General features: G+C 63.4%; 56 protein-coding genes, 1 tRNA gene and 2 pseudogenes (2 of these 59 running past the window's edge). 37 read left to right on the top strand and 22 right to left on the bottom strand.

Going from position 1 to position 55635, the window contains the following annotated elements:
- Positions 1–542, top strand: the 3' portion of a protein-coding gene (gene leuD / locus AUC70_RS15270) for a 3-isopropylmalate dehydratase small subunit (RefSeq protein ID WP_069445644.1). Its footprint begins 64 nt before the window's first position; 542 of the gene's 606 nt are visible here — the last part of the coding sequence; its start codon lies off the left edge, out of view; it ends in the stop codon at positions 540–542.
- Between the two features lie 124 nt (positions 543–666).
- Here leuD and AUC70_RS17275 read toward each other — a convergent pair whose 3' ends face one another.
- Positions 667–1122: a hypothetical protein gene (locus AUC70_RS17275; RefSeq protein ID WP_069445645.1), complete on the bottom strand. Its 456-nt coding sequence runs from the start codon at positions 1120–1122 to the stop codon at positions 667–669.
- 84 nt (positions 1123–1206) lie between these two features.
- On the opposite strand from AUC70_RS17275, the gene leuB reads away from it, so the two are divergent.
- From leuB to AUC70_RS15290, 3 genes are all read left to right on the top strand, one after another.
- A complete protein-coding gene (gene leuB / locus AUC70_RS15280) occupies positions 1207–2313 on the top strand; it encodes a 3-isopropylmalate dehydrogenase (RefSeq protein ID WP_069445646.1) in 1107 nt (368 codons plus the stop codon).
- A 5-nt stretch (positions 2314–2318) separates the two neighbouring features.
- Positions 2319–3158 carry a hypothetical protein gene (locus AUC70_RS15285; RefSeq protein WP_069445647.1) on the top strand — a complete coding sequence of 280 codons (840 nt, stop codon included), beginning with the start codon at positions 2319–2321 and terminating at the stop codon, positions 3156–3158.
- 116 nt (positions 3159–3274) lie between these two features.
- A complete protein-coding gene (locus AUC70_RS15290) occupies positions 3275–4303 on the top strand; it encodes an aspartate-semialdehyde dehydrogenase (RefSeq protein WP_069445648.1) in 1029 nt (342 codons plus the stop codon).
- Positions 4304–4402: 99 nt separating this feature from the next.
- Here AUC70_RS15290 and AUC70_RS15295 read toward each other — a convergent pair whose 3' ends face one another.
- Positions 4403–5041 carry a carbonic anhydrase gene (locus AUC70_RS15295; protein WP_069445649.1) on the bottom strand — a complete coding sequence of 213 codons (639 nt, stop codon included), beginning with the start codon at positions 5039–5041 and terminating at the stop codon, positions 4403–4405.
- Positions 5042–5487: 446 nt separating this feature from the next.
- Here AUC70_RS15295 and AUC70_RS15300 point away from each other — a divergent pair, with 446 nt between their 5' ends.
- The 15 genes from AUC70_RS15300 (at position 5488) to AUC70_RS15355 (ending at position 15574) form a co-directional block, all read left to right on the top strand.
- Positions 5488–6693, top strand: a complete 1206-nt coding sequence (locus AUC70_RS15300; protein WP_069445650.1) for an NAD-dependent formate dehydrogenase — start codon at positions 5488–5490, stop codon at positions 6691–6693.
- Between the two features lie 317 nt (positions 6694–7010).
- On the top strand, positions 7011–7712 hold the full coding sequence (locus tag AUC70_RS18675; RefSeq protein WP_342022688.1) for an MFS transporter: 702 nt from the start codon (positions 7011–7013) through the stop codon (positions 7710–7712).
- Between the two features lie 22 nt (positions 7713–7734).
- Positions 7735–8412: an MFS transporter gene (locus tag AUC70_RS18680; protein WP_342022690.1), complete on the top strand. Its 678-nt coding sequence runs from the start codon at positions 7735–7737 to the stop codon at positions 8410–8412.
- 2 nt (positions 8413–8414) lie between these two features.
- Positions 8415–8552, top strand: coding sequence for an MFS transporter small subunit (locus tag AUC70_RS17410; protein ID WP_174202143.1), 138 nt, complete (start codon positions 8415–8417; stop codon positions 8550–8552).
- Positions 8553–8726: 174 nt separating this feature from the next.
- Positions 8727–8816, top strand: a complete 90-nt coding sequence (gene pqqA / locus AUC70_RS15310) for a pyrroloquinoline quinone precursor peptide PqqA (RefSeq protein ID WP_045363338.1) — start codon at positions 8727–8729, stop codon at positions 8814–8816.
- Positions 8817–9032: 216 nt separating this feature from the next.
- Positions 9033–9122 carry a pyrroloquinoline quinone precursor peptide PqqA gene (gene pqqA / locus AUC70_RS15315; protein ID WP_069445651.1) on the top strand — a complete coding sequence of 30 codons (90 nt, stop codon included), beginning with the start codon at positions 9033–9035 and terminating at the stop codon, positions 9120–9122.
- 165 nt (positions 9123–9287) lie between these two features.
- Entirely contained in the window at positions 9288–9401 is a 114-nt protein-coding gene (gene pqqA / locus AUC70_RS15320) for a pyrroloquinoline quinone precursor peptide PqqA (protein WP_045363340.1), read from the top strand.
- 241 nt (positions 9402–9642) lie between these two features.
- Complete coding sequence (locus AUC70_RS15325) at positions 9643–9966, top strand: DMT family transporter (RefSeq protein WP_069445652.1); 324 nt, start codon at positions 9643–9645, stop codon at positions 9964–9966.
- Positions 9963–11033, top strand: coding sequence for a MaoC family dehydratase (locus tag AUC70_RS15330; protein WP_069445653.1), 1071 nt, complete (start codon positions 9963–9965; stop codon positions 11031–11033). Before AUC70_RS15325 ends, AUC70_RS15330 begins: the two co-directional genes overlap by 4 nt.
- 127 nt (positions 11034–11160) lie before the next feature.
- The gene (locus tag AUC70_RS15335) at positions 11161–11682 is read left to right on the top strand and encodes a superoxide dismutase family protein (protein WP_069445654.1); all 522 of its coding nucleotides are present in this window, start codon (positions 11161–11163) and stop codon (positions 11680–11682) included.
- 98 nt (positions 11683–11780) lie between these two features.
- Positions 11781–11936, top strand: a complete 156-nt coding sequence (locus AUC70_RS17280) for a hypothetical protein (protein ID WP_156137327.1) — start codon at positions 11781–11783, stop codon at positions 11934–11936.
- 155 nt (positions 11937–12091) lie between these two features.
- Positions 12092–12496: a succinate dehydrogenase, cytochrome b556 subunit gene (gene sdhC / locus AUC70_RS15340; RefSeq protein ID WP_069445655.1), complete on the top strand. Its 405-nt coding sequence runs from the start codon at positions 12092–12094 to the stop codon at positions 12494–12496.
- Positions 12497–12498: 2 nt separating this feature from the next.
- Positions 12499–12873 (top strand): succinate dehydrogenase, hydrophobic membrane anchor protein, encoded by a 375-nt coding sequence (gene sdhD, locus AUC70_RS15345; protein ID WP_069445656.1) that lies wholly within the window; start codon positions 12499–12501, stop codon positions 12871–12873.
- A gap of 6 nt (positions 12874–12879) precedes the next feature.
- Positions 12880–14721 (top strand): succinate dehydrogenase flavoprotein subunit, encoded by a 1842-nt coding sequence (gene sdhA / locus AUC70_RS15350; protein WP_069445657.1) that lies wholly within the window; start codon positions 12880–12882, stop codon positions 14719–14721.
- A 64-nt stretch (positions 14722–14785) separates the two neighbouring features.
- Positions 14786–15574 (top strand): succinate dehydrogenase iron-sulfur subunit, encoded by a 789-nt coding sequence (locus AUC70_RS15355; RefSeq protein ID WP_069445658.1) that lies wholly within the window; start codon positions 14786–14788, stop codon positions 15572–15574.
- Positions 15575–15667: 93 nt separating this feature from the next.
- On the opposite strand, the gene AUC70_RS15360 is transcribed toward AUC70_RS15355, so the two are convergent.
- A complete protein-coding gene (locus AUC70_RS15360; protein WP_206599413.1) occupies positions 15668–16165 on the bottom strand; it encodes a hypothetical protein in 498 nt (165 codons plus the stop codon).
- Between the two features lie 121 nt (positions 16166–16286).
- Between AUC70_RS15360 and AUC70_RS15365 the strand changes: the two genes are divergently transcribed.
- On the top strand, positions 16287–16772 hold the full coding sequence (locus AUC70_RS15365) for a cupin domain-containing protein (RefSeq protein ID WP_069445660.1): 486 nt from the start codon (positions 16287–16289) through the stop codon (positions 16770–16772).
- A gap of 45 nt (positions 16773–16817) precedes the next feature.
- On the opposite strand, the gene AUC70_RS15370 is transcribed toward AUC70_RS15365, so the two are convergent.
- Entirely contained in the window at positions 16818–17318 is a 501-nt protein-coding gene (locus tag AUC70_RS15370; protein ID WP_069445661.1) for a hypothetical protein, read from the bottom strand.
- Between the two features lie 192 nt (positions 17319–17510).
- Between AUC70_RS15370 and mdh the strand changes: the two genes are divergently transcribed.
- The 7 genes from mdh (at position 17511) to lpdA (ending at position 27474) form a co-directional block, all read left to right on the top strand.
- Positions 17511–18479: a malate dehydrogenase gene (gene mdh, locus AUC70_RS15375; RefSeq protein WP_069445662.1), complete on the top strand. Its 969-nt coding sequence runs from the start codon at positions 17511–17513 to the stop codon at positions 18477–18479.
- A 33-nt stretch (positions 18480–18512) separates the two neighbouring features.
- On the top strand, positions 18513–19679 hold the full coding sequence (sucC, locus tag AUC70_RS15380) for an ADP-forming succinate--CoA ligase subunit beta (RefSeq protein ID WP_069445663.1): 1167 nt from the start codon (positions 18513–18515) through the stop codon (positions 19677–19679).
- Between the two features lie 59 nt (positions 19680–19738).
- Positions 19739–20611 (top strand): succinate--CoA ligase subunit alpha, encoded by an 873-nt coding sequence (gene sucD / locus AUC70_RS15385; RefSeq protein WP_069445664.1) that lies wholly within the window; start codon positions 19739–19741, stop codon positions 20609–20611.
- Positions 20612–20689: 78 nt separating this feature from the next.
- Positions 20690–23578, top strand: coding sequence for a 2-oxoglutarate dehydrogenase E1 component (locus AUC70_RS15390; RefSeq protein ID WP_069445665.1), 2889 nt, complete (start codon positions 20690–20692; stop codon positions 23576–23578).
- A gap of 71 nt (positions 23579–23649) precedes the next feature.
- Positions 23650–24954, top strand: a complete 1305-nt coding sequence (gene odhB, locus AUC70_RS15395; protein WP_069445666.1) for a 2-oxoglutarate dehydrogenase complex dihydrolipoyllysine-residue succinyltransferase — start codon at positions 23650–23652, stop codon at positions 24952–24954.
- 4 nt (positions 24955–24958) lie between these two features.
- Positions 24959–26074, top strand: a complete 1116-nt coding sequence (locus AUC70_RS15400; protein ID WP_069445667.1) for a hypothetical protein — start codon at positions 24959–24961, stop codon at positions 26072–26074.
- Entirely contained in the window at positions 26071–27474 is a 1404-nt protein-coding gene (lpdA, locus tag AUC70_RS15405) for a dihydrolipoyl dehydrogenase (protein WP_069445668.1), read from the top strand. Before AUC70_RS15400 ends, lpdA begins: the two co-directional genes overlap by 4 nt.
- A 23-nt stretch (positions 27475–27497) precedes the next feature.
- On the opposite strand, the gene AUC70_RS15410 is transcribed toward lpdA, so the two are convergent.
- The 5 genes from AUC70_RS15410 to AUC70_RS15430 all read right to left on the bottom strand — a co-directional run bounded on the left by AUC70_RS15410 (position 27498) and on the right by AUC70_RS15430 (position 32417).
- Positions 27498–28670: an ABC transporter permease gene (locus tag AUC70_RS15410; RefSeq protein ID WP_069445669.1), complete on the bottom strand. Its 1173-nt coding sequence runs from the start codon at positions 28668–28670 to the stop codon at positions 27498–27500.
- Positions 28667–29596: an ABC transporter ATP-binding protein gene (locus AUC70_RS15415; RefSeq protein ID WP_069445670.1), complete on the bottom strand. Its 930-nt coding sequence runs from the start codon at positions 29594–29596 to the stop codon at positions 28667–28669. The genes AUC70_RS15410 and AUC70_RS15415 overlap by 4 nt, the downstream gene beginning before the upstream one ends.
- Positions 29597–29606: 10 nt before the next feature.
- A complete protein-coding gene (locus AUC70_RS15420; protein ID WP_069445671.1) occupies positions 29607–30581 on the bottom strand; it encodes an HlyD family secretion protein in 975 nt (324 codons plus the stop codon).
- A 61-nt stretch (positions 30582–30642) separates the two neighbouring features.
- Entirely contained in the window at positions 30643–31242 is a 600-nt protein-coding gene (locus tag AUC70_RS15425) for a TetR/AcrR family transcriptional regulator (RefSeq protein WP_083241647.1), read from the bottom strand.
- A 203-nt stretch (positions 31243–31445) separates the two neighbouring features.
- Positions 31446–32417 carry a tyrosine recombinase XerC gene (locus AUC70_RS15430; protein ID WP_069445672.1) on the bottom strand — a complete coding sequence of 324 codons (972 nt, stop codon included), beginning with the start codon at positions 32415–32417 and terminating at the stop codon, positions 31446–31448.
- Between the two features lie 31 nt (positions 32418–32448).
- Here AUC70_RS15430 and AUC70_RS15435 point away from each other — a divergent pair.
- The 6 genes and pseudogenes from AUC70_RS15435 (at position 32449) to AUC70_RS15460 (ending at position 39849) form a co-directional block, all read left to right on the top strand.
- Positions 32449–34732, top strand: a pseudogene (locus AUC70_RS15435) (primosomal protein N').
- Between the two features lie 226 nt (positions 34733–34958).
- Positions 34959–35519 carry a F0F1 ATP synthase subunit delta gene (locus AUC70_RS15440; RefSeq protein ID WP_069445673.1) on the top strand — a complete coding sequence of 187 codons (561 nt, stop codon included), beginning with the start codon at positions 34959–34961 and terminating at the stop codon, positions 35517–35519.
- Positions 35519–37048 (top strand): F0F1 ATP synthase subunit alpha, encoded by a 1530-nt coding sequence (gene atpA, locus AUC70_RS15445; RefSeq protein WP_069445674.1) that lies wholly within the window; start codon positions 35519–35521, stop codon positions 37046–37048. Before AUC70_RS15440 ends, atpA begins: the two co-directional genes overlap by 1 nt.
- An 8-nt stretch (positions 37049–37056) precedes the next feature.
- Positions 37057–37944, top strand: a complete 888-nt coding sequence (locus AUC70_RS15450) for a F0F1 ATP synthase subunit gamma (protein ID WP_069445675.1) — start codon at positions 37057–37059, stop codon at positions 37942–37944.
- A 19-nt stretch (positions 37945–37963) separates the two neighbouring features.
- Entirely contained in the window at positions 37964–39448 is a 1485-nt protein-coding gene (atpD, locus tag AUC70_RS15455) for a F0F1 ATP synthase subunit beta (RefSeq protein ID WP_083241648.1), read from the top strand.
- Positions 39448–39849, top strand: coding sequence for a F0F1 ATP synthase subunit epsilon (locus tag AUC70_RS15460; RefSeq protein WP_069445676.1), 402 nt, complete (start codon positions 39448–39450; stop codon positions 39847–39849). Before atpD ends, AUC70_RS15460 begins: the two co-directional genes overlap by 1 nt.
- 96 nt (positions 39850–39945) lie before the next feature.
- Here AUC70_RS15460 and AUC70_RS15465 read toward each other — a convergent pair whose 3' ends face one another.
- The 13 genes and pseudogenes from AUC70_RS15465 to rplU form a co-directional block, all read right to left on the bottom strand.
- Positions 39946–40452: an RNA pyrophosphohydrolase gene (locus AUC70_RS15465; RefSeq protein WP_069445757.1), complete on the bottom strand. Its 507-nt coding sequence runs from the start codon at positions 40450–40452 to the stop codon at positions 39946–39948.
- Positions 40453–40544: 92 nt separating this feature from the next.
- Complete coding sequence (locus AUC70_RS15470; RefSeq protein ID WP_069445677.1) at positions 40545–41378, bottom strand: divergent polysaccharide deacetylase family protein; 834 nt, start codon at positions 41376–41378, stop codon at positions 40545–40547.
- Positions 41379–41937: 559 nt separating this feature from the next.
- Positions 41938–43305, bottom strand: coding sequence for a S41 family peptidase (locus AUC70_RS15475; RefSeq protein WP_083241669.1), 1368 nt, complete (start codon positions 43303–43305; stop codon positions 41938–41940).
- Positions 43302–44666, bottom strand: coding sequence for a murein hydrolase activator EnvC family protein (locus tag AUC70_RS15480; RefSeq protein WP_069445678.1), 1365 nt, complete (start codon positions 44664–44666; stop codon positions 43302–43304). Before AUC70_RS15480 ends, AUC70_RS15475 begins: the two co-directional genes overlap by 4 nt.
- 85 nt (positions 44667–44751) lie before the next feature.
- Entirely contained in the window at positions 44752–45237 is a 486-nt protein-coding gene (rlmH, locus tag AUC70_RS15485; RefSeq protein WP_069445679.1) for a 23S rRNA (pseudouridine(1915)-N(3))-methyltransferase RlmH, read from the bottom strand.
- Positions 45238–45276: 39 nt separating this feature from the next.
- A complete protein-coding gene (rsfS, locus tag AUC70_RS15490) occupies positions 45277–45687 on the bottom strand; it encodes a ribosome silencing factor (protein ID WP_083241650.1) in 411 nt (136 codons plus the stop codon).
- 177 nt (positions 45688–45864) lie between these two features.
- Positions 45865–46464: a nicotinate-nucleotide adenylyltransferase gene (locus tag AUC70_RS15495; protein WP_069445760.1), complete on the bottom strand. Its 600-nt coding sequence runs from the start codon at positions 46462–46464 to the stop codon at positions 45865–45867.
- A gap of 41 nt (positions 46465–46505) precedes the next feature.
- Positions 46506–47747: a glutamate-5-semialdehyde dehydrogenase gene (locus AUC70_RS15500; protein WP_069445761.1), complete on the bottom strand. Its 1242-nt coding sequence runs from the start codon at positions 47745–47747 to the stop codon at positions 46506–46508.
- 79 nt (positions 47748–47826) lie between these two features.
- Entirely contained in the window at positions 47827–48954 is a 1128-nt protein-coding gene (gene proB, locus AUC70_RS15505; RefSeq protein ID WP_069445762.1) for a glutamate 5-kinase, read from the bottom strand.
- The gene (gene obgE / locus AUC70_RS15510) at positions 48951–49994 is read right to left on the bottom strand and encodes a GTPase ObgE (RefSeq protein ID WP_069445680.1); all 1044 of its coding nucleotides are present in this window, start codon (positions 49992–49994) and stop codon (positions 48951–48953) included. Before obgE ends, proB begins: the two co-directional genes overlap by 4 nt.
- A 63-nt stretch (positions 49995–50057) precedes the next feature.
- Positions 50058–50561, bottom strand: a complete 504-nt coding sequence (locus AUC70_RS15515; RefSeq protein WP_244505661.1) for a GNAT family N-acetyltransferase — start codon at positions 50559–50561, stop codon at positions 50058–50060.
- 114 nt (positions 50562–50675) lie between these two features.
- Positions 50676–50936 carry a 50S ribosomal protein L27 gene (gene rpmA / locus AUC70_RS15520; RefSeq protein ID WP_069445681.1) on the bottom strand — a complete coding sequence of 87 codons (261 nt, stop codon included), beginning with the start codon at positions 50934–50936 and terminating at the stop codon, positions 50676–50678.
- A 110-nt stretch (positions 50937–51046) separates the two neighbouring features.
- A pseudogene (gene rplU, locus AUC70_RS17415) lies at positions 51047–51483 on the bottom strand (50S ribosomal protein L21); the annotation flags it as partial.
- 326 nt (positions 51484–51809) lie between these two features.
- Here rplU and AUC70_RS15535 point away from each other — a divergent pair.
- The 4 genes from AUC70_RS15535 to AUC70_RS15555 form a co-directional block, all read left to right on the top strand.
- Positions 51810–51899, top strand: a tRNA-Ser gene (locus AUC70_RS15535).
- Positions 51900–52718: 819 nt separating this feature from the next.
- On the top strand, positions 52719–53498 hold the full coding sequence (locus tag AUC70_RS15545) for a tetratricopeptide repeat protein (protein ID WP_083241651.1): 780 nt from the start codon (positions 52719–52721) through the stop codon (positions 53496–53498).
- Positions 53499–53514: 16 nt separating this feature from the next.
- Positions 53515–55023, top strand: coding sequence for an efflux RND transporter periplasmic adaptor subunit (locus AUC70_RS15550; RefSeq protein ID WP_069445686.1), 1509 nt, complete (start codon positions 53515–53517; stop codon positions 55021–55023).
- Between the two features lie 12 nt (positions 55024–55035).
- Positions 55036–55635: the 5' end (the start) of an efflux RND transporter permease subunit gene (locus AUC70_RS15555; protein WP_069445687.1), read on the top strand. The gene runs 2523 nt beyond the window's last position; the window shows 600 of its 3123 coding nt (coding positions 1–600); its start codon is at positions 55036–55038; its stop codon lies beyond the right edge, outside the window.

The following is a 55635-nucleotide window of genomic DNA, read 5'->3' on the forward strand; positions in this document are numbered from 1 at the left end:
ACATGATCATCCCCAAGAATTACCTGAAGACGATCAAGCGCACCGGCCTAGGCGAGGGTCTTTTCGCCGAGCTGCGCTATGATGAGAACGGCACCAAGCACGAAGATTTCGTGCTGCACAAGGACCCGTATACGAAAGCGCAAATCCTGATCGCGGGCGACAATTTCGGCTGCGGCTCCTCCCGCGAGCATGCGCCCTGGGCCCTGCTCGATTTCGGCTTCCGCTGCATCATCGCGCCGTCATTCGCGGACATCTTCTACAACAACTGCTTCAAGAACGGCATTCTGCCCATCGTTCTGCCGCAGGAAGAGATCGCAAAGCTGATCGACGACGCCGAGCGCGGCGACAATGCCCGGCTGACCATCGACCTGGAGGCCCAGGAGATCTCCGGCCCCGACGGCGGCAAGATCCACTTCGACGTCGATCCGCACCGCAAGCGCTGCCTGATCGAAGGGCTCGACGACATCGGCCTCACTATGGAAAAGGCGGCGAACATCGACGCCTTCGAGCAGAAAACCGCCACCGCGCGACCTTGGATCTAGCAGCCATCCCGTCATGCCCGGACTTGATCCGGGCATCCACGATTTCCCTGCAAGCCCGCTAGACGTAGATGGCCGGGTCAAGCCCGGCCATGAAGGCTCTTGGTATGAATCGAGACCTGAGACTTTACTTGAACGGAACGGGATCGGTTTCCTGCTCGACGACCGTCTCGCCGCCACGGGTCACGGTCACCTTCGCGGTGTACTGACCCTTGGGCCAGCCGCCCGCGGGAACGCCCGTCTTGCCCGCCTGAATCAACACGTCGGTGTCGTCCTCGGTGATCTCGTTGACGCTATGCATCAAGGACTCGCCGTCCAGCGTGAGATGGAGCTCCACGCGGTCGCCCTTCTTGGCGTGGGCGACCCAGCCGTAAGCAACGCCGGGCGAATTGAAGCTGGGTGTGGGCAGGAGCATGCGCCGCATCAGCTCTTTCTCATCGACCTTGTGATCGGTGATCCCGAGGCTCACGATCGTGGTCTTGGCCTCGGCCCTGGCCGCCGAATCGTCGGTCTCATCCGCCGCCGCTGCCAGGCTGGACCCGAACGCCAGCGCAAGAACTGTCAATAGCACCCTTGTCAGCATGTCCCACTCCCGCTACCCAAAGCGCCGCCGGACTATTTCCGGCCTTTCTTTAGTGGTGCTTTAGCATAGGGCGGACGCAAATTCATGGCCTCATTCAAACTCTTACTTCTTCCTGGCGACGGCATCGGCACCGAGGTGATGGACGAGGTCACCCGCCTCGTCGAATGGGCGAACGGCACCGGGGCCATCGCAATCGAGACCGAGACGGACCTCGTGGGCGGCTGCGCCTACGACGATCACGGCGAAGCCATTTCCGAGACCGCGATGGAGGCCGCGCACGCGGCCGATGCGGTCATGCTGGGCGCCGTGGGTGGGCCCAAATGGGACGGCGTCCCCTACGACAAACGCCCCGAGGCGGGTCTCCTGCGCCTCCGCAAGGACCTCGAGCTATTCGCCAATCTGCGGCCCGCGATCTGCTACCCGGCCCTGGCCGAGGCTTCGTCGTTGAAGCGCGAGTTGGTGGAAGGCCTCGACATCATGATCGTGCGCGAACTGACCGGCGGCGTCTATTTCGGCGAGCCGAAGGAGATCACCGATCTCGGTAACGGCCAGAAGCGCGCCGTCGACACGCAGGTTTACGAGACCTACGAGATCGAGCGCATCGCCGCCGTCGCCTTCGATCTCGCCCGCAAGCGCGGCAACCTGGTGCACTCCGCCGAGAAGCGGAACGTGATGAAGACCGGCGTGCTGTGGAACGAGGTGGTCACCCAGGTCCACAAGGACAGCTATTCGGACGTGAAGCTCGAGCACATCCTCGCCGACAACTGCGCCATGCAGCTCGTCCGCGCGCCGAAGCAGTTCGACGTGATCGTGACCGACAATCTCTTCGGTGACGTCCTCTCCGACGAAGCGGCCATGGCCACGGGCTCGCTCGGCATGCTGCCCTCCGCCTCGCTGGGCGCCCCCGACGACAACGGCATGCGGCCGGCCATGTACGAGCCCGTGCATGGCTCAGCGCCGGACATCGCCGGCCAAGGCAAGGCCAACCCGATCGCAACCATCGCCAGCTTCGCCATGTGCCTGCGCTACTCTTTCGACCAGGGCGCGCTGGCCGACAGGATCGAAACGGCTATCGCCGACGTGCTGGACCAGGGCTTGCGGACCGGCGACATCGCGCAGGCCGGCTGCAAGACGGTCGGGACTCGTGAGATGGGCGATGCCATCATCGCGTCGTTAAACAATGCCAGTTAGGTGACATGAGACACCCTTCCGCTTGGCTGCCCCTCGCCCTCATCGTGCTCCTCGCGGCGCCGCTTGCCTGGGCCGCGGACGAGACGGACGAGACCGCACCCTCTGCCTCGGAGGGCACGCCGGACACCGGCGCGGCGGCTGACGCAGAGAGCAACGACCCAGACGAAAGCACGGACGCCCCCGAGCCCGAGGCGGCGGACGCAGCGTCTGAAGAAGACGCCACGCCCTCGGAAGACGAGACCGCGATCCCGGACGCACCCGTGCTCGGGCCGCAAGTCAGCTCCAAGATCGAGTTGACGCCCGAGGAGAAGGCGGAGAAGGAAGCCCGCAAGGCCTGCAAGATCGAGATTTGCGACATCATCGCCACGCGCGAACCGATGGGCGAGGACATCGCCTGCGACATCAAGAAGACGTGGCGGGCCGAAAGCCTGACGAAGATGCTCGGCGATCAGTTCTCCTGGCCCTGGGGTAGAGCCGTCTGCCAGTCGAAGCTCAACCTGTCGCGCGCGGATCTAGCCGGCGCCATGCTCGAATCCAACGCCACCATCAAGATGGAAAAGTTCGCGGTCTCCTGCGAGCTGCATACAGGCGAAGGGGAGCCCTACGTCGTCGAGGCGGAACTGGCGCCCGAGGTGACCTTCAGGGGCGGCAAGGCCGTTTCCGCCAGCATCAACTGGGGCGACGTGTCGGCGCCCCTGATGATCTATCCGATCCTCTATGCGGGCACCGGCCTCGACAATCGCTCCAACCTCCTCGGCTCGGAAGTGGTCGAGATGGTCAACGAGTTCACCCAGAAGAAATGCGCCGAGGTCAAAGTCGAACTGCCGGGCCGCCGGGTGAACTAGGTCCCTTGGCGGGGCTTTCGCGGCGGCTTTGACTTTCGCCGCGCCTTCCCATACATCCGCGCCAATACCGCGCGCACGCCGAATTGACCCGCTGTCGCGCCATCAGGAGTACCGGAATGGGTTACAAAGTCGCCGTCATCGGCGCGACCGGCAATGTCGGGCGCGAGATGCTGAATATCCTCGAGGAGCGGGAGTTTCCCGCCGACGAGGTCATCCCGATCGCCTCGCGCCGCTCGGTCGGCCGGGAGGTCTCCTATGGCGACGCACGCCTGAAGTGCCGCGACCTCGAGACCTTCGATTTTTCCGGCGTCGACTTCGCGCTGATGTCGGCGGGTTCGGCGATTTCCAAGGAATGGTCGCCCCGGATTGGCGCGACCGGCTGCGTCGTGATCGATAACTCATCCTGCTGGCGTTACGACCCGGACGTACCGTTGGTCGTGCCCGAGGTGAACCCCGACGCCATCGCCGGCTTCACCAAGAAGAACATCATCGCAAACCCGAACTGCTCGACCGCCCAGCTCGTCGTGGTGCTGAAGCCGCTGCACGACGCGGCCAAGATCAAGCGCGTGGTCTGCTCGACCTATCAATCCGTGTCCGGTGCGGGCAAGGAGGCGATGGACGAGCTCTGGAACCAGACCAAGGGCATCTTCGTGACCGATCCTCCGTCGCCAGAGAAGTTCACCAAGCAGATCGCCTTCAACGTCATTCCCCATATCGACATCTTCCTGGACGATGGTTCGACCAAGGAAGAATGGAAGATGATGGCCGAGACCAAGAAGATCCTGGACCCGAAGATCAAGCTCACCGCGACATGCGTGCGCGTTCCCGTCTTCGTCGGCCACGCCGAAGCCGTGAACATCGAGTTCGAGACCCCGTTCAGCGCCGACGAGGCCCGCGACGTCTTGCGTGACGCGCCGGGCGTCCTCGTGGTCGACAAGCGCGAGGACGGCGGCTACGTGACGCCGGTCGAGTGCGTCGGCGACTTCGCCACCTTCGTCAGCCGCATTCGCGACGACCAAACCGTCGACAACGGCCTGACGCTGTGGTGCGTCTCGGACAATCTCCGCAAAGGCGCGGCGCTCAATACGATCCAGATCGCCGAGACCATGATCGAGCGCGGGCTGCTCGCGAAGAAAGCGGCTTAGGGACTCCCGACGAGACGGCCAGAAAGTGCTGGTCTCTGCCTAAAGAAAACGAACCGAGCGCCGGTTCGTCTAAGACCTCGCGCGGCCGGAACGGTGTGCTCAGGCCTCGACGGTCTCGGGCAAGGGCGAGAACGTGTCCGTGTCCTCGTCGAGCGCCAGGACCACGCCGCTGCCGATGTCGAAATGGAGCCCATGCAGAGCGAGCATGCCCTCGGCTTCCTTGTTTCGCACCGCATCGAACATGCGCAGGTTCGACAGCGACTGGCGCACACCGGCCAGTTCGAAAGCCGTCTCCTCCCCGTGCCTTTCGATGTCGCTTTTCTTGACATCGAGCCCGTCGAGCTGTGTCAGCCAAGTCCCAATGAAATCGGTGTCGTCCGGCTTACCCTTCAGCTTGTCGCGATAGGCGGCCATCCCGCCGCAATGGGAGTGACCGAGCACGATGATGTTGGGAACTTTGAGCACCATGGCCGCATATTCGACAGCCGCGCTCGTGCCATGGAACTTTCCGTCCGGCTGAAACGGCGGAACGAGATTGGCGACATTGCGCACAATGAACAGATCGCCGGGCCCCGCCCCGAAGATCGCCGACACGTCGACGCGCGAGTCGCAGCAGGCAACCACCAGCGCGGCCGGGGCCTGCCCTAAACTGGCGAGCTGTTCATAGCGTCCCTTGTCCGCCGGATGACTGTCGTTCCGAAACCGCCAATACCCATCGAGAAGTTTTTTTGTAAGCACGTTTCTTATCCTTGTTCCGTTCGAACGAAGTTCTCAGTTTGGATCGGGATTGTCTAACCGGAGAACCGTGTCTGTTTAATTGATATTTTCTATCTCAGGAGCCTCTCTGCTTAGAGAAAGCCCGAAACTTCGGATCACTCACGAAAACGTTCCAACGCGGGAGTCCGCTCTCAGCAACGTCGATAGAAAAAGCCGAACGGGCCTTTCGGAATGCCGTCTTGATTGGGCTGGGGCCCGGGCGCGTAATGGACGTGCCGGCACTTCAGAAGCGCACCACAAAACCCGCGCCAACCGGCAAAAGGAAACGCGGTCCACCAACCGAATTTCAGTTCCGGTTTTGGGACCCCCAACGCGCGACATGTCTGGCGCGTCGTACATCTCCGCTTGTGGGCGCTTGCGGGACGTCCACGAGCGCCCAGTCATGTCGCCTCTAAAGGAGCGCCGATATGGCAAAAGTTCTCTGTGTACTCTACGACGATCCAATTGACGGCTTCCCGCCGAAATATGCCCGCGACAGCATCCCCCACATCGCGGGCTACGCGGACGGGCAGACCGCCCCGACACCCGATGCCATCGACTTCACGCCCGGCGAGCTGCTCGGCAGTGTCTCCGGTGAGCTCGGATTGCGCAAATTCCTGGAAGCCAATGGCCACGAACTCGTCGTGACGTCCGACAAGGACGGCGCGGATTCGACCTTCGAGAAGGAACTCGTCGATGCCGACGTGGTCATCTCCCAGCCCTTCTGGCCCGCTTATCTGACGGCGGACCGGATCGCCAAGGCGAAGAACCTCAAACTGGCCCTGACGGCCGGCATCGGCTCCGACCATGTCGACCTGCAGGCCGCGATGGACAAGGGCGTCACCGTCGCCGAGGTGACCTTCTGCAACTCGATCAGCGTCGCCGAGCACGTGGTCATGCAGATCCTATCGCTCGTTCGCAACTACATCCCGTCCTACCAGTGGGTGGTGAACGGCGGCTGGAATATCGCCGACTGCGTCGAGCGGTCCTACGACCTGGAAGGCATGGAAGTCGGCACGGTCGCCGCGGGCCGCATCGGCCTTGCAGTGCTGCGCCGCCTGAAGCCGTTCGGCGTGAACCTGCACTACTACGACAAGCACCGCCTGCCTGTTGATGTGGAGGAGGAACTCGGGCTGACCTTCCACCCGAATGTCGAATCCCTCGCCAAGGCCTGCGACGTCGTCACCATCAACTGCCCGCTCCATCCCGAGACGGAGCATCTGTTCGACGATGCGATGATCGGCAAGATGAAGCGCGGCAGTTATCTCGTGAACACCGCGCGCGGCAAGATCTGCGATCGTGACGCCGTGGTACGCGCTCTCGAGAGCGGCCAGCTCGCGGGCTATGCGGGCGATGTCTGGTTCCCGCAGCCGGCGCCCAAGGATCACCCGTGGCGCACCATGCCGAACCACGGCATGACGCCCCACATCTCGGGGACGTCGCTCTCGGCACAAACGCGCTATGCCGCCGGCACGCGCGAGATCCTGGAGTGCTTCTTAGCCGGCAAACCGATCCGCGATGAGTATCTCATCGTTCAGGGCGGCGCCCTGGCCGGCACCGGCGCACACTCCTACACCGCCGGCGACGCCACCGGCGGCTCCGAGGAAGCCGAGAAGTACAAGAAGGCAAGTTAAGCGCCCCTGATCGACGCAATCGGGGCGCGCGGCCCCGCGCTCTTCTCCCTGGTGCAGGCAGCCCCCTGACACCTTCCGGAGCGCGGGGCCTTTTTTCGCTCCCCGACCCCGAGCGTCACAGTGTTGAGGTGGGACATGCAGCACGTGCGAACGCGGGCGTTCCGTCACATCGGCGTCATAATCGCGCCGGGTCGCCCGGGTCGATGGCAAACAGCGTCGAAACATGCTCCTGGCACTTGCGATAAGCACCAAGCCCGTTCAGAGTAGCCGCCAATAAGCGCACAAATGCGCCATTCAAACGGGGGGAGTGTCCACTTATGACGACCGCAGCGAGCGCGGAATCTGGAGGCGTGTTCGGCTGGCTCGACCGGTCGCACACCGTGGCGAAACCGGGCTTCAGCCGATGGCTGGTTCCGCCGGCCGCACTTTGCGTGCATCTTTGTATCGGCCAGGTCTACGCGTTCAGCGTGTTCAACCTGCCGATGACCAAGCTGATCGGCATCACCCACTCCGCGCCGGACGACTGGAAGCTCACCCAGCTCGGCTGGATCTTTTCTCTTGCGATCGTCTTCCTCGGACTCTCCGCGGCCTTCACCGGCACCTGGCTCGACCGCGTGGGCCCGCGGCGGGCCATGTTCACCGCCGCCTTGTGCTTTGGCGGCGGTTTTCTGATCTCGGCGCTCGGCATCCATCTGCATCAGCTCTGGCTGATCTATCTCGGCTATGGCGTGCTCGGCGGTTGCGGCCTCGGGCTCGGCTATATCTCTCCGGTGAAGACGCTGATCACCTGGTTCCCCGACCGGCCCGGCATGGCCACGGGCATGGCCATCATGGGCTTCGGCGGCGGCGCGATGATCGCCTCGCCCCTGTCCGTATGGCTGATGAAGTACTTTTCCAGCCCGACCGATGTGGGCGTCATGGGCACCTTCGTCACGCTCGGCATCATCTATCTCGTCTTCATGATGATCGGCGCGGCCTCGTACGCGTGCCTCCCAACGGCTGGTTGCCCGAGGCTATGAGCCGCCCGCGCAGCCGAAGAAGATGGTCACCACCGCCCACGTCCATGTGGACGAGGCGCTGAAGACACCGCAATTCTATCTGCTGTGGGGCGTGCTCTGCCTGAACGTGACAGCCGGCATCGGTGTGCTTGGCCAGGCCTCGGCCATGAGCCAGGAGATGTTTCCAGGGCAGATCACGGCCGCGGCCGCGGCCGGCTTCGTCGGCCTCTTGAGCCTGTTCAACATGGCCGGGCGCTTCTTCTGGGCCTCGTCCTCCGACTTCATCGGGCGGCGTAACACCTACATGATCTTCTTTGCCCTCGGCATGGTGCTCTACGCCCTCGTGCCCTGGACGGGACAGATCGATTCCATCGTCCTTTTCGTCGCCTTGTATGCCGTGATCCTGTCCATGTATGGCGGCGGGTTCGCCACCATCCCCGCCTATCTCAGGGACGTTTTCGGCACGCGTTATGTGGGCGCCATTCACGGGCGGCTCTTGACCGCCTGGTCCGCGGCCGGCGTGTTCGGGCCGGTCCTGGTGAACTACATCCGCGAATACCAGATCAATCACGGGGTGCCGAAGGCGGACGCCTATTCGGTCACCATGTACATCATGGCGGGGCTTCTCTTCGTCGGGTTCATCTTGAACTGGCTGATGACCCCCGTGGACCACAAGCACCACATGACCGAAGAAGAACTCAAAGCGTCGATGGAGACTTGAGAATGACCGAAACAACCCATCACGAGACCGTCTCGGGCGCCAACAAGGTCAAGCTGGTCCTGGCCTGGACGCTGGTCGGCATTCCGCTTCTATGGGGGGTGTTCAACACGCTGGCCAAGGCGGCTTTGCTGTTTCAATAGCTGTCAGAATCTGACAGAACGTCGCAGATGACTGCGGTCGGGAAAGCACAACATGCTGTTTTACAAGGATAATTCCTGTAAGAATCTGTTAATGCGGCAGTCATGCGGTTCTCATCCGCGATCGCCATTATCTAGGGACGATAACGTTCACCGAACGAACTCAAGGAGACGACCATGAAAGAGTGGCTGAAGCCCGAGATCACCGAGTCCGAAGCTGGCATGGAAGTTACTTCCTACCTTCCGGCTGAGCTCGACCGCGCTTAATTAGCGCTGATCTAGCCTAGTTTTCGAAAATGGCGGTCCTAGCGATATGCGGGGCCGCCATTTTTGTATGCGCGACTGGTTGTCGTCTTACTGCGCCGCTCGATCGTGACTGCCGGCAGCACCCTTAATCTGTTCAGATTGTTTTCATTGACGCGTCATGCGCCGCTCATCCAAATTGTCGCACCCTAGGGTATCGTTTAACGAAAGGAGACGACCATGAAAGAGTGGCTGAAGCCCGAGATCACCGAGTCCGAAGCTGGTATGGAAGTGACTTCCTACCTTCCGGCCGAGCTCGACCGCACTTAATTAGCGCTGATCTAGCAAACCACGAATGGCGGCTCTCGCGATGGCGGAGCCGCCATTTTTGTTTGCGTATTGGGCTCCGCGAGCGCCCCACCGCTGTTCAGATAGTTTTCATGCACGAGTCATGCGGTTCTCATCCACCATCCCCATTATTGTAGGACGACTTCATTGATTGAACCGAAGGAGACGATCATGAAAGAGTGGCTGAAGCCCGAGATCACCGAGTCCGAAGCTGGCATGGAAGTGACTTCCTACCTCCCGGCTGAGCTCGACCGCGCTTAATTCGCGCTGATCCAGTAAAGTTTTCAAAAATGGCGGTCCCAGCGATATGCGGGGCCGCCATTTTTGTTTGTGGCGGCTGTTATTGCGAGGCCGCAACCGCGACACCCTCCATGGAGGGTGACAGACCCTCCCCCCGAAATTATGGTCCCACGGCGCTGGACGCCTCTCGCTGCCCCAAGGCGCCGAGAGCCCAGCCGGCGCACCGCGCGATTGGTCGCAAGAAGCAAGAGGGACCCCTGCCATGCCCTGGGTGTATCTTATCGCCGCCGGGCTCTTCGAGGTCGGCTTTGCCTCGACGCTCAAACTCACCGACGGTTTCACGAAACTCTGGCCGACTCTGATTTTCACCGTCTGCATCGTTCTTTCGTTCGTCCTTCTCAACAAGGCGGTGAAGGATCTCCCGATCGGAACCGCCTATGCGATTTGGACGGGGATTGGCGCTGCGGGCACTGCCATTATCGGGATCCTCGTCTATAAGGAGCCCGTCACGGCGCTGCGCCTGTTCTTCATCGCGACGCTGATCGGTTCCATCATCGGATTGAAACTCGCAACAACGACCACATGACCCAGACACCAAAGATCGACCGCACCGTTACCGGAAACTATTTCGAGGACTTCAAAGTCGGCGAGGAGATCGTGCACCCCACGCCGCGCACCGTCACCGTCGGCGATGTCAGCGTCTACACGGCGCTCTATAGCGGCCGCTTCGCCGTGCAATCCTCGGACGCCTTCGCCCAAAGCATCGGCTATCCGCGCTCGCCCATCGACGACACGCTCGTCTTCCATTTCGTCATCGGCAAGACGGTGCCCGACGTGTCGCGCAACGCCATCGCCAATCTCGGCTATGCGGAGTTCCGCTTCCTCGCGCCGGTCTATCCGGGCGATACCATCGCCTCGACCTCGGAGGTCATCGGCGTCAAGCAGAACTCGAGCGGCAAGAACGGCACGGTCTATGTGCGCACCACGGGCCGCAACCAGAAGGGCGAGCCGGTTCTGTCCTTCGCACGCTGGGTCATGGTGGTGAAGAAGAATCTCGACCTGCCCGCGCCCGAGACGGTGATCCCGGAGCTCGACAAGGAGATCTCGCCCGACACGCTCGGCAAGGCGCTGCCGCCCCTGAAGCTCACGGTCTACGACTACGCGCTCGCCGGCTCCCCGCGCCGCTGGGGAGACTATGCGGTGGGCGATAAGATCAACCATGTGGACGGTCAAACGATCGAAGAGGCCGAGCACCAGATGGCGACGCGGCTCTATCAGAACACCGCGCGTGTGCACTTCAACCAGCACCGTGAATCCCAGGAGCGCTTCGGTCGCCGCCTCGTCTATGGCGGCCACATCATCTCGATTGCGCGCTCGCTCAGCTTCAACGGCCTCGCCAACGCTTTCCATATCCTGGGGCTCAACGGGGCGCGTCACGCCGCGCCGTCCTTCGCGGGCGACACGATCTACGCTTGGAGCGAGGTGCTGGACAAAGCCGAGCTTCCGGGCCGGTCGGATGCGGGTGCGCTGCGCCTGCGCACCTTTGCCGTGAAGGACCGCGACTGCGCAGATTTCCCCGGCGTGAAGGAGGACGGCAAGCTGGAAGACGGCGTCGTGCTCGATATGGACTACTGGGTCGCTCTGCCGCGCTAAAGCAGCCGTGCCAGAGGGCGGCGCGCGATCGCGCCGCCTCCCTTAGGCCTCTCTCTCTCGTTAGAGTGATGCCTAAGTTCAATAGGCCTCAGTGATGTGAGGCGCCGCCCTGAAGGAGATTTCCGCGATGAAGAACCTGTTCCGTATTGCCGCCCTAGGAGCCGTCACGGTCACCCTCGCTACTCCGGCCTTGGTTTCTCCGGCGTCGGCGGCGGAGACGGCCAAGGCAGTCCTGCAGAACCCGGACGGCAAGGAAGTCGGAACGGTGACGCTGACGGCGGTGCCCTCGGGCGTTCTGCTCGATGCCGACCTGACGGGGCTGCCGGAGGGTACGCACGCCTTCCACATCCACGGGACGGGCAAATGCGAGGCGCCGGACTTCAAATCCGCCGGCGGGCACTTCAACCCGGAGGAAGACCAGCATGGCCTCAAGAACCCGGCTGGTCCCCATGCGGGCGACATGCCCAATATTCATGTTCCGGAGAACGGCAAGCTGCACATCGAAGTGCTGAACCAGATGGTGAGCCTGCCGGGCCTTCTCACAGGCGAAGGCACGGCCATCGTGCTCCATGAGCAGGGCGACGACTACGTCTCGGACCCGGCGGGCGATGCCGGACCCCGGATCGCGTGCGGCGTCATCACCGAATAGGCCGTTGTCCCCGTCACAATTCGTTAGTGTAAACCTTATGTAAAAGTTTTCGGTCCCATTCTTGAGCCTCTTAGTTCCGCGACTTGGGGGAGTTGCCCATGGCTTGGGAAGGACCGTACGACGGCATGATGGGGGGCGTTGCCTACATCGTCGGCTCTCACGTTTGGGAGTCGCTCGACGGCGGCCAGACCTGGATCATGTCGAAGTTCGTCGACGACGAAGAAGCGTGCTACGAAATCGCCAAGCCCGCTTAGAGACTTGAATCTGCTTAAAGTTTAGAGCCTTCGGCGCGTGCACCGCGCGCTTCGGCAGCATCGGCCCTGGGTCAAAGGGCCCAGGCTGTCGCGATTGCCCCTGTCTTCTCTGTGCGTTATGACAAGACCAGACTGGGCAACACATACAAAAACCAATGACAGATAAGCTTGGGGCGGAGCGGCCTCTTTCTCCGCATCTGCAGATCTACCGGCCGATGCTGACGATGATGATGTCCATCGCGCATCGCATCACTGGCGCGGGATTGGCCGTCGGCTTCGCGCTGCTGACCTGGTGGCTCGTGGCCGTCAGCATGGGCCCGAGCACCTATGCCTATGTGCAGGACTTCTTCGGGAGTTTTCTTGGCCGCGTCCTGCTCTTCGCGTTTACCTGGGCCCTGATCCACCACATGCTGGGCGGCATCCGCCATCTCATCTGGGATACCGGCGTCGGGCTCGACAAACGGACGATCGAGATTCTCGCACTGGCGACCATCATCGGCTCGATCGCGCTGACGGTCCTCGTCTGGATCCTCGGCTATTGCTACCTGGGAGCCCACTAGCCATGGCAACGCCGCTTAAACGCGTCCGCGGCCTCGGCGCCGCCCACCACGGAACGGAAACGTTCTGGCGCCAAAGGCTGACGGCCGTCGCCAACGTGCCGCTGGTGATCTTCCTGATCGCCTTCATCGTCCGCAATGCCGGCGCGAGTTACACCGACGTGAAGGCCTGCCTCGCGAACCCGGTGGTCGCCGTCTTGATGCTGGCGCTGATCTGGTCCGCCGCGGTCCATATGAGGATCGGCTTGCGGGAAATCATCGAGGATTACCTCCACCACAAGCTCTGCAAGACCGCCTCGCTCATGCTCGCCACCTTCTTCTCTGCGGTGGTCGCCATCGCCTCGACCCTCGCCATTTTGAAAATCAGTTTCGGAGGCTGATGCGAAATGCCTCAAGACGCTACGCTCAACACGCCGCACAATGCCGTCAGTGTGAACGGCCGAGCTTACGAGATCACCGACCACGCCTATGACGTCATCGTCGTGGGCGCCGGCGGTTCGGGCCTGCGCGCCGTGGTCGGCGCCAGCGAGGCGGGCCTGCGCACGGCCTGTATCTCCAAGGTCTTTCCCACGCGCTCGCACACGGTCGCGGCCCAGGGCGGCATCGCCGCTGCGCTCGGCAATATGGGCCCGGACGACTGGCGCTGGCACATGTATGACACCGTGAAGGGGTCGGACTGGCTCGGCGACCAGGACTGCATCGAATATCTCTGCCGCCATGCGCCCGAGGCCGTCTACGAGCTGGAGCACTGGGGCGTTCCCTTCTCCCGCACCGAGGACGGCAAGATCTTCCAGCGCGCCTTTGGCGGCATGACCACCGAGTTCGGCAAGGGCCAGGCGCGGCGGACCTGCGCCGCCGCCGACCGCACGGGCCACGCACTGCTCCACACCATGTACGGTCAGGCGCTGCGCCATTCGGCGGAGTTCTTCATCGAGTATTTCGCCATCGACCTCATCATGGACGACGAAGGCGCCTGCCGCGGCGTCATCGCCATCAACATGGCCGACGGGTCGATCCACCGCTTCCGCGGGCATCAGACGATCCTCGCGACGGGCGGCTATGGCCGCGCTTATTTCTCCTGCACCTCCGCCCACATCTGCACCGGTGACGGCAACGGCATGGTGCTGCGCGCAGGCCTGCCCCTGCAGGACATGGAGTTCGTGCAGTTCCATCCCACAGGCGTCTACGGCGCCGGCGTGCTGATCACCGAAGCGGCCCGCGGCGAAGGCGGCTTCCTGCGGAACTCCGAAGGCGAGAAGTTCATGGAGCGCTATGCGCCCTCCGCCAAGGACCTGGCCTCACGCGACGTGGTCTCCCGCGCCATCACGATCGAGATCCGCGAAGGCCGGGGACACGGTCCCGACGGCGAATACATGCATCTGCATCTGGACCATCTGGACCCGGATCTGATCGACGAGCGCCTGCCGGGTATTTCCGACCTCGCCCGCATCTTCGGCGGTGTCGATGCCCGCAAGGAGCCGATCAAGATCATTCCGACCTGCCACTACAATATGGGCGGGATCCCCACCAACATGCACGGCGAGGTAATCGCGCCGAAGAACGGCGATCCCGACGCCATTGTGCCGGGGCTCATGGCCCTCGGCGAAGCGGCTTGCGTGTCCGTCCACGGCGCCAACCGCCTGGGCTCGAATTCGCTGATCGACCTCGTGGTCTTCGGCCGGGCCGCCGGACTGCGCTGCGCCGAACTCATTCCGAAAGGCTCGGCCATTCCGGAGCTGCCGAAGGGCGCGGGCGAAGCCTCGATCGCGCGGTTCGACGGGTTCCGTTACGCCGATGGCGGCACGCCCACCGCCGAACTGCGTCTCGCCATGCAGAAGACCATGCAGCGCGACTGCTCGGTGTTCCGTACCGAGGAAGTGCTCGAAGAAGGCGTAAAGGGCATCAAGAAGGTCTGGGACGACGCGGCGGACATCAAGGTCACGGACCGGTCGCTCATCTGGAACACGGACCTGATCGAGACGCTGGAATTCGACAACCTCATCTCTCAGGCGGCCGTGACGGTGCAGGGCGCGCTTGCCCGTGAAGAGTCCCGCGGCGCCCATGCGCGCGAGGACTTCCCTAAGCGCGACGACACCAATTGGATGAAGCACACCCTGTCCTACGCCGATTACGGCACGCACACGGTGAAGCTCGATTTCCGCCCCGTGCATACCTACACGCTGTCGAACGAGGTGGCTTACATCGAGCCGAAAGAGCGGGTCTACTAGAGACGCGCGTCGAACGTGGGTCAGGCCGGGGGCAAGTCCGGCCGGCGCAAAGGAAGAAGCTGAGATGGTTGAATTCGCACTTCCCAAGAATTCGAAGATCAAGAAGGGCAAAGAGTGGAACCCGCCCGCCGCGGACGCCGAGCCCGGCCGCTGGCGCGAATACCGCGTTTATCGTTATGACCCGGACACCGGCGAGAACCCGCGCGTCGACACCTATTGGGTGGACATGAACGAGTGCGGACCGATGGTTCTGGACGCGCTTCTATGGATCAAGAACAAGGTCGACCCGACCCTCACCTTCCGCCGATCGTGCCGCGAGGGTGTCTGCGGCTCGTGCTCGATGAACATCGACGGCACCAACACGCTGGCTTGCACAATGCACGCGGAAGAGGCCAGGGGCGCGGCCATCGCCATCTATCCGCTGCCGCACATGCCCGTGGTGAAGGATCTCGTGCCGGACATGACGCAGTTCTATGCGCAGCACCGGGAGATCGAGCCTTGGCTCAAGACCGACAGCCCGACACCGCAGAAGGAATGGCGCCAGAGCCATGACGACCGCGAGAAGCTGGACGGGCTCTACGAGTGCATTCTATGTGCCTGCTGCTCGACCGCTTGCCCGTCCTATTGGTGGAACGGCGACCGCTATCTCGGCCCGGCCATTCTTCTGCAGGCCAATCGCTGGGTCGAAGACTCCCGCGACGAACGCACGGGCGAGCGGCTGGACGATCTGGAAGATCCCTTCCGGCTCTATCGCTGCCATACCATCCTCAACTGCACCAAGGCCTGCCCCAAGGGGCTGAACCCGGCGGCGGCGATTGCCAATCTGAAGCGGAAGATGGTCGAGCGGATGTAAGCGCCACTGCGCCCGCGCCGGTCTCAATCGAAAATGTGTTGCGGAAAGCCCGGTTTCACCGATTTTTGTCGGGCCGGGCTTTTTTCGTCAGGCCTATTTCGGGCAGCGCGGCAGCGAGAAGGTGCAGGTCGGCGTCCCCTCGCGCTTCATCTGCGCTTGCTTCTCGGGGTCTTTCTCCGCCTGCCAGGCATAGGGGCTGCGGCCTTCCTTGTGCGAATAGTTCACGCGGATCAGGTTGCCGCCTTGGAAGGTCAGGCTCGCGGTGCAGGTGGCGTCCTTGGGCGTGCCGCCCGGAACCGGCCCCGCACCCTTGTAGTGATAGATAAGTGTTTCGGCGCCGCCGCTGGCCGGGATCTGCGAGCGCGGCTGACCGGCGCATTGGAGGACCTGCTGCTTGCTCATGCCGATATAGGGCTTGCCGTAGTCGACCCGCGTAAGATCCTGGATGGCCTGTTCAGGACCGGAGAAGCCGCCACCGCACCCGGAGGCAAACACCGTCAGCCCCGCCACCAGCGCGGCGCGCCAACCACGTCGTGCCGAAAATGCTTCCCGTGCTGCGCCTAGAGTTTCGCGAAATGCGCCCAAGTTCATGTCTTCCCATAAGCCTTGAACACGCCGTAGCGCTAGATTGCGGGCGCTTTGCGGCGGGGGCAAACGCCCGTAGCCCACAGAAATCCTTAGGCCCTGACGGCTCCCGGGCTATTCTGCCCCAATGACCCTGACGAAAGCCACCCGCGCCGTTGCCGTCGCGTTTGTCCTCCTCGTGCTTGGGTTCGGCGCACCCGCCGTTCAAGCACGCGAGCCGGGCGCACCGCCGAAAGTCCAAGCCGAGCACATTGCGACGGAGCCTCTAGCCACCGACCCCGACAAAGAAGTCGATATTCAGATCTATACCTTCCCGCCCCAAAGCGCGGTGCCCTGGCACATTCATAAGGACGCGGTCGAGATCGAATACGCGCTTCACGGATCGATCATGCTCGAGGAGGAGGGCAAGCCCCCTTACGAGGTCGCCAAGGGCAAGACCAACGTGCTGGCGCCGAACGTGGTCCATCGCGGCTGGAACCCGAGCAAGACGGAGCCCGCAACGCTCTACGTGGTTCGGATCAAGCCCAAAGCGGCGCCACTCGCGACGACCGTTCCGGCACCGGCCGAGACAGCCGGCGCGCCCGCGGCAAGCAAGTATCCCGAAGACGAATAGGGTTGGTGACGGGTCGTCAGCCTGCGGCCCATCGTGAGCGCCCGGCTAGCCCGTATCGCTCCGCCTGAGCAGCGCGTTGAGCCCGGCCGCCCAGGCGAACGCCACGACGACCCAATAGAAGATCTTGGCGGACGTCCCCAACTGCATCCCGAGCGCCGACCCCTCGAACGTGCCGAAGCCGGCGACAACGGTGTAGAAGGCGGCAAAGGCGAGGACGAAGGCCGTGGCATGGCGCGGGCGGAAGAAACCGATCAGGGAGCCGGCAGCCCCCCACACCAAATTGACCAACGCTTGAAGCGGGTTCAGCCTGAAGCCGGGCGGAAAGCTGTTGGGATCGGTGTCGAACCCGTACACGGCATAGGACACGAGCATGATCCCGCCGAGAGCCAGGAAGTAACTGGCGCAGCGCGCAGCCCACACCACCAGCGGCAATGGCGGGGTCGCATCGAGTTCCTCGTCCGTGGGCGCGCGACGCTCCTCGTCGGGTCCGGGCCCCGAGCCGGAATCCGGCCCGGAACCGCTCTTTGCAGGGTGGTCGCCGGTCATCGTTTCTCCGGGATGTGCATCTCCCGACCGAGACTAACCCCTAATGTGGCTGACTGCGAACCAAAGATGCAGGCGATTGTCATCGCAAACTTGCGCGCAAGGACGATTACATCTAACCATCAAAAGATGTCGTAGCGGTTGGAAAAAATGACGGCGCGGCCTCCAGGACCGCGCAAGTCGGGAGGGATAGTCATGGCGCGTAATAAAATTGCTTTGATCGGTGCTGGCCAGATCGGCGGCACGCTTGCTCACCTTGCCGGCATCCGGCAACTGGGCGAAGTGGTGTTGTTCGACGTCGTGGACGGCGTTCCGCAAGGCAAGGCCCTCGATCTGTCCCAGTCCGCACCGGTGGAAGCTTACGCGCCCAAGTTCAAGGGCGCCAACGAATACGCCGAGATCAAAGACGCCGACGTGGTGATCGTCACCGCCGGCGTCCCGCGCAAGCCCGGCATGAGCCGCGACGATCTCATCGAGATCAATCTGAAAGTGATGGAGCAGGTCGGTGCGGGCCTGCGAAAATATGCGCCCGAAGCCTTCGTCATCTGCGTGACCAACCCGCTCGACGCGATGGTCTGGGCCCTCCAGAAGACGAGCGGCCTCCCCCGTAACAAGGTGGTGGGCATGGCCGGCGTGCTGGATAGCGCGCGCTTCCGCTACTTCCTGTCGGAAGAATTCGATGTGAGCCCCCAGGACATTCACACGATGGTTCTCGGCGGCCATGGCGACACCATGGTGCCGCTGATCCGCTACTCCTCCGTGGCGGGCATTCCTCTGGCGGACCTCATCAAGATGCGCTGGATCACCCAGAAGCGGCTCGATGAAATCGTGCAGCGCACCCGCGACGGTGGGGCCGAGATCGTCGGCCTTCTGAAAACCGGGTCGGCCTATTACGCCCCCGCCGCAGCGGCGCTCGACATGGCCGAGTCCTACCTCCACGACAAGAAGCGTGTGCTCCCCGCCGCCGCCTATCTCAACGGCGAATACGGCGTGAAGGGCATCTACGCCGGTGTTCCCGTGATCATCAGCGCCAAGGGCGTCGAGCGCGTCATCGAGCTCGACCTCACCTCCGCCGAAAAGGACGCGCTGTTGCATTCGGTTCAGGCGGTCAAGAACCTGGTGGAGATCTGCCAGCGCATCGCCCCCAATCTCGCAGCCTCTTAAGTCCACACACGTTCCGCGTCCGGAGAGTCTTTTATGAACATTCACGAATACCAGGCGAAGGATCTGCTCAAGGCCTTCGGTGCCCCCGTCGGCAACGGCGTGGTCGCCACCACCGCCGACGAAGCGGTCGAAAAGGCCAAGGCGCTCAACGGCGACGTTCTCGTCGTGAAGGCGCAGATCCACGCCGGCGGACGCGGGAAGGGCGGCGGCGTCAAGATCGTCAAGACCATCCAAGAGATGCATGCTGAAGCCGACCGGATGCTCGGCAAGGCTTTGATTACGCCGCAGACCGGCCCCAAGGGACGGGTCGTACGCAGCGTCTTCGTCACCGAAGGCACCGCCATCGACCGCGAGCTCTACCTGTCGCTCTTGGTCGATCGCGCCACGGGACGGATCGCCTTCGTCGCCTCGACCGAGGGCGGCGTGAACATCGAGGAAGTGGCGGCGGAGACGCCCGAGAAGATCACCACCGTCGATGTGGACCCCGCATCGGGCCTCAGCGCCTTTCATGGGCGCGTGATCGCCGATGCTCTGGAGCTCAAAGGCGATCTCGCCAAGCAGTGCGGCAAGCTTATCAAGCAGCTCTACACGCTCTTCGTCGAGAAGGACGCCAGCCTCATCGAGATCAACCCGCTGGTCGTCACCAAGGACGGCCAGCTCGAATGCCTCGATGCGAAGATGGGGTTTGAGGACAACGCGCTGTTCCGCCATCCGGACATCGAGGCGCTGCGCGACTTCCATGAGGAGGACCCGGCCGAGGTCGAAGCCTCCAAGCACGACCTCTCTTACGTCAAGCTCGATGGCAATATCGGCTGCATGGTCAACGGTGCCGGGCTCGCCATGGCGACCATGGACATCATTAAGTACTATGGCGCCGAGCCTGCGAACTTCCTAGACGTTGGAGGTGGTGCAACCACGGAGAAGGTCACCGCGGCTTTCAAGCTGATCCTCTCGGACCCCAATGTTAAGGGAGTGCTGGTGAACATTTTCGGCGGCATCATGCGCTGCGATACGATTGCCGAGGGCATCATTGCCGCGGCCAAGGAGACAAATATCGGCGTGCCGCTGGTCGTCCGCCTCGAAGGGACCAACGTAGAGCGCGGCAAGGAGCTCCTGTCGCAATCGGGGCTGGACATCATCCCCGCCGACGACCTGGACGACGCCGCCAAGAAAGCGGTGGCTGCCATTGGAGTCGCCTAGCGTCCGCGCCTTGAATCTCGTGTCACAAATCCTTCCACAAACCGGCCTAGCTTTGCATCATGTCAGTCCTCGTCAATAAGAACACGCGCGTCATTTGCCAGGGTTTCACAGGCTCCCAAGGCACATTCCACACCGAACAAGCGATCGCCTACGGGACCAAGATGGTCGGTGGCGTCACCCCCGGCAAAGGCGGCACGACGCATCTCGATCTGCCGGTCTTCGACACGGTGCGCGACGCCGTCGCCGCGACCGGCGCGACCGCGTCGGCCATCTACGTTCCGCCGCCCTTTGCCGCCGACGCGATCCTCGAGGCGATCGATGCGGGCATTGAGCTTGCCGTGTGCATCACCGAGGGCGTTCCCGTCCTCGACATGGTCAAGGTCAAGCGCGCGCTCATTGGCTCGGGCACGCGGCTGATCGGCCCCAACTGCCCCGGCATCATCACACCGGGCGAATGCAAGATCGGCATCATGCCGGGACACATCCACAAGCCTGGACGCGTCGGCATTGTCTCCCGGTCCGGCACGTTGACCTACGAGGCCGTGGCGCAGACCACTGCCGTCGGCTTTGGCCAGACGACCTGCATCGGCATCGGCGGCGACCCGGTCAACGGGACGAATTTCATCGACGCGCTCGCGCTCTTCCTTGAAGACGATGCCACCGAGGCTATCATCATGATCGGCGAGATCGGCGGCAGTGCCGAGGAAGAAGCCGCGGAATTCTTGGTTAAGGCCGGCAATAAGAAGCCAATCGTAGGCTTCGTAGCCGCGCGACGGCGCCCCCCGGACCGCCGCATGGGACATGCCGGTGCCGTTATTTCGGGCGGCAAGGGCGACGCAAAGAGCAAAATTGAGGCAATGCAGGACGCCGGTATCGTGGTGTCCCATTCCCCTGCAGCGCTTGGAACAACGCTTGCAGGAATATTCAGCTAAAGGTGCGCTGGGCGCCAAACGCTTGCCTTTATTGCCCGGCACGCCGGAGGTCCTGATAAGGACCCTTAGGTTGGTGCCATGACACGTTACGAAGCTAGCGACGTTTTCGCCCAGACCTCCTTTCTGGATGGCGCCAACGCCACCTATCTCGCCGAACTTTACGCGCTGTACGAGGCCGACCCGTCATCGGTGTCCGAGGACTGGCGCCACTTCTTCGCCAATCTCGGCGACGACGCCAAGAACGTCATCGCCGATGCGCAAGGCCCCTCGTGGGGTGCCTGGAACCGTGCGCCGTCGTGGAAGAGCGGCGCGCAGCCGACCGCCAGGGCCATCGCGCCCGACGGCGCGCTGACCCAGGCCGAAGCACTCGACGCTGCCCGCGATACACTGGGCGCACGCATGCTGATCCGCGCCTACCGCACGCGTGGCCATCTGATCGCCAAGCTGGATCCGTTACGTCTGATCGAACGCGGCGCCCATCCCGAACTCAACCCCGAGACCTATGGCTTCACATCGGCGGACTATTCGCGGCCCATCTATATCGGCGGCGCGCTGGGATTCGAGTTCGCCGATCTCGCCCAAGTGCTTGCGGTTCTGGAAAAGACCTATGGCGGCACGATCGGCTTCGAATACATGCACATCTCCGACCCCGATCAGCGGGCCTGGCTGCAGAAGCGAATCGAAGGCTCGGAGATCCAATTCACCGAGCAGGGCAAGCGGGCCATCCTAAACAAGCTGATCGAGTCCGAAGGCTCCGAGCGCTTCCTCAACGTGAAATACACGGGCACCAAGCGCTTCGGCCTCGACGGCGGCGAGTCCATGGTTCCGGCGCTCGAACAGATCATCAAGCGCGGCGGCCAGCTCGGTGTCCGCGAGATCGTCATCGGCATGCCCCATCGCGGGCGGCTGAACGTGCTCGCCAATGTGATGGCCAAGCCCTGGCGCGCCATCTTCAACGAGTTCCGCGGCGGCTCTGCTCACCCCGACGACGTCGAGGGCTCGGGCGACGTGAAGTACCATCTCGGCGCCTCGTCGGACCGCGAGTTCGACGACAACCGGGTGCATCTGTCCCTCACCGCGAACCCGTCGCACCTCGAGATCGTCGATCCCGTGGTCCTCGGTAAGGTGCGCGCCAAGCAAGACCAGGCGGGCGACACCAAGCGCAAGACGATCATGCCGCTGCTGCTCCACGGCGATGCGGCCTTCGCCGGCCAGGGCGTCGTGGCCGAGTGCCTCGGGCTGTCAGGCCTTCGAGGCCACCGCACCGGCGGGGGGATCCATTTCATCGTGAACAACCAGATCGGGTTCACCACGGCGCCGCGCTTCTCGCGCTCATCGCCCTACCCCTCTGACGTCGCCAAGATGATCGACGCGCCGATCTTCCACGTGAACGGCGACGATCCGGAAGCCGTCGTCCATGTCACGAAAATCGCCACCGAGTTCCGGCAGCGTTTCGGCAAGCCCGTCGTCATCGACATGTTCTGTTATCGCCGCCACGGCCACAACGAGGCGGACGAGCCCGCCTTCACGCAGCCGCTGATGTATCAGCGCATCGCCGAGCACCCCCGGGTGGTCGAGATCTACGCGGACCGGCTGGTCAAGGAAGGCGTCCTCATGAAGGACGAGGTCGATGGGCTGCAGGCTCAGTTCCGCGACTACCTCGAAGAGGAGTTCAAGGCCGGCGAGACCTATAGACCGAACCGCGCCGACTGGCTGGACGGGCGTGGTCGGGCATTGGCTTTGCCGGACGAAGGGGCAAGGCGCGGACTGACCGGCGTCGACCTCGATGTCCTGCGCGAAGTCGGGCACAAGCTGACGAAGATTCCCGCGACCCTGACGCCGCACAAGACGATCGCCCGCATCATGGCGGCGCGGCGCCAGTCGATCGACGACGGCAAGGGCATCGATTGGGCGACCGCGGAGTCGCTCGCCTTCGGCACGCTGCTAGTCGAAGGCTTTAAGATCCGCCTTTCGGGCCAAGATTCCGAGCGCGGCACCTTCTCGCATCGCCATTCGGTGCTGATGGATCAGGTCAACGAGAACAAGTACACGCCGCTGAAGCATCTCGGCAAAGAGCAGGGCGATTTCGAAGTCATCAATACGATGCTCTCCGAAGAGGCCGTCCTCGGCTTCGAATACGGCTACAGCCTCGCCGAGCCCAACGCGCTCGTCCTGTGGGAAGCCCAGTTCGGCGACTTCGCCAATGGCGCGCAAGTGGTGATCGATCAGTTCATCTCGTCGGGCGAGCGCAAATGGCTGCGCATGTCGGGGCTCGTGCTTCTGCTGCCCCATGGCTATGAAGGCCAGGGACCGGAACATTCCTCCGCCCGGCTCGAGCGCTATCTCCAGCTTTGCGCCGAAGACAATTGGCAGGTCGTCAACTGCACCACGCCTGCCAACTACTTTCATGTGCTGCGGCGTCAGTTGCACCGGCAGTTCCGCAAGCCGCTTGTGCTCATGACGCCGAAATCACTGCTGCGGCACAAGAAGGTCAAATCAGACATCGAGGATTTCGGGCCCAAGTCCAGCTTTCACCGGCTCCTGTGGGACGACGCCCAACGCCTCGAGGACTCGCCCATCAAACTCGTCCCCGACGAGGAGATTCAGCGCGTCGTGCTCTGCTCCGGCAAGGTCTATTACGATCTGGAGGCCGAGCGGGAGGCGCGCGGCATCAACGACATCTATCTCCTGCGCATGGAACAGCTCTACCCGTTCCCGGCGCGCGCGCTGATCCAAGAGCTCGGACGCTTCAAGGAAGCGGAAATCGTATGGTGTCAGGAAGAGCCCAAGAACATGGGGGCTTGGACTTTCGTAGAACCAAATTTGACTTGGGTTCTGGAGCATATCGATGCCAAATCTAAGCGGCCTCGTTATGCTGGCCGCCCAAGCTCCGCGGCGACCGCCACGGGCCTGATGTCGAAGCATACGAGAGAGTTGAAAGCCCTGCTCAACGAAGCTTTGGGCTGATCTGGGAAGGTGCCGCCTCCCGGACTACGGTTGAGCAAGGAACTGGCTGGAAGGACGGACGATAGGCTGCCATGACGACAGAAATCCGGGTACCGACATTGGGCGAATCCGTCGTCGAGGCGACGGTGGGCCAGTGGTTCAAGCAAGCGGGCGAAGCTGTCGCCGCTGACGAGCCGCTGGTCGAGCTCGAAACCGACAAGGTGACGGTCGAGGTGCCGGCTCCTGCGGGCGGCGTTCTCTCCGAAATCATCGTCAAGGAAGGCGATACGGTCGAAGTGGGCGCGCTGCTCGGGTCGATCGCCGCCGGAGACGGTGCCACCGTGGCAGCCGCCCCAAAGGCCGAGACCAAAGCTGCAGAATCTATTCCCAAGCCTGCGGAACCTGCCCCCGCACCGCAGCCGGCGCCAGCACCGGCGCCGAAGCCCCTGCCCTCAAGCGTGAGCCGTATACCCGCACGGAGATCGCCCCGACCTCCAATGCCGCCTTCGCCGGCCGCCCAGAAGCTTCTCGTCGAGAAGGGACTTTCGGCTGACGAGGTGACAGGGACGGGCCGCCGGGGTCAGATCCTCAAAGGCGATGTTATCGCTGCCACGGCCGCGGCCGAGACCTTGCGCGAGACACCGCGTGCGCCGAAGCCGCCGGCACCGCCGCGCGCGCCCGTGACCGCAGACGATGCCGCGCGCGAGGAACGCGTACGCATGACGCGGCTGCGCCAGACCATCGCCAAGCGCCTGAAGGATGCCCAGGACACCGCCGCGATGCTCACCACGTTCAACGACGTGGACATGAGCCAGATCATGGAGCTGCGCAAAGAGTACAAGGACGACTTCCAGAAGCGTCACGGCGTGAAGCTCGGCTTCATGGGCTTCTTCGTGAAAGCTTGCGTGCAAGCGCTGAAAGATATTCCCGCCGTGAATGCGGAGATCGACGGGGACGACCTCGTCTACAAGAACTACTACCATGTCGGTGTCGCGGTCGGCACGGAACGCGGCCTGGTGGTTCCGGTGATCCGCGACGCGGACCGCATGAGCCTCGCCGAGATCGAGAGCGCCATCGCCGATTTCGGCGTGCGCGCCCGCGAAGGCAAGCTCGGCCTCGCCGAGATGCAGGGCGGCACCTTCACCATCTCCAACGGCGGCATTTACGGGTCGATGCTGTCGACACCGATCCTCAACGCACCGCAATCCGGCATTCTCGGCATGCACCGCATCGAGGAACGTCCCGTGGTCCGGGACGGTCAAATCGTGGCGCGCCCGATGATGTATCTGGCGCTGTCCTACGACCATCGCGTTGTTGACGGCAAAGAAGCTGTGACGTTCCTAGTGAACGTGAAGGATTCGCTTGAGAACCCCGCCCGCCTGATCCTCGATCTCTGAGACAATGGCCGAAAGTCTTTTCCTTTTTGATAGCGACAACGTTCTCAAGAAGATCGAGTCGTCCGATTTCGTAACAGAAGACGAATTCCAAAGGCTCCTCGCACAGTTCCCAGATTTGCTGACGGACGCCGACCTTGGCGAAGGCTCACCTCGACGATGGATGCTCGTTACGCGCGAAGCGCCCGTCGCTGATTCGCTGGAGGGTTCGGGACGTTGGGCTTTAGACCACCTGTTCCTCGATCAAGACGCAGTCCCCACTCTCGTTGAGGTAAAACGTGCCTCTGACACGCGCGCAAGGCGTGAGGTGGTAGCGCAGATGCTCGACTACGCAGCCAACGCAGTGAACTGGTGGAAAGTCGACGAATTGCAGAGGCTGTTTGAGAAAAGTTGTGATGAGGCTGGGACAACCCAGGACGAACGTCTATCGCAACTGCTCAATTCCAGCGAGCCGGATTTAGAAGCGTTTTGGCGGAGCGTTCAGTCTAACCTGAACAGCGGCCGCATTCGGCTTATTTTCGTTGCTGACAGAATTCCGAGCGAGCTTGCGACGATAATCGAATTTCTGAATGAACAGATGCAGTCCGCTACGGTCCTCGCGGTTGAGCTCAGACATTTTTTCAATGGAGCCGAGCGTATCCTAGCGCCTCGACTAATTGGACTCACTCAAAAGGCCACAGCTAGAAGAAGCATTGTGGTTCCAGCGCGCTCCGTCGACGACTGGATGTCCGATGTTCTCTCAGCGACGGCCAACACAGAGTCGGCCGTGCGAAAGTTCATCGACATGATGAACGACCTCGGAGCATCGACTGCCGTCGCTCAAAAGAGCTTGGCTCTCGAGTGCGGGCCGACTCGCTTGCGGGTGGCATACATTGGGGCAGATGGAAGAGTGGCAGTTTCCCTCTTTCAGCTCGCAAAGTCGCATGTGTTTGCATCCGAAGCTTCAAGATTGGCCTTGCTGCAGAGGCTTGATGAGGCTGATCTTTCGCCTTCGACGCGAACGTTACATGGAGAGCCCGCACTCACCTTGCCTAGCGTCACGAACGAAGAAAAATGGATAGTTCTCCGAAATATTTTTGAGGGGGTCTGCAAGGACCTCACAAACCAGCAGGTGACCGAATGAGTACCTCTTACGACCTGATCGTCATCGGCACCGGCCCTGGCGGCTATGTGTGCGCCATCCGCGCCGCACAGCTCGGCATGAAAGTGGCGGTGGTCGAAAAGCGCGGCACCCATGGGGGCACCTGCCTCAACGTGGGCTGTATCCCGTCCAAGGCGCTGCTGCATGCGTCCGAAGCCTATGCGGAAGCGACCGAGCATTTCGCCGAGATGGGTATCAAGGTGAAGCCGGAGCTGGACCTTGCCGCCATGCTCGCCTTCAAGGACGAAGGCGTGAAGGGCAATGTGGACGGCATCGAGTATCTCTTGAAGAAGAACAAGATCGACGCCTATGTCGGGCTCGGAACGATCCTCGCCCCGCATCAGGTCGAGGTGACGCCCGAGAAGGGCGGCAAGCAGACGCTCGAAACCAAGGCCATCGTCATCGCCACGGGCTCGGAGGTCGCGCACGTGCCGGGCATCGACGTGGACGAGAAACGCATCGTGTCGTCGACCGGCGCGCTGTCGCTGCCGAAAGTGCCGAAACGCCTGATCGTCATCGGCGGGGGCTATATCGGGCTTGAGCTCGGGTCGGTCTGGTCGCGCCTCGAGTCGGAAGTAACCGTGGTCGAAATGCTGCACACCATCACGCCGGGCCTCGACGGAGAGGTCGCCAAGCAGCTGCAGAAGATTCTCAAGAAGCAGGGTCTCACCTTCAAGCTCGGCGCGAAGGTGACCGGGGTCGACACGTCGGGCAAGTCGGTGAAGCTCACCATCGAGCCGGCGGAGGGCGGCAAGGCCGAGACGCTCGAATGCGACGTGGTGCTGGTTTCGATCGGGCGCGTCCCCAACACCGGAAGCCTAGGCCTCGCCAATGTCGGCGTCGAGACTCATGCGCGCGGGCGCATCGTCGTCGACCACCATTTCCAGACCAACGTGCCGGGCATCTACGCTATCGGCGATGTCATCGCCGGACCCATGCTGGCGCACAAAGCCGAGGAAGAAGGCGTGGCTGTCGCTGAGATCCTGGCCGGCCAGTCTGGACACGTGAACTACGACGTGATCCCGTCCGTGGTGTACACCGCGCCGGAAGTGGCATCCGTCGGCAAGACCGAAGAACAGCTCAAAGAGGACGGTATCGCCTACAAGGCCGGCAAGTTCCCCTTCACCGCCAACGGCCGCGCCAAGGTGAACCGCACCACCGAGGGCTTCGTCAAAGTGCTTGCCGATGCCGTCACCGACCGCGTGCTCGGCGTGCATATCATCGGTCCCGACGCCGGCACGATGATCGCCGAAGCCGCCGTGCTGATGGAGTTCGGCGGCTCGGCTGAAGACTTGGCGCGCACGTGCCATGCGCACCCGACGCTGAACGAGTCGGTGAAGGAAGCCGCGCTCGCCGTCGACAAGCGCCCCATTCACATGTAGCGGCTTGCGCTACGAACGCCCGCCTAATCCAGCGTGCGGCGGAAGCGCAACAGCGCGATCCCCATCGCCGCGACGAGAAAGATCACCAACGCCAGCACGTCGAGCTTCATATCGGCGAGGCCGTTTCCCTTCAGCATGATGCCGCGCGCGATACGCATGAAATGGGTCAGCGGCAGGATCTCCCCGATCACTTGCGCCCATTGCGGCATGCCGCGGAACGGAAACATGAAGCCCGACAGCAGGATGTTCGGCAGAAAGAAGAAGAACGTCATCTGCACCGCCTGAAGCTGGTTCTGCGCGATGGTCGAGAAGGTGTAGCCCACGGCGAGATTGGCGGCGGCGAACAGCGTGCTGAGCAGGACGAGTAGCCCGATACTGCCGCGGATCGGCACGTCGAACAGGTACGATGCCGCGCCGATGATGATCGTCATCTGTACGAAGCCGACGAGAACGAAAGGCGCGATCTTTCCGATCATGATCTCGACCGGCCGGATCGGCATCGCCAGCAGACTTTCCATGGTCCCGCGCTCGATCTCGCGCGTCACCGCAAGCGCCGTGAACATCATCATGGTCATGGTGAGCACGACCCCGAGCAGCCCCGGCACGATGTTGTATTGCGTCAGGCCTTCCGGGTTGTAGCGGCGCTGCAGCGTCAGTGTGAACGGCGGGGCCCGCGCTTCGACCGCAGCATCGGGCCCGCGCAGCTCGCGCCGGAGCGCCGTGTCAATCAGCCCCTGCACGGCGGCGATGGCCGTGCCGGTGGCGACGGGGTCGGTGGCATCGGCGATGACCAGCAGCGACGGCCGGTCGCCGCGCCGCACGTCGCGTTCGAAGCTCGCGGGAATCTCCACCGCGAATTGGACCGTGCCCGCCCGCAGCAACGCATCGAGCTCGGCCGAGTCCCGCACCTGCCGTTTGAATTCGAAATAGTCGCTGTTCTTCATGGCCGCGAGCACGGCGCGGGTTAGCGGACCGTCGTCGCGCGTCAGCACCGCCGTCGGCAAGTGCTTGGGGTCGGTGTTGATGGCATAGCCGAACAGTGTCAGCTGCAGGATCGGGATGAACAGCATGGTGGCGAACGTCATGCGGTCCCGGCGCATCTGGACGAATTCCTTCACCACCATGGCCCAAACCCGCTTGAGGAAGCCGGGATCCCGGCTCACCGGGGGCGCTGATTCTTGTGTGACCGCGCTCATTGGAAATTGTCCTGCGACTGGTCCATCAGCAGGATGAACACGTCCTCGAGGCTCGGCTCGCCCTGCCGCCAACGATGCGCGCCGTCTTGCCTTTTGGCCTCCACGATGGCGGCATCGAGTTTCTTGCGATCGCGGCCCGATACGTGCAGCTCGTTGCCGAAAGGCGCTACCATGTCGATCCCCTCGCGATGCTCGAGCTGGACCGCAAGGTCGTGCAAGCCAGGACCCGTCACGATCCAGGTGCTGAGGCCCGATTGCGTGATGAGGTCGTGCGCGGTCCCTCGCGCCAGCAAGTCTCCAAACGCGATATAGGCAAGCTCGTGACAGCGCTCCGCCTCGTCCATGTAATGGGTCGACACCAGCACCGTGATGCCTTCCGCCGCCAGCGCATGGATCTCGTCCCAGAACTCGCGCCGCGCCTTCGGGTCGACGCCGGCCGTCGGCTCATCCAACAGCAGGAGTTGCGGATTGGGAAGAATGCAGGCACCGAGCGCAAGGCGCTGCTTCCACCCGCCCGAGAGCTCACCGGCAAGCTGCTCCGCGCGCCCTGTCAGGCCAAGGCGCGCGATCGCTTCCTTCGCGGCCTGTCGGGGATGGGGAACGCCATAGACCCGCGCCACGAACTCCAGGTTCTCGCGAATTGAAAGATCTGTGTAGAGACTAAAGCGCTGCGTCATGTAGCCCACATGCCGCCGGATCTCGTCTTGCTGCGTGAGGATGTTGTATCCGAGGCAGGTCCCCTCACCCGCATCCGGTGTGAGGAGGCCGCAGAGAAGACGCAAGGTCGTGGTCTTGCCGCTGCCGTTGGGCCCCAGGAAGCCGTAGATCTCGCCCTTCGGCACCTGCAGGCTGAGATCGTGCACGACCGTCCGATCGCCGAATTTCTTCGTCAGCCCATGGACGTCGATTGCGATATCTTTGGTCACGGGAGACCTACTAGCTCTGCGGCAGCGTGACGGAGACGGGCTGCCCGGCCGTGAGTTCCGCCGTCTTCTCGTCGGGCCACGCCTCGACGAGAAACACGAGCTTCTTGCGCTGCTCGCGTGAAAAGATCACCGGCGGCGTGAATTCCGCATCGCGCGAAATGAACCGGATGGTCGCTGTCAGCCCTGACGGACAGCCGTCGCAGGACACGCCGACAGTCTCTCCAATGCGGAGTCCCGCACGGTCCGCCTCGGAGACGAAGAAACGGACCTTCAGATTCCCCGGCGGCAGCAGCGACACGACGGCCTGGCCCGCATTCACCACTTCGCCCGGACGGAAATAGACTTCCTCGATAGACCCAGCCGCCGGCGCGAACACCTTCCGCTTGGCGATACTCTTTTCCGTTTCGTCCAAGGCGGATCGCGCCTCGGCGACTGCTGCGTTGGCCGCCTCGATCACGCCGGAGCGGCCCGGTAGATGGGCGGCTTCGATGCGCCGTTCCGCTTCCTCTACGGCCGCATGATTGCTGTCGTGCTGCGCCACGGCGTCATCAAGCTGCGCCTTGGAGACCCAACCCTTTTCATAGAGCTGCTGGATACGATCGAGATTGAGCTGCGACTTCGTCTGCATGGCCTTGGCTCGCACCAGTGCCGACTCCAGCACCTCGATCTCGCGCGGACGCTGCAGCTCGGCCTTTGCATCGCCAAGCCGCGCTTCGGCTTCGGCCAGTCGTGCCTTGCGGGTTGCGAGTTCGGCCTTCTGCTCCGAGCTTTCGAGGGTGAACACCAGGTCGCCCTTGGCGACGGTGTCGCCTTCCTTGACTTCGAGCGATTCGATGCGCCCGCTCTTTTCCGAACCGACCAGAACCAGGTCCGCCTCCAAATAGCCCGGCACGAGACCCTGATCGCCGCCGGAGCGCGTCAGCAAAAAGAGCCCGCCGATGGCGACCGCCACGACGGCAAGGATGATGAGGGCTGTGCGTCTCATTGCGTCTCACGCCCCCGATCCCCGGTCGTGATTGCGTCGGCCACCAGATTGATATGCGTCTTTAGAAGCTCATCGGTGTCGAGATGGGCATGGGCCTCGAACAGCTGCGCCAGGTCACCGCCATCAGCGCCGGCGCCACCAGCAATTGCGGAAAGTCGTGCAAGCCGGTCGGCTTGAGCTCGCCGCGCTCAACGCCCCGGTCGATGAAGGCGCGCAGCGCGGCAATGCCCTTGGAGACCACGTGGTCGTAATAGAAGCGGGTGAGCTCCGGATGCTTGTGCCCTTCGCTGATCAGCAACCGCGCGATCAGCATGCGGCGCGACTTCACCAGGTCCTGCAGGAATGCCAGAAACGGTCCCTTGAGAAAATCCTCGCTCGGCAAATCCGAGGCGAGCATCAATTCGCGCATCTCGTCGAACGCCGGAGTCAGCACGCTGCGGACGACGGCCTTGAACAGCTCTTCCTTGGTCTTGAAATAGAGATAGGGCAGGCCCTTCGATACCTTGGCGCGGGACGCCACGTCTTCCAGGCGCGTGCCCGCGTAGCCCTTGACGGTGAATTCCTCGAAAGCCGCCGTCACGATCTCGTCCGCGCGGTCGCCTTTGCGCCCGCGCGGGGCGCCGTTCTCTTCTCTAGACTTCGTCGAGCTGCTTTTGGCCATGCCACGCTGCCTTTCCGGGAAGCTTCCGGCCCATCAGTCCCAGCGACCGTATGACGTAGGGCACGCCTCTACAAATATGACTGACTGGTCAGTACCGCAATGGCGGAAATAGAGAATCCGCGGTTTTTTGCAGCTTTGGTGAACTGCCCTCGACCGCCGTGGGGGGGGGCGTCACGAGCACGGTTTTCCGGAGACGGGCGAACTCAGGCCCGGGGGTGAGCGCTCTCGTAGGCCTTCAAGAGATGCGCGCGGTCGACCTCCGTGTAGCCCTGGGTGGTCGACAGGCTGGCGTGGCCGAGCAACTCCTGGATCGCACGCAACGCGCCCGCGCCCAGCAGATGCGTGGCGAAGGAATGGCGCAGCGCATGGGGTGTCGCCGTCGCCGGCAGGCCCAGTGCTGCCCGGGCTTTCTCCACGCGAAGCTGGATGATTCGTGGGCTGAGCCTTTTTCCGCGAACGCCGATGAAGAGCGGATCGTCGGGGCCCAGCTTCTTCGGACACAGATCGAGATAGCGCTCGACCGCCGCGCGCGCGACCGGCAGCACCGGCACGACACGGGTCTTGTTGCCCTTGCCAAGCACGCGAAGCGTATCGCGGCCTTTGATGGGTGCGCCTGAGACTTGCAGCGACAGCGCCTCGGAAATGCGAAGGCCCGACCCGTACAGCAGCGTCAGAACTGCGGTATCGCGGGCGAGAGTCCATTCCGGCGCGTCGGGCGCGGCGATGTCGGCCCCCTCCATCAGCGCGGTCGCCCTTCTCCTCGGGCAGAGTTTCGGCACCGCATGGGGCAGCTTCGGCATGGACACGGCGCGGACCGCATCGTTCTTGCCGTAGCCGCGCCGCTCCAGGAACTGGAAGAACATGCGCAGCGCACTCAACGACCGGGACAGGCTGCGGCTCCCCACATCCTGGCTGCGCCGGTAGGCAAGGAAGGAGCGCGCGTCGCGGGCCGACACCGCCAGCAGCGCCGCCATGTCCGGCGCCCCGCCGAAATGCTGGCCGAGAAAGAACAGAAATTGTCCGAGGTCACGCGTATAGGCCTCGACCGTATGGGCGGCGAGATCGCGCTCGGTAGTGAGATAGGCAAGCCAAGCCTCGACGGCGGCGGCCACATCCGGCGCCGTTCCGATCGCCGCGAGGCCCTGATAGACCCCCTCTTGCGGTTTCGAAGCCATCACGCTCCCCCAAAATAGCACAGGCGCTACTATGGGCGGGGTGAGTCCGTTAACCCCCGCTAACCCCACCCGGCGAGCCCAACACGAACGCCCGATCTTGGCCAAGTCCGAACCAGACCAGAAACTGCTGATCCCCGAGGAGCCGCCCGACACGGTGCCGGTGCTGGTTCCGCTCGCGCTGCCCGCCCCGTACGATTATCTCGTGCCGGAGGGCGTAAATGTGCGTCCGGGGTCTTTCGTGGTCGCCCCGCTCGGGCCGGTCAAATACGTGGCCGCGGTCTGGCGCCGCCCGGACGGCGCACCCGCGCCGAAGGTTCCCCGATCCAAACTGCGCGCGCTGATCGACGTGCTGGAGGATGTGCCGCCTCTGCCTGAGATCTCCATGGACTTCGCCGAGTGGGTCGCCGACTACACGCTGACGCCACCCGGCATGGTCCTGCGCATGATGATGAGCGCGAGTTCCGCGTTTCAGCCGCCCGCGCCGCGCTATGGGGTGCGCCTTGCCGGACCGCCGCCCGAGCGCATGACGCCGGCCCGGACCCGCGTGCTGGACGTGGCGGGCAACGGACTGATCTGGGTGAAGTCTCTGCTGGCGGAAGCAGCCGGGGTCAGCCCGGGCGTGATCGACGGCCTGGTCGACGCGGGCACGCTCGTGGCCGAACCCCTACCCGACACCCTCGCGCGCGAACTCGACCCGTCTCTGCTGCGCGCCGAACTCTCCGACGAGCAGAACAAAGCGGCGGTGCAACTCCTCGAGAACACAAAGAACGGCTTCGCGGTCTCGCTGCTCGACGGCGTCACGGGATCGGGCAAGACGGAGGTCTATTTCGAGGCCATCGCCCAGGCGCTCTCAGACGGCAAGCAGGCGCTCGTCATGATCCCGGAGATCGCACTGACCGCCGCCTTCCTCACCCGCTGCGAGGAGCGTTTCGGCGCGCGTCCCGCCGAATGGCATTCGGGTCTCACCCAGTCCGCGCGGGGCCGCACCTGGCGCGCGGTGGCCGAAGGAAGGCGCAGCTTGTTGTGGGCGCTCGCTCGGCGCTGTTCCTGCCCTTCCCCAGTCTCGGGCTCATCGTGGTCGATGAAGAACACGACCAAGCCTACAAGCAGGAAGACCGCGTCTCCTATCAGGCCCGCGACATGGCCGTGGTGCGGGGGCATCTGGGCAAATGTCCCGTCATCTTGAGTTCGGCGACGCCCTCGATCGAGAGCCTGGTCAACGCGGACCAAGGCCGCTACCGGCACATCCCCTTGCACGCCCGCTATCAATCGGCGGGTCTGCCCGACCTCGAAGCCATCGACATGCGCAAATCCCCGCCTCAGCGCGGGTCCTGGCTCTCGCCGGTGCTCACGGAAGCCATGGCGCAAACGCTGGGGCGCGGGGAGCAGGCGCTGCTGTTTCTCAACCGGCGCGGCTACGCGCCGCTCACGCTGTGCCGCAAATGCGGCTATCGGTTCGAGTGCCCCAACTGCTCCGCCTGGATGGTGGAGCATAGATTCCGCCATCGGCTCGAATGTCACCATTGCGGCAAGTTCGCGCCCCTGCCAGACGAATGCCCGAGTTGTGGCGCCGAGGAATCCCTCGTCGCCTGTGGGCCTGGCGTCGAGCGCATCGCCGAAGAAGTGGAGGCGCTCTTTCCGGAAGCGCGGCGCGCGATCCTCTCCTCAGACCTCACGCCGCGCATCGCGGATCTGCGCGAGACCTTGCGCGAGATCGAAGACCGCGAGGTGGACATCGTCATCGGCACGCAATTGGTCGCCAAGGGCCACCACTTTCCGGGGCTGGCGCTCGTGGGTGTGGTGGATGCCGATCTCGGCCTCGCCCAAGGAGACCCGCGCGCAGCCGAACGCACCTTCCAGCTTCTGAGCCAAGTCACCGGCCGGGCCGGACGCGAGGCCATTGCCGGGCGCGGCCTGCTCCAGACCTACATGCCCGAGCACCCTGTCCTCCAGGCCCTGGTCGCGGGCGACCGCGATGCCTTCTACGCCCAGGAGATCGAGGCGCGGCGCGAAGCGGGAATGCCGCCGTTCGGCCGCCTCGCCTCTCTTCTTATATCCGGCACAGACCGGGCCGCTGCGGAAAGTTACGCCCGGAGCCTCGCCCGGGCCGCACCGCCCGCCGAGACCATCGAGGTTCTGGGGCCCGCCGAAGCTCCACTCTCGGTAGTCCGGGGGCGCTACCGCTACCGTATTTGGTGAAAGCTCCGCGCGAGGCGGACATTCAGGCCTACTTGCGCCTCTGGATGGCGGACGCGCCCAAGGCCCGCGGCTCGATCCGCCTCTCCATCGACATCGACCCCTATAATTTCCTCTGAGCGCAGACTGAAACGCGCGCGTGCGGCGTTAGAATCGCGCGCCCTTATTGCACCGCAGTCACCCCTATGTTACAGGCTCCGCGGGGTATCCAAGGAGCGGTTCAGCGGGGCCTTTTTCGGGGCAAATTTCCGTTGACGCGGGGGCTCTAATCCCAGCATTTACCGGACTATCAAGGGTGGGTCGGCAGTTGTCTGCGCCTGCCTCAAAGGGAGAGGCTCGAGGGACTTGGCATCTGAGGATCATACCGTATCGGGCGTTGCAGGCCGCTATGCCACGGCGCTATTCGAGCTGGCGGTCGAAGAGAAGGCTCTCGAGAAAATCGAGAGCGATCTCAACCGTTTCGGCGAAGCCCTCGATGCCTCCGAAGACCTCGCCCGGCTCGTCAACAGCCCCATGTTCTCCTCCGAGGAGCAAGGCCGGGCCCTCGAAGCCGTCCTCGAGAAAGTCGAAATCGACGGCCTCACCAAGAATTTTCTGCTGCTGGTCTCCAAGAACCGCCGGCTTTTTGCCGTGCCGGGCATGATCGGCGCCTTCCGCGCGCTCCTCGCCGACCATCGCGGCGAAATCAGCGCGACGGTGGCCTCCGCCGCAGCACTCAACGACACACAGATTACAGCCCTGAAGCAGGCCCTGAAGGCCGCCCTCGGCAAGGACGTCATGCTCGAGCAGCGTGTCGATCCGAGCCTGCTCGGCGGTCTCATGGTGAAGGTCGGCAGCCGCATGATCGACACCTCGCTTCAAACAAAACTCACTCGTCTCAAGCACGCCATGAAAGAGGTTGGCTAATGGATATCAAAGCCGCCGAGATCTCCGCGATTCTCAAGGACCAGATCAAGAATTTTGGGCAGGAAGCCGAAGTGGCCGAGGTCGGCCAGGTGCTCTCCGTCGGTGACGGCATCGCCCGCGTCTACGGCCTCGACAATGTTCAGGCCGGTGAAATGGTCGAATTTGCCGACGGCACCCAGGGCATGGCCCTGAACCTGGAAATCGACAATGTCGGTATCGTGATTTTCGGCGACGACCGGAACATCGGCGAAGGCGACATCTGCAAGCGGACAGGCAACATCGTGGAAGCCCCGGTCGGCAAGGGCCTGCTCGGCCGCGTTGTCGACGGTCTCGGCAACCCGATCGACGGCAAGGGCCCCATCGATGCCACCGAAATGCGCCGCGTGGACGTGAAGGCGCCGGGCATCATCCCCCGCCAGTCCGTGCACGAGCCCATGCAGACCGGCCTCAAGGCCGTTGATGCGCTGATCCCGGTCGGCCGCGGCCAGCGCGAGCTGATCATCGGCGACCGTCAGACCGGTAAGACCGCGATCATTCTCGACACGATCCTCAATCAGAAGTCGGTCAACGATCGCGACGACGAATCCCAGCACTTGTATTGCATCTACGTGGCCATCGGCCAGAAGCGCTCGACCGTCGCGCAGTTCGTGAAGGTGCTCGAGGAGAACGGCGCGCTGCCCTACTCCATCGTTGTCGCCGCCACGGCGTCCGATCCGGCCCCGATGCAGTTCCTGGCGCCGTTCACCGGCTGCACCATGGGCGAGTATTTCCGCGACAACGGCATGCATGCCCTCGTCAACTACGACGATCTGTCCAAGCAGGCCGTTGCCTATCGCCAGATGTCGCTGCTGCTTCGCCGCCCGCCGGGACGTGAAGCCTATCCGGGCGACGTGTTCTACCTTCACTCGCGCCTGCTGGAGCGCGCGGCCAAGCTCAATGCCGAAAACGGTTCGGGCTCGCTGACCGCTCTGCCCGTCATCGAGACGCAGGCCAACGACGTGTCGGCCTATATCCCGACCAACGTGATCTCGATCACGGACGGCCAGATCTTCCTCGAAACCGACCTGTTCTATCAAGGCATCCGTCCTGCCGTGAACGTGGGCCTGTCCGTGTCCCGCGTGGGCTCCTCGGCCCAGATCAAGGCCATGAAGCAGGTCGCCGGTAAGATTAAGGGTGAGCTGGCCCAGTATCGCGAGATGGCGGCCTTCGCCCAGTTCGGCTCGGACCTCGACGCCACGACGCAGAAGCTGCTGAACCGCGGCGCGCGCCTGACCGAGCTGCTGAAGCAGCCGCAGTTCTCCCCGCTCACGGTCGAGGAGCAGGTCGTCTCCATCTACATGGGTGTGAACGGCTATCTGGACGCCTTGTCGGTGTCCGACATCGGCCGGTTCGAGGACGAATGGCTGCGCTACATGCACACCGAGCATCAGGATCTTCTCGACACCATCCGTGATGAGAAGAAGATCTCTGACGAGTCCGGCGACAAGCTGAAGGCCGCGGCCGACAAATTCGCCAAGTCCTTCGCGTGAGTTGATTCATGGCCTCGCTAAAGGAGCTTCGGAACCGTATCGCCTCGGTTAAGGCGACCCAGAAGATCACCAAGGCCATGCAGATGGTGGCTGCGGCGAAGCTTCGCCGGGCGCAGATGGCAGCCGAAGCCGCGCGCCCCTATGCCGAGCGCATGGAGGCCGTGCTTTCGAACCTGGCAGAGGCTCTCAAAGGCCTCGAGGGCGTCGGCTCACCGCTGATGGTCGGGACCGGCAAGGACGATGTGCATCTCTTGGTGGTGTGCTCCTCCGAGCGCGGCCTTTGCGGCGGCTTCAACTCGTCGATCGTCCGCAAGGCGCGCGAGAAAGTGCTGCAACTGACCGGCCAGGGCAAAGAGGTCAAGATCCTCTGCGTCGGCAAGAAGGGCTACGACCAGCTTCGCCGCCAGTTCAAGGCGCAGATCATCGACGTCATCGAGTTCCGCGGCATCAAGCAGCTCTCCTTCGAGCATGCCGATCAGGTCGGACAGAAGGTCCGGGCCATGTTCGAGGCCGGCGAGTTCGACGTGGCGACGTTGTTCTACGCCGAGTTCAAGTCGGTCATCAGCCAGACCCCGATCGCCCAGCAGATCATTCCCGCCTCTATCCCCGAAGGAAAAGAGAGCGGCGTCGATCTGGACGGCGCGATCTACGAGTACGAGCCGGAGGAATCGGAGATTCTCGCCGATCTCCTGCCGCTCAACATCACGACCCAGATTTTCAAGGCGCTGCTTGAGAACGCCGCGTCGGAGCAAGGTGCTCGCATGAGCGCCATGGATAGCGCGACGCGCAATGCCGGCGAGATGATCGGCAAGCTGACGCTGAACTATAACCGGACCCGCCAGGCCCAGATCACCAAGGAGCTGATTGAGATCATCTCCGGTGCTGAGGCCCTCTAGTCAGTCAAGGAACGGAACGATGGCAAACAAACCCGTGGTGGCAGAGACCAAGAAGCAAGAGAAGCGCATCGCCGAAGGCAAGGGGCCCAAGGGTCATATCCGCCAGGTGACCGGCGCTGTCGTCGACGTGCAGTTCGACGAGCACCTGCCCGAAATTCTGAACGCGCTCGAGACCGAGAACCAGGGCAACCGCCTCGTTCTCGAAGTGGCGCAGCATCTTGGCGAGAACACCGTTCGCACCATCGCCATGGACGCGACCGAAGGTCTCGTCCGCGGCCAGCAGGTGGTAGACACGGGCGAGCCGATCGCCGTTCCGGTGGGCGCGAAAACGCTCGGCCGCATCATGAACGTCATCGGCGAGCCGGTGGACGAGTTGGGGCCCATCGAGACCTCTGACAGCCGGCCGATCCACGCGCAGGCGCCGTCCTATGTGGACCAGGCGACGGAATCGGAAATTCTCGTCACGGGCATCAAGGTCGTCGACCTGCTCGCGCCGTACGCCAAGGGTGGCAAGATCGGCCTGTTCGGCGGCGCCGGCGTGGGCAAGACCGTGCTCATCATGGAGCTGATCAACAACGTCGCGAAGGCCCACGGCGGCTACTCCGTGTTCGCCGGCGTCGGCGAGCGCACGCGCGAGGGCAACGACCTCTATCACGAGATGATCGAGTCCGCGACAAGGATCCAAAAGGAAGGCTCGATCGAGGGTTCCAAATGCGCCCTCGTGTACGGCCAGATGAACGAGCCTCCGGGAGCCCGTGCTCGTGTGGCCCTGTCGGGCCTGACGGTCGCCGAGTCGTTCCGCGACGAAGGCCAGGACGTGCTGTTCTTCGTGGACAACATCTTCCGCTTCACGCAGGCGGGTTCGGAAGTGTCCGCCCTCTTGGGCCGCATTCCCTCGGCCGTGGGCTATCAGCCGACGCTGGCCACGGACATGGGCGCCCTGCAGGAGCGCATCACCACCACTCAGAAGGGTTCGATCACCTCGGTGCAGGCCATTTACGTGCCGGCCGACGACTTGACCGACCCGGCGCCGGCGACCTCGTTCGCCCATCTGGACGCCACCACCGTGCTGTCGCGCACCATCGCCGAGAAGGGCATCTATCCGGCCGTGGACCCGCTCGACTCCACCTCGCGCATGCTCGACCCGCGTATCCTCGGTGAGGAGCACTACGCGGTGGCCCGCCGGGTGCAGGAGATCCTGCAGCGCTACAAGGCTCTCCAGGACATCATCGCCATTCTCGGCATGGACGAGCTTTCCGAAGAGGACAAGCTCACGGTGGCCCGCGCCCGTAAGATCGAGCGCTTCCTGTCGCAGCCCTTCCACGTGGCCGAGGTCTTCACCGGTTCGCCGGGCGTCCTCGTCGACCTCAAGGACACCATCGCCGGCTTCAAGGGCCTGTGCGAGGGCGACTACGATCACCTGCCTGAAGCGGCGTTCTACATGGTCGGCACCATCGAGGAAGCCGTCGCCAGGGCCGAGAAGCTTGCAGCCGAGGCCGCTTAATGCCCGATCCGTTCAAGTTCGAACTGGTATCGCCTGAGAAGCTGGTGTTCTCGGGCGACGTTGAGCAGGTGCTCGTTCCGGGCGCCGAGGGCGACATGACCATATTGGCCAAGCACGCCCCGCTCATCACCACGTTGCGCCCTGGGCTGCTCGAGATCGACTTCCCGGACGGCAAGCGTCAGCGCTTCTTCGCCCGTGGCGGTTTCGCCGAAGTGATCCCGGCGGGCCTCACGGTTTTGGCGGAACGTGCGATCGACCTGGACGAACTCGATCCGGCGCAGCTCTCCCAGGACATTGCGGATGCCGAGGAAGACGTCGCCGACCTGTCGGGCGAGGCCAAGGACAAGGCTCAGATGACGCTTGAGCATCTCCGGCAAGTGCAGTCGGCTTTGGGCGCTTAGACCATACAGACCGCACGATAGGGCGAACGTCGAGGGAGGCTCAACGCCTCCCTTTTTTGTTGGGCGGCCCGCAAGCGCGTGTGGCCGCGCTGGCCTCTATTTGATGACGAGATGGGAAAACGCGTCGATGACGGCGGCGTAAACGTCCTGCTTGAACGGCACCACCAATGACGGCAATTCGTCCATGGGCACCCAGCGCCACGCGTCGAACTCCGCCTTGTGGTCCGGCCGCGGTTTCAAATCGATATCGCTCTCGGTTCCCTCGAAGCGCGCCGCGAACCACATCTGCCTCTGTCCGCGGTACTTGCCCTTCCAGGCGACGCCCACCAGCTCCGACGGCAGATCGTAGACGAGCCAATCCTCGGTTTGAGCCAGAAACACGGCTTTGCGGACACCGGTCTCTTCCCACAGCTCACGCCGGGCGGCCTCCTCGGGCGCCTCGCCCTTGTCGATGCCCCCTTGCGGCATCTGCCACCATTTTCCGCGCCCCTCGGACGCTGCCTTGCCACGGTCCGGGCGCCGGCCCACGAAGACGTGTCCCTCGGCGTTCAACAGCATCACGCCCGCGCACGGCCGGTAGGGAAGACTGGTCGGATCGGTCATGGCGTCGTCTTTGTTGCGCTGAGATGCCAAAGGTAGAACACAGCCCGATGAGCCATGCACCGAAGCTCTGAGTCAAGGTTCAGGATAGGGGATCAGCTTTGCTGCCGCGCCTGGACGGCGGCACTCACCGGCACGAGGACAAGCCCCTTGCTTTCCAGCGATCCGGCCCAATCGGTGATCCGCTTGACGGTGCCGGGCGCCGCCTTGGCGACACCGATGGCGGCCCCGTTTTCCTTGGCTGCCGCCTCAAGTTTGGCTAGCTGGCTGTCGATACCCCCAGCATCGAGCTGGACGTCGGCGACGTCGTATTCGAGTTCGAGGGCGGAAGCGACCCTTTTCGTCACGGCGGCGTCCGTTGAGCCGTCAGACAGGTAAACGAGCCCCCGACGTTTGAGTTCCTCGAAGATGGGGGCGACAGAGCCGAGGTCGGATTGAAATTTCTCACCCATGTAGTTCGTCACGCCGATATAGCCGGCGTAACGCGACATCGCCCATTGCAAGCGCTTGATGTTGTCTTTTGGGGGGAGTGTGGTGAGAAGTGCGTGGGGGCCGGGATCGTTCGTCGGGTAGTTGTTGGGCTCCAGGGGAATTGCGAGGAAGACCTCGTGCCCGGCCGTGCGAGCCTCTGTCACTCGCTCTTGGAGCCCGCGCCCGTAGGCGCCGTATGCGAGACTAACAGGCGGCGGCAGCCCCTTGATGATGTCGCCGTCTTGATCCCCCGGCACGCCTAAGCCGTTGAGGAGCACGGCGACCCGTGGGGGCCCGCCCTGCACGTCGGCATAGTCGGACGGACGCGCGTACACATCCGCCGGACGGCTTCCGTCCGCGGCGACCTTCGGCAAAGGACCGTAGGGTGAATCTTCGACGATGGCCGGCAGCGGGGCCTCGGGCAGCGGCTCTTCCGTCGACCGGTCGATCCCCGGCACAAGGCTCGCTAGGGCGACATTGCTGCCGCGATCCGGTGCCTGTGCGACGCTCCCGTCTCGTCTTCAATTGCGCCGCTCTGGCCGGGAAAAGCCGGCGCTGCGGGTGCCGCGGGCATCTGAGGCGCGGCCGGCGCGGTAGCGGGACCCTGGCCAGGCGGCGGCGCCATTCCCGGGGGAGAGACCCGGGCCGGCGGCGGTGTCGGCATACGGGGTGCTGTCACTGAAAAACCCGGCGGCGGCATAATCCCGCCCGGGCCCGCTGCAGCTGGCGCGGCAGCCGGCGCGGACTCGATCTGGACGACTTCCGCAGGCTCGGGTCCTGATAGAAAGATCAGCGCAATGACGCCAATCACCAAGGTCCAGAATATGATCCCCGACGCGACGGCTAGGGCCTTCATCCTGTGGCCTTCATGTTGTCGTTCTCCCCACTTCCAGACCGAACCGCCTGGATACTGCCTTTGTACCAAGGCTTGTACAACACAAGGCTAGTACATCAGATGGCAGCCGACCAAGCCCGCTGAGCGCTTTCCCACGAATTACGCTCTTGCGGACCGGCCGTCTAGTTCGCCGTCTCTGACTTGCTTGGAGCCTCGGCCTTCTGCTTCAGCTCCGTATCGACAGACTTGGTGCCGCGCAAAAGCTCGAGCCCGTAGATGAGTTGCGTGTCCTTCGTCTTGTCCTCGGGGACATACGAGGAACTGCCGGATTTCTCTTCTTTGCCTTCCTCCGGAACCCTCGTTCTTGAGATGGCGCGCAGATTGGCTTCGCCGCGTGTGCCGATAAGCTCTTCCCGCTTCTTGATGTCTTCCGGGAGTTCCTCCTCGACCACGATGTCGGGGGTGATGCCCTTGGCCTGGATCGAAACGTTCTTCGGCGTGTAGTAGCGCGCCGTGGTCAGCCGGAGAGCGCCATTCGCCGATCCCAGCGGGATAATCGTCTGCACCGAGCCCTTGCCGAAGGACTGAGTCCCGACAACGGTCGCGCGTTTCAGATCCTTGAGCGCACCTGCGACAATCTCGGATGCCGACGCGGAGCCACCGTTGATCAGCACGACAATCTGCTTGCCGTCGGTGATGTCCCCTTTCCGCGCGAACTCCTTCTGAACGTCCTCGTTGTTGCGGCCGCGCGTCGACACGATCGCCCCCTGGTCGAGGAACGCGTCCGAGACGGCGATCGCCTGATCGAGCAAGCCGCCCGGATTGTTGCGAAGGTCGACGATGTAGCCCTTGAGGTCCGGGCCAAGTTCCTTCTTGAGGTCGTTGACCGCCTTGACGAGCTTCTCGGTCGTCTGCTCGTTGAAAGAGGTAATTCGGATATAGCCGACGTCACCGCCCTCGGCGCTGAACTTCACCGGATTGATCTCGATGATGCCGCGGTTGAACTTGAACTTCATCAAGTCCTCCTGCCCCTCGCGGAGGACCATGAGGGTGATCGGCGTATCCACCTCGCCGCGCATCTTCTCGACGGCGTCTTGCAGGTTCATGCCACGGACGTTCTCGTCGTCGATCTTGGTGATCAGGTCGCCGCTCAAGATTCCAGCCTTGTCGGCGGGCGTGTCGGCAATCGGGGAGATGACCTTCACGAGGCCATCTTCCATCGTGACCTCGATGCCCAGACCGCCGAACCGGCCCTTGGTCTGGACCCGCATGTCTTCGTAGTTATCCAGGTTCAGATACGCGGAGTGCGGATCGAGCGCCGTCAGCATGCCGTTGATGGCCGACTCGATGAGCTTCTCGTTCTCGGGCTCTTCCACATAGCCCTTGCGGACGCGCTCCAACACCTCGCCAAACAGGTCGAGCTGCTTATAGATCTCCGAATTCGCGGCTTCGGCCGAAGGGCTTCGCGCCAAGCTCACCATTGTCGAGCCAGCGGCAATCACCGCAACCACCAGTAGCGCCCACAAAGCGTATTCGGACTTCCGCATCATCCTTGCACCTTCCCGGATGCCTCGGCCCACCATGGGCCGGGGTCTATTGGCCGTCCGTCCTTTCTGAATTCCACATAGAGGACGGGGCGTGAACTTTGGCCACCGGGACTACCCGGAGCCGGTGATTTGCCCATGACGGCGATCGGCTCGCCGGCAAGAACGAATTGGCCGAGGCTAACGTCAATACGGCTCATCCCCGCGAGCAAAATATGATAGCCCCCCCCAGCATTGATGATCAAGAGTTGGCCGTAGGACCGGAACGGGCCCGAATAGACCACCCAGCCGTCCGCCGGGGCCGTGACGCGGGCCTCCTCGCGGGTCTGCATCGACAGGCCCTGGACCGCCGCACCGGCAGAATCCTTGTCGCCGAAACGGTAGGTTCTCTCGCCTTGCGCCGGCAGCCGCAGACTGCCCTTGGCGTCGCCGAACGGCGTGACCGGCTTCATCCGGGCCGGATTGGCGAAGGCGACCTTTTTCGAATCCGGCTTGAGCTCGACCACCCGCTCGTTGGCAGGCGTGGCCATGACCTCCTGCTTGAGGCGCTCCCGCAGTGCCTTCTCGGCCTCGACCTCGGCGTCGTACTGCGCGACTTCCGCCTTGGCGATCTTCTTGTCGAGTTTCTCCACCAGGTCGTTCAAGGTCTCGACCTCCGAGGCCAGCGTCTGCGCCGACTCGGTCAGCGAAGCGAGCTCCTCTTGGTCCTGCGCTTCCCTGGACTGCTTCGTGGCAATGAGTTCGTCGAGACGCGCCTGCTCGGCCGAAAGCTGATCGGCCTCTCGCCGCTGCGTATCCCGCTCGGCGCGGACGCGCTCCTCGACGGCCGACAGATCCTGCAGGCTGTCGGTCAGGCTGTCGGCCTGGTACTTGAGTTCGGGATAGACCTCGGCCAGCAGCATCGCGCCGCGAACGACCTTCAGCGCATCGTCGCGTCTCGTGACGATCGCCGGGGGCGGCGTCCGTCCAATTCTCTGCATGGCGCTCAGCATGGTGACAATTGCGGCCTTTCGCTCATCGATCGAGGTCTGCATCACGTTCACCTGTGCGGTGAGTTCCGCAAGTTCGCTTTCAGTTTCGGAGAGCTTCGCCTCGCTCTCCTGAACGCGTTTGCCGGCCTCGATCAGCTCGGTCCTGAGCCGTGCCCTTTCTTCGGCCAGAGCGGCGAGGTCCTTCGTCAGGCCCTCAGCCCTAACCCGGCTGGATTCCAACTCCTGTTCGGTCTCGTCGAGACGCTTCTTGGCTTCGTCCCGCGTGAGATCGTCTTGGCCGTGCACGACGCTCACAGGCACGATAAGCAGCGCCCCAACAAGCAGGGCGGCGCGAATATTCCGAGTGGTGAAAGTCGATCGCTCGTTGTGCGCCATGCGTCCTGGCCGTTCAGTCGATGGCACCGGAGGGAAAAGGCAGAATCAAGGCAAAAGCCTTAAGAATCCTTAACCTTTAGGCCTCTCAGGCCCGGTGGTACGGGTGCCCCGACAAGATCGTCATTGCCCGGTAGAGCTGCTCGGCGAGGACGATCCGCGCAAGTCCGTGGGGCAGCGTCATGGGTCCCAAAGACAGCGACTGGGCGCCCCGGTCAAGGACTGGTTGGCCATGCCCGTCGGGGCCGCCGAGCACGAAGGCCACGCCCGGCGCCGCGGCATCGTCCCGCAAGGCGCCAAGACCGCTCGCGAAGGCCTCGCTCGAGCGCATCTCGCCGCCTGGGTCCAGACAGACGATAGTGAAATCGATTGGGATTTTGGCCAGCAGCGCCTCGGCCTCGGCCGACCGGCGTGCGGCAGCCTCTGGTGCGCGCGATTCGGACAACTCGATCGATGTCAGCGGCGACAGACCGAGGCTGCGGCCGAGCGCCTCGGCCCGGCCGAAATAATGGGTACAGAGCTCTCGCTCCGGTCCCCGCTTGAGCTTACCGACCGCGGCGATCAGCAGACGCACAGCCAACCTCCGCCGCGTGGGCCGGTGGTGATCTTCCGATCAGACCACCATTCGCTCCATGGGCCGATCCGCGGACCACATCTTTTCGAGGTTGTAGAACTCACGAACCTCCGGCCGAAAGAGATGGACGATGACCTCGCCCGCATCGATCAGGACCCAGTCCCCCTGGGGCAGTCCTTCGACGCGCGCACGGCCATAGCCACCAACTTTGAGCGCTTTGATGAGATGGTCGGCTACGGCGCCGACATGCCGCTGCGAACGACCCGAGGCGACAACCATGTAATCGCCAATCGAAGTCTTTCCTTCCAAATCGATGACCGCGACATCTTCGGCTTTGGCGCCGTCGAGTGTGTCGGTCACGATCTTGAGCAGTCTTCCGGGCTCGGCGCTGAATGACGCCAGTCCGGATGGAGGCGTACCGCTCACGGTACCCTCGCTAGGTGAGCGCATGTTTGCGTGGGTTTCCTTCTGCCATTGCTCCTGGAAGTGGCTTCAAGACTATGTCCCGTGCACGACGCTTGGGGCTTCTTCGACAACGAACCACTTCACCCCCTCACAATAAACTGCCGGCTGGTCAAGTTTCAATAGATAGTAGGGGCCGGTTCTTCTTGCTCTTGATCTAGTAATCTAGTCCGATTCCAAGACATTTTCGCGAAGGGCGGTCGACGAGAGCCCCGACAGGCGGTGGGTGAGGATGGTCCAGGCAGGCGGACGCAGGAGCGCGAGCCCCAAAGCGTCGGTCTCGTCGATATAGGCGCCCGCGAAGCGATGCGCCGCCTTGCCGGCGCGCGCCTTGAGGCGAAAGCCGGGCCGGTCCAACACGGCGATCGGCACAAGCTGGAATATCTCGGGCCAGGCCTTCCAACGGTGGACCGTGGCGAGATTGTCCGCGCCCATCAGCCAGACAAAGTTGACGCCTGGATAGCGCTGCACGAGCGCCGCAAGCAGGTCGGCCGTATAGGGCGACCCCGTTCCGCCATCGTAGCCCGTGACCGTGATTCGCGGATGGTTCGCGACGCGCCGGGCGGCGCGCACCCGTTCCGCGACCGGCGGCAGGCTGGAGACGTCCTTCAGGGGATTGCCCGCGCTGACCAGCCACCAGACTTGATCGAGCCCCAGCCGCTTCAGAGCCGCAAGACTGATTTCACGATGGGCACCATGGGCAGGGTTGAAGGACCCGCCGAGGAGCCCGATCCGCATGCCCGGCGCCGCCAGCGGAGCCCGCATTTCGCTCGAGGCAGACGGCTTGCTCACGGCAGTCTTCGCGCTCAAGGCCGCGTCTGGCCCTGCCCGCGCACCACATATTTAAACGTGGTGAGCTGCTCGACGCCGACGGGCCCGCGCGCATGAAAGCGGCCCGTCGCAATCCCGATCTCCGCCCCCATGCCGAACTCGCCGCCATCGGCGAACTGGGTCGAGGCGTTGTGCAGGACAATGGCGCTGTCGACTCGCGCCAGAAACGCCGCCGCAGCCGCTTCGTCGTTCGTGACGATCGCCTCGGTATGGTGCGAGCTGTGCTCGTCGATATGCGCGATGGCGTCATCGAGATCCTCGACGACTTTGACGGCGATGATGGGCGCCAGATACTCCGTATCCCAATCTTCATCCGTCGCTGTTTTGACGCGGCTATCCGTATGCTGTGTATCCGGATCGCCGCGCACTTCGCAGCCGGCCTCGATCAGCGCGTCGACGATGGGCGTGAGGTGCGTGTCAACGGCTGCGCGCGAAACCAGCAGCGTCTCGGCCGCGCCGCAAATGCCGGTCCGACGCATCTTGGCGTTGACGACGATGTCCCGGGCCATGTCGAGCGGCGCGGTCTCGTCCACATAGACGTGGCAGTTGCCCTCCAGATGCGCAAACACCGGCACGCGCGCTTCCTTCTGAACTCTCTCCACAAGGCTCTTGCCGCCCCGGGGCACGATCACATCGACGGCGCCGCCGAGGCCGCCGAGAATGAACCCGACCGCCTGCCGGTCCACCGACGGCACGAGCTGGATGGCCTCGCCCGGAAGCCCCGCGGACTTCATCGCCTCGGTCAGAATATTGGCGATCACGAGCGACGTCAGGAAGCTGTCGGAGCCCGACCGCAGGATTACGGCATTGCCCGACTTGAGACACAGCGCGGAGGCGTCCGCCGTCACGTTCGGACGGCTCTCGTAGATCATGCCGATGACGCCGAGCGGCACGCGGACCCGCGCGATCTCGAGCCCGTTGGGCCGCGTCCAGGACGCGATCGTCTGGCCGACGGGATCGGGCAGGCCTGCGACCTCGCGCAAACCTTTGGCCATGGCCGCCACGCGGCCTTCGTCGAGCCGCAGCCGGTCTAAGAAAGCGGCATCGCGCCCGTTCTTTTCGGCCGCCTCCAAATCCTTGGCATTCGCGCCGAGGATCTTCTCGGTGCCCGCCTCAAGGGCAGCCGCCATCGCCTCGAGCGCGGCATTCTTCTGCTCCGTCGTCGCCATGGCGAGCTCGGCCGCGGCCGCGCGGGCAAGGCGGCCCATATAGAGCATCATCGGCTCCAGACTGACGGCGGGGTCCTGGGCGGGAAGTGCCACGTGAGGTCCTTTCGTTTCCTTGGAAGGCTGTTCCTTAGGAGCCCTTCTTCCTGAGGCTCATGTCGTCGCGATGGATCAGCTCCGGACGGCCAAGATAGCCGAGTATGTCGGTAATTTCACCGCTCTTGCGCCCAATGATCGCCGCGGCGTCCGCATGACCGTAGGCAATCAGCCCACGGCCGATTTCCGTTCCTTCGAGCCCGCGGATGGCCACCGCATCGCCGCGCTCGAACTGCCCAACGATCTCCGTGACGCCGGCCGGCAGCAGGCTCTTGCCGGACGCCAACGCCTTGGCCGCGCCGGCATCGACGATCACGGCCCCGCGGGGCTCCAGCGTACCACCGATCCAACGTTTCCGCGCGGTCACGGGGTCCGAGTGGGCCAGGAACCAGGTGCAGACCCCGGTCGAGGCCAGTACCTGCAGCGGGTTGAGTACCTTGCCGCTGGCGATCACCATGTTCGTGCCCGCGCCCACGGCAATCTTGGCCGCTTCGATCTTCGTGACCATGCCGCCACGCGACAACTCAGACCCCACATCGCCGGCCATCGCCTCGATCTCGGCGGTGATCTCAGGGACTACATCGAGCCGCCTGGCGTCGGCCGTCGAGCCCGGCGGCGCCGTATAGAACCCGTCCACATCCGACAGCAGCACGAGGCAGTCGGCGCTCATCATTGAGGCGACGCGCGCGGCAAGCCGATCGTTGTCGCCGTAGCGGATCTCGTTGGTGGCGACCGTGTCGTTCTCGTTGACCACGGGCACCGCCCCGAGCTTGAGCAGGGTCGAGATTCGTGCTGCGCGCGTGAGATAGCGCCGCCGCTCCTCCGTATCGCCCAGGGTCACGAGCACCTGCGCGGCCGCGAGTCCCCGCGCCCGAAAGGCGCTCTCATACGCATGAGCCAGATGGATCTGGCCGACCGCAGCCGAGGCCTGACTATCTTCGAGCTTGAGCGGCCCCTTGGGCAGCTTGAGGACATTACGCCCGAGCGCGATTGCGCCCGACGACACCAGGACGACTTCCTTGCCCTGGCTTCGGAGCTCCGCGATGTCGTCGCACAGCGCGTCCAGCCACGCGGCGCGTAAGACGCCGGCCGCGCTGTCGACCAGAAGCGCCGAGCCGATCTTGACGACAATCCGGCGCGCAGACGCCCACTCGGACCTCATGGCCGCCACCCTTCGTCGGTGCGCGGTAGCAGTTCTTGCACTTCCGCCGCCCGCATGGCCTCGACCTCACGGGCAAGCGCGGCGAGCACTTCCTGTACGCCTTTGCCCGTGGCGGCGGAGACAAGCAGCGGCTTGACGCCGGCGACCGCTTCGAGTGCGTGCGACTTTTCTTTGAGATCGTCGGGGTCTACTGCGTCGATCTTGGACAAGGCCAGCACTTCGGGCTTGCCGTCGAGCCCGGCGCCGTAGGATTCGAGCTCGGTGCGGACGATTTCGTAGGCTTCGACAGGATCGTCCTCCGTTGCGTCAACCAGATGCAACAGGACGGCGGTACGCTCCACGTGGCCAAGGAAGCGGTCGCCGATCCCTGCGCCTTCGTGCGCGCCCTCGATCAGACCCGGTATGTCCGCCAGCACGAAATCGAGACCGCCGAAACGCACCACGCCGAGATTGGGGTGGAGCGTCGTGAACGGATAGTCAGCGACCTTGGGCTTGGCCCGGCTGACCGTCGACAGAAAGGTGGACTTGCCGGCATTGGGCAGGCCGACGATGCCCGCATCGCCGATCAGCTTGAGGCGCAGCCAGATATACATCTCCTCGCCGGCCTGACCGGGATTGGCGCGACGGGGCGCCTGGTTCGTGGATGTCTTGAAATGCGCGTTGCCGAAGCCGCCATTGCCGCCATGGAGCAGGACGAGCCGCGTTCCCGGCTCGGTCATATCCGCAATCAGCGTGTCCCCGTCCTCATCGAGAATCTGGGTGCCCGGCGGCACTTTCAGCACGACATCGGCGCCCTTGGCCCCGGTGCGGTTGGAGCCCATGCCGTTGCCGCCCTTCTTGGCCTTGAAGTGCTGCTGATAGCGAAAGTCCAGAAGCGTGTTCAGATTGGCCACGCATTCGATGATCACATCGCCGCCGCGGCCGCCGTCGCCGCCATTGGGGCCGCCGAATTCGACATACTTCTCCCGCCGGAAGCTCACGCACCCGTTGCCGCCATCACCTGACCGGACAAAGACTTTTGCGGAATCGAGAAATTGCATGGGAAGGGATTAACACCGGGGCCGTCATCTTGCACGCATCGCCGGACGACATGGTTTGCGGTCTTAAGGGTGCTGCAGCGCGCTTACCGCCTGGGCCCTTTCGAGCCGGTAGGTAAGACACGGCACCACCTCGCCGCGCGCTACGCAATCACGCGTTTCCTCGCCCTCCGGCGTGAACCCGAGTTTGGCGAGCACCCGCTGCGAACCGGGATTATCCACGAAGTGACCGGCCCGCAAATAGGCGAACCCGTGCGTATCGAAGGCATGGGCCACGACCGCGCGCACCGCCTCGGTCGCGAACCCGGCGCCCCAATAGGGCTTCCCGATCCAGTAACCGAGCTCGCCATGGTCGGCGTCCATGGGCATGTATCCGGAGCAGCCGATCAGCCTGCTGTCTCGTGTGACAGCGAACACGACGCCCTCCTCGCCCTGGCCGACACGGTCGACCCAAGCACGGGCGGTCGTCTCGCTATAGGGATGCGGGATCGTGCCGGTCATGCTCGCCACGTCGAAATCGCCGGCGAGCAGGCTCATGGCCGCGGCGTCCGCATGGTCAAGCGGCCGCAAGTTCAGCCTTTGCGTTCTGATCTGCATGGGAAAGCCAACGTACATATGCAAACGCGCCCGCTATCAGACGGGCGCGCGCAAATCTCTAAGAAAGTCTGGAAGCGGTTGCGCGCCTTACGAGGCGTCCGGCTTCACTGATACGTAGGTGCGGCCCTTGGCCTTGGTCGCGAACTCGACCTCGCCGTCGACGAGCGCAAACAACGTGTGGTCCTTGCCGATGCCGACACCCTCGCCCTTGTGCCACTTGGTGCCACGCTGGCGAATGATGATGTTGCCGGCGATAACCTTCTGGCCGCCCGACTTCTTGACGCCGAGGCGACGTCCCGCTGAATCGCGGCCGTTGCGTGAGGAGCCGCCTGCCTTCTTATGTGCCATGGTGGTGTTCCTTTAGCTCTTCTTCGCCGGGGCCTTTTTGGCCGGGGCCTTCTTGGCTGCGGTCTTCTTCGCGGGCGCTTTTTGGCCGGAGCCTTCTTCGGCGCGGCCTTCTTGGCGGGCGCTTTGTCCTCGGCCGCCTTCTTGGCGGGAGCCGCTTCAGCCTTGGCTTCCGGCTTCTCCGCGCTCTCCGTCTTGGCCGGCGCCTTCTTGGCGGCAGCCTTGGAAGGCTTCTTGCCGTCCGTCAGGATCTCGGTGATGCGCAGGGCCGTCAGCTCCTGACGATGGCCTTGCGTGCGGCGGTAGCCTGGCGGCGCTTCTTCTTGAAGACGATGATCTTGTCACCGCGCTTCTGCTCGACGACCTCGGCCGCAACCATAGCGCCGGAGACCGTGGGGCTGCCCGTGGTCGCGGCACCCTCGCCGCATAGCAGCAAAACTTCGGAGAGTTCGATGACGTCGCCCGGGTTTCCGGCGATCTTCTCGATCTCGATAATGTCGTTCGGCGACACGCGATACTGCTTGCCACCCGTGCGAATGACCGCGAACATGATTCCATTCCGTCTTTTGAGGCTACTCTTCGGGCTTGATTTACCAGCGCATTTTCGCCGCCGGCACGCCGCTGAAGGAGCGATAAGCGGCGCAATATAGTGGGCAAACCTCAGAAGTCAATTCCTAGAAAGCCCCAAAACCTAAGCCTTTCGAGGAAGTTTACGGCTGATTGGCCACAAGCCACTCCGATCGGGGACCAGCTCGGACCTGAGCCACCCTCCACAGGCCACCCCGACACGATCTGCGGCATTTCCGAGCGGCACGCAAGGTGGACCGGCTGGTACCGCTTGCGATCATCGCCCCGCCAAGCTACATGAGCCCGCTTGGAGAGGTGCCGGAGTGGTCGAACGGGGCGGTCTCGAAAACCGTTGAGCGCGTGAGCGTTCCGAGGGTTCGAATCCCTCCCTCTCCGCCAATTTCCGACCACTGGACGCGGTCTGTTAGCGGCGCATCGCGAACGCCCTGCAACCAACCGCGCGGCCGCGGCCTCAATCGTCTACTTCGAGCCCGTGAGCGGACATGAGATTGGGCGAGATTCTGGTCCACTTCGTGCCAGGAGCGGAAGCACGGGTCAGCGATCTGGAGGTGCGGCCGTGTCAGCTTCCAGCGGAGTCCTGTGGGCAGGACCGGCAACTGGGCCTGCAATTTCCAGAGCCACGGACAAAGTAACTTGACTTTCGGCGACCCAAAGGATCGTTTGAGGCATGCTTCGGGAGGCTCGACAGGCCATATGCATCCTTCTAGCCGCCGTGCTCATGTTCGGCGGGGCCGTCAGGCTTGCGGATTCGGTATCTCACGCCGCGTCCAAGGACTTGGACTCCGCACATGACCATCTGAACATCTCCCTATACACGGCCGGCGCCGAGAGTCGTGTCGCGGCGCCCGATACCGGCGAGGAAGATCCCAAGCATGCTGCCGCTCACTGTCTCGATGCGCATTGCTGTGCGCCGGTCTGCCAGACGACCGCCCAAACCGTCCTGAATCATCCGCCCAAAGGCGGAAAGCTCGTGCCCCACGCGAGCTCCGACTACATATTCACCAGCACTTACTGCCTCCTCAGACCTCCACGCGCGACCACCTGATCCGGCGCCTGCTTTTGCGGCGCCCTCTGCCCAGACGGCGGCAGAGTCCGGTGAATCGCGTCGCCATGTTTGCGTTTTGACATTCGCTCTTCACGGCGAAGCTGGTTCACCGCCTGCTGCTCATCTCAGCCATGCAGTCCAGGTGAACGACCATGCGCAAACGACTTTTAGTGCTTCTACTACCGTTGCTATCTACGCCGTTGCAGGCGCACGCAGCGTCCCCGCCGTGCGGCGGCAGCGTAATTGACTCCTCGTTGCCGCAATCAGAACGCGTCGAGCAGCTTACTCGCGAGGCTCTTGCTTGCGTCAAGGCGGGAAAATCCGTCCGGGCGATCGCTTATTTGAGCGAGATCATCGGCTTCGATCCCAACCGTGCCCAAGCCTATCTCAATCGCGGGAACACTTTTGCGCGGTTGGGCGACTTCGACGCGGGCCTCGCTGACTACGGCCGCGTCATCGCGCTGGAACCAAATCAGTTCGAGGGTTGGTACAACCGGGGCTCGGCCCGCGTTGCTGTGGGCCAATATGACGCGGCGATCGCCGACCTAACCGAGGCAATTCGGCTGAAGCCAAATGTCGGCTATGCCTATTGCAGCCGCGGCCTAAGCCATCTCCGCAAGGCCGAACGCGCAAAGGCGCTGGCCGATTTCGAGAAGGGGCTCTCGCTCTGGGTCGACATGCCTCTTTGCTACTACGGCCGAGGCGAGATTCGTCTGGCGGACGGCAAGCATCAAGACGCAATCGACGATTTCAGCCGGGGCATCAAATCCAAGCCGACGGCCGAGTCCCTGACACAACGCGCGGCGGCCTACGAAACCATCGGTGAGATCCAGAAAGCCCTGAAGGACTACCGCAGTGCGCTGTCCCTGCAGCCTCGTCTGAAAACGGCGGAGGCCGGAATCGCGCGGCTTACACGGAACAGCCAGAATTGAACTTGTGGAGAAACACATGACGAAGATCACAACTTTCGCCCGCGCGTCGGCTTGCATCGCATTCGGCGCCATGGGTCTGGCCGCGAGCGCCGTCTGGGCTGAGGCGGACGGCCCCTCGACGACCAACGTTGCAGAGGCACAAGACGATCAGGCGGGTCACGACCATGGAGATCACGGCCACGGAGATCACGACCATGGCGCCAAGGACAAACACGACCTCGGCGACGGGCATGACCATAAGGACCATGGTCACGACTCCAAGGACGGACCCGACGACAAGGCGGATCACGATGCCAAGGAAGGGCATCGCCACGACGACGGCCATGACCATGACCACGACGATGAGGAAGGCGAAAACGGACACGAAGGTCACGACCACGGTTCGGAGGATTCGCATGGCCACGGGTCCGACGACCATTCGAGCCACGAGGGTCATGACGATCACGGTAATCATGACGAACCTGGCAGCGTCGGCCTGACCCAGGAGCAGATGGACAGGTTCAACGTCCGCACGGTGACCGTCACGGGCGGGCCAATCCCCGTCACCATCGAGAGGCCGGCCGAAGTTATTTACAACGAGAATGCTCTCGCGCATGTCGTGCCGCGCGTTCCCGGAATCGCCCGCACCGTCGAGGCGAACGAAGGCGATCAGGTCGAGGAGGGCGACGTGCTCGCCGTGCTGGACAGCCGCGAGCTTGCCGATGCGAAGGCATCCTATCTGGCGAGCCTCGAACGTCTGGAGCTGGCCAAAGAAAACTTCAATCGGGCGGAGGCGCTCGTCGGCAAGCGGATCGTTTCCGAGAGGACGCATCTTACGGCCAAGACGGACTTTGCCGAGGCTCGTATCAACTTGCGCAGTGCGCGGCAGAAACTGCTGGCGCTCGGTATTGGCGAGTCGCGCCTCAAAGAGATCGCCGAGCAGGACGAAGCCGATCTCACGGCTTACGTCATGCACGCTCCCCTCGGCGGGACGGTCGTCGCACGTCATCTCACACACGGCGAATCCGTGTCGACCGACCGTGAGGCCTTCATCGTCGCGGATGTGTCGACGGTGTGGGTCGACATCAGCATCTACGCTCACGATCTGGAGCGGGTCGAGAAGCGCCAACCCGTGACCGTTACCACCGACGGCGGCCTTCAGGTCGACGGCACAATCGCGTTTGTGACTCCGAACGTTTCGGAAGAGACGCGAACGGCGAAAGCGCGTGTTGAGCTTGAGAACGCACCTAGGCACCTGCGGCCCGGCATGTTCGTGACGGCGCGGATCTCGTTGACGGCAGACCCCGTTGACATGCGCATTCCGGCTTCCGCCCTGCAAACACACGAAGGCCAAAGCGTTGTCTTCGTTCGGGAAGGCGACGATGGGCCACTGAAGCCACGGCCTGTCACGCTCGGCCGCAGCAATGGCGAGCACGTCGAAGTTCTCACCGGCCTCAAGCCTGGTGACGCAGTCGTGGCCGAGGGCGCGTTCCTCGTGAAGTCGCAGCTTGCCAAGTCGGACTTCGACGACGGCCACAACCACTAGCCGGGCTCATAGATGCGCACGTTTCTCGAAGCTATCCTCCGCCAGCGGCTACTAGTCTGCATCATCGCTATAGGCGTCTTGGTTGCGGGCTTCCAGAGTTACAGGACTCTGCCCGTGGACGCGTTTCCCGACGTGTCACCAACACTTGTTCAGGTGTTCACCGAAACGGAAGGCCTCGCGCCCGAAGAGGTCGAACGCTACGTCACCTACCCGATAGAGGTGGCCATGAACGGTCTTCCCGGCCTGAAGACCATTCGTTCGATCTCCAATTTCGGCCTGTCCGTGGTCAATGTCTATTTCGAGGATCGGACGGACATCTACTTCGCCCGCCAGCTCGTGGGCGAACGGCTGCAGACCGCACGCGAAGAAATCCCGGAAGGCTTTGGTGAGCCCGAGATGGGCCCGATCACTACCGGCCTCGGACAGATCTTGTTCTACTACGTAGAAGATAGCCATGGCTCGCGCACGCCGGAAGAGATGCGCGAGATCCAGGATTGGATCATCAAATTCAATCTGCAGACCGTGCCGGGCGTCACCGAGGTTCTGTCGCTCGGCGGCGAGGTGAAGCAGTTCCAGGTCCAGGTCGATCCACAAGCGCTGCTGCGCTATCGG

The organism is Methyloceanibacter stevinii (assembly GCF_001723355.1).
Classification (GTDB): Bacteria; Pseudomonadota; Alphaproteobacteria; order Rhizobiales; family Methyloligellaceae; genus Methyloceanibacter; species Methyloceanibacter stevinii.

Excerpts from the sequence above, each read along its gene's own strand:
- AUC70_RS17275 (WP_069445645.1), bottom strand. The coding sequence starts at position 1,122 with ATGCTGACAAGGGTGCTATTGACAGTTCTTGCGCTGGCGTTCGGGTCC.
- leuB (WP_069445646.1), top strand. The coding sequence starts at position 1,207 with ATGGCCTCATTCAAACTCTTACTTCTTCCTGGCGACGGCATCGGCACC.
- AUC70_RS15285 (WP_069445647.1), top strand. The coding sequence starts at position 2,319 with ATGAGACACCCTTCCGCTTGGCTGCCCCTCGCCCTCATCGTGCTCCTC.
- AUC70_RS15290 (WP_069445648.1), top strand. The coding sequence starts at position 3,275 with ATGGGTTACAAAGTCGCCGTCATCGGCGCGACCGGCAATGTCGGGCGC.
- AUC70_RS15300 (WP_069445650.1), top strand. The coding sequence starts at position 5,488 with ATGGCAAAAGTTCTCTGTGTACTCTACGACGATCCAATTGACGGCTTC.
- AUC70_RS18675 (WP_342022688.1), top strand. The coding sequence starts at position 7,011 with ATGACGACCGCAGCGAGCGCGGAATCTGGAGGCGTGTTCGGCTGGCTC.
- AUC70_RS18680 (WP_342022690.1), top strand. The coding sequence starts at position 7,735 with ATGGTCACCACCGCCCACGTCCATGTGGACGAGGCGCTGAAGACACCG.
- AUC70_RS17410 (WP_174202143.1), top strand. The coding sequence starts at position 8,415 with ATGACCGAAACAACCCATCACGAGACCGTCTCGGGCGCCAACAAGGTC.
- pqqA (WP_045363338.1), top strand. The coding sequence starts at position 8,727 with ATGAAAGAGTGGCTGAAGCCCGAGATCACCGAGTCCGAAGCTGGCATG.
- pqqA (WP_069445651.1), top strand. The coding sequence starts at position 9,033 with ATGAAAGAGTGGCTGAAGCCCGAGATCACCGAGTCCGAAGCTGGTATG.
- AUC70_RS15325 (WP_069445652.1), top strand. The coding sequence starts at position 9,643 with ATGCCCTGGGTGTATCTTATCGCCGCCGGGCTCTTCGAGGTCGGCTTT.
- AUC70_RS15330 (WP_069445653.1), top strand. The coding sequence starts at position 9,963 with ATGACCCAGACACCAAAGATCGACCGCACCGTTACCGGAAACTATTTC.
- AUC70_RS15335 (WP_069445654.1), top strand. The coding sequence starts at position 11,161 with ATGAAGAACCTGTTCCGTATTGCCGCCCTAGGAGCCGTCACGGTCACC.
- AUC70_RS17280 (WP_156137327.1), top strand. The coding sequence starts at position 11,781 with ATGGCTTGGGAAGGACCGTACGACGGCATGATGGGGGGCGTTGCCTAC.
- sdhC (WP_069445655.1), top strand. The coding sequence starts at position 12,092 with ATGACAGATAAGCTTGGGGCGGAGCGGCCTCTTTCTCCGCATCTGCAG.
- sdhD (WP_069445656.1), top strand. The coding sequence starts at position 12,499 with ATGGCAACGCCGCTTAAACGCGTCCGCGGCCTCGGCGCCGCCCACCAC.
- sdhA (WP_069445657.1), top strand. The coding sequence starts at position 12,880 with ATGCCTCAAGACGCTACGCTCAACACGCCGCACAATGCCGTCAGTGTG.
- AUC70_RS15355 (WP_069445658.1), top strand. The coding sequence starts at position 14,786 with ATGGTTGAATTCGCACTTCCCAAGAATTCGAAGATCAAGAAGGGCAAA.
- AUC70_RS15360 (WP_206599413.1), bottom strand. The coding sequence starts at position 16,165 with ATGAACTTGGGCGCATTTCGCGAAACTCTAGGCGCAGCACGGGAAGCA.
- AUC70_RS15365 (WP_069445660.1), top strand. The coding sequence starts at position 16,287 with ATGACCCTGACGAAAGCCACCCGCGCCGTTGCCGTCGCGTTTGTCCTC.
- AUC70_RS15370 (WP_069445661.1), bottom strand. The coding sequence starts at position 17,318 with ATGACCGGCGACCACCCTGCAAAGAGCGGTTCCGGGCCGGATTCCGGC.
- mdh (WP_069445662.1), top strand. The coding sequence starts at position 17,511 with ATGGCGCGTAATAAAATTGCTTTGATCGGTGCTGGCCAGATCGGCGGC.
- sucC (WP_069445663.1), top strand. The coding sequence starts at position 18,513 with ATGAACATTCACGAATACCAGGCGAAGGATCTGCTCAAGGCCTTCGGT.
- sucD (WP_069445664.1), top strand. The coding sequence starts at position 19,739 with ATGTCAGTCCTCGTCAATAAGAACACGCGCGTCATTTGCCAGGGTTTC.
- AUC70_RS15390 (WP_069445665.1), top strand. The coding sequence starts at position 20,690 with ATGACACGTTACGAAGCTAGCGACGTTTTCGCCCAGACCTCCTTTCTG.
- odhB (WP_069445666.1), top strand. The coding sequence starts at position 23,650 with ATGACGACAGAAATCCGGGTACCGACATTGGGCGAATCCGTCGTCGAG.
- AUC70_RS15400 (WP_069445667.1), top strand. The coding sequence starts at position 24,959 with ATGGCCGAAAGTCTTTTCCTTTTTGATAGCGACAACGTTCTCAAGAAG.
- lpdA (WP_069445668.1), top strand. The coding sequence starts at position 26,071 with ATGAGTACCTCTTACGACCTGATCGTCATCGGCACCGGCCCTGGCGGC.
- AUC70_RS15410 (WP_069445669.1), bottom strand. The coding sequence starts at position 28,670 with ATGAGCGCGGTCACACAAGAATCAGCGCCCCCGGTGAGCCGGGATCCC.
- AUC70_RS15420 (WP_069445671.1), bottom strand. The coding sequence starts at position 30,581 with ATGAGACGCACAGCCCTCATCATCCTTGCCGTCGTGGCGGTCGCCATC.
- AUC70_RS15425 (WP_083241647.1), bottom strand. The coding sequence starts at position 31,242 with ATGGCCAAAAGCAGCTCGACGAAGTCTAGAGAAGAGAACGGCGCCCCG.
- AUC70_RS15430 (WP_069445672.1), bottom strand. The coding sequence starts at position 32,417 with ATGGCTTCGAAACCGCAAGAGGGGGTCTATCAGGGCCTCGCGGCGATC.
- atpA (WP_069445674.1), top strand. The coding sequence starts at position 35,519 with ATGGATATCAAAGCCGCCGAGATCTCCGCGATTCTCAAGGACCAGATC.
- AUC70_RS15450 (WP_069445675.1), top strand. The coding sequence starts at position 37,057 with ATGGCCTCGCTAAAGGAGCTTCGGAACCGTATCGCCTCGGTTAAGGCG.
- atpD (WP_083241648.1), top strand. The coding sequence starts at position 37,964 with ATGGCAAACAAACCCGTGGTGGCAGAGACCAAGAAGCAAGAGAAGCGC.
- AUC70_RS15460 (WP_069445676.1), top strand. The coding sequence starts at position 39,448 with ATGCCCGATCCGTTCAAGTTCGAACTGGTATCGCCTGAGAAGCTGGTG.
- AUC70_RS15465 (WP_069445757.1), bottom strand. The coding sequence starts at position 40,452 with ATGACCGATCCGACCAGTCTTCCCTACCGGCCGTGCGCGGGCGTGATG.
- AUC70_RS15475 (WP_083241669.1), bottom strand. The coding sequence starts at position 43,305 with ATGATGCGGAAGTCCGAATACGCTTTGTGGGCGCTACTGGTGGTTGCG.
- AUC70_RS15480 (WP_069445678.1), bottom strand. The coding sequence starts at position 44,666 with ATGGCGCACAACGAGCGATCGACTTTCACCACTCGGAATATTCGCGCC.
- rsfS (WP_083241650.1), bottom strand. The coding sequence starts at position 45,687 with ATGCGCTCACCTAGCGAGGGTACCGTGAGCGGTACGCCTCCATCCGGA.
- AUC70_RS15495 (WP_069445760.1), bottom strand. The coding sequence starts at position 46,464 with ATGCGGGCTCCGCTGGCGGCGCCGGGCATGCGGATCGGGCTCCTCGGC.
- AUC70_RS15500 (WP_069445761.1), bottom strand. The coding sequence starts at position 47,747 with ATGCTCTATATGGGCCGCCTTGCCCGCGCGGCCGCGGCCGAGCTCGCC.
- proB (WP_069445762.1), bottom strand. The coding sequence starts at position 48,954 with ATGAGGTCCGAGTGGGCGTCTGCGCGCCGGATTGTCGTCAAGATCGGC.
- obgE (WP_069445680.1), bottom strand. The coding sequence starts at position 49,994 with ATGCAATTTCTCGATTCCGCAAAAGTCTTTGTCCGGTCAGGTGATGGC.
- rpmA (WP_069445681.1), bottom strand. The coding sequence starts at position 50,936 with ATGGCACATAAGAAGGCAGGCGGCTCCTCACGCAACGGCCGCGATTCA.
- AUC70_RS15545 (WP_083241651.1), top strand. The coding sequence starts at position 52,719 with ATGCGCAAACGACTTTTAGTGCTTCTACTACCGTTGCTATCTACGCCG.
- AUC70_RS15550 (WP_069445686.1), top strand. The coding sequence starts at position 53,515 with ATGACGAAGATCACAACTTTCGCCCGCGCGTCGGCTTGCATCGCATTC.